The sequence below is a fragment of the Archangium sp. genome, from assembly GCF_045802675.1.
Classification (GTDB): domain Bacteria; phylum Myxococcota; class Myxococcia; order Myxococcales; family Myxococcaceae; genus Archangium.
In genome coordinates this window covers 56,512-112,546 of record NZ_JBJMQO010000080.1, presented here as the reverse complement: position 1 = coordinate 112,546, position 56,035 = coordinate 56,512, and the positions used below count along the sequence as shown (strand labels likewise).

General features: G+C 69.8%; 47 protein-coding genes (1 of these 47 cut by a window edge). 29 read left to right on the top strand and 18 right to left on the bottom strand.

Annotation, left to right across the window (positions count from 1 at the left end; genetic code table 11):
* Together ACJ8AN_RS23025 and ACJ8AN_RS23020 are read right to left on the bottom strand one after the other, a co-directional pair.
* Window positions 1-1,566: a Tox-REase-5 domain-containing protein gene (locus ACJ8AN_RS23025; protein WP_407757590.1), complete on the bottom strand. Its 1,566-nt coding sequence runs from the start codon at window positions 1,564-1,566 to the stop codon at window positions 1-3.
* A 54-nt stretch (window positions 1,567-1,620) separates the two neighbouring features.
* A complete protein-coding gene (locus ACJ8AN_RS23020; protein ID WP_407757589.1) occupies window positions 1,621-1,959 on the bottom strand; it encodes a tetratricopeptide repeat protein in 339 nt (112 codons plus the stop codon).
* On the opposite strand from ACJ8AN_RS23020, the gene ACJ8AN_RS23015 reads away from it, so the two are divergent.
* From ACJ8AN_RS23015 to ACJ8AN_RS22995, 5 genes are all read left to right on the top strand, one after another.
* Window positions 1,958-3,226: a glutamate-5-semialdehyde dehydrogenase gene (locus ACJ8AN_RS23015; protein WP_407757588.1), complete on the top strand. Its 1,269-nt coding sequence runs from the start codon at window positions 1,958-1,960 to the stop codon at window positions 3,224-3,226. The two genes, ACJ8AN_RS23020 and ACJ8AN_RS23015, sit on opposite strands and share 2 nt — an antisense overlap.
* A 19-nt stretch (window positions 3,227-3,245) precedes the next feature.
* Complete coding sequence (gene rsfS / locus ACJ8AN_RS23010; protein ID WP_407757587.1) at window positions 3,246-3,779, top strand: ribosome silencing factor; 534 nt, start codon at window positions 3,246-3,248, stop codon at window positions 3,777-3,779.
* A complete protein-coding gene (locus ACJ8AN_RS23005; RefSeq protein WP_407757662.1) occupies window positions 3,776-4,240 on the top strand; it encodes a 23S rRNA (pseudouridine(1915)-N(3))-methyltransferase RlmH in 465 nt (154 codons plus the stop codon). Before rsfS ends, ACJ8AN_RS23005 begins: the two co-directional genes overlap by 4 nt.
* A 63-nt stretch (window positions 4,241-4,303) precedes the next feature.
* Entirely contained in the window at window positions 4,304-5,428 is a 1,125-nt protein-coding gene (locus ACJ8AN_RS23000; protein WP_407757586.1) for an RNA ligase RtcB family protein, read from the top strand.
* 112 nt (window positions 5,429-5,540) lie between these two features.
* Window positions 5,541-6,164, top strand: coding sequence for a glutathione S-transferase family protein (locus tag ACJ8AN_RS22995; protein WP_407757585.1), 624 nt, complete (start codon window positions 5,541-5,543; stop codon window positions 6,162-6,164).
* 91 nt (window positions 6,165-6,255) lie between these two features.
* Here ACJ8AN_RS22995 and pfp read toward each other — a convergent pair whose 3' ends face one another.
* Entirely contained in the window at window positions 6,256-7,572 is a 1,317-nt protein-coding gene (gene pfp, locus ACJ8AN_RS22990; RefSeq protein ID WP_407757584.1) for a diphosphate--fructose-6-phosphate 1-phosphotransferase, read from the bottom strand.
* 555 nt (window positions 7,573-8,127) lie between these two features.
* On the opposite strand from pfp, the gene ACJ8AN_RS22985 reads away from it, so the two are divergent.
* Both ACJ8AN_RS22985 and ACJ8AN_RS22980 read left to right on the top strand, forming a co-directional pair.
* A complete protein-coding gene (locus ACJ8AN_RS22985) occupies window positions 8,128-8,565 on the top strand; it encodes a DUF6968 family protein (protein ID WP_407757583.1) in 438 nt (145 codons plus the stop codon).
* A gap of 81 nt (window positions 8,566-8,646) precedes the next feature.
* Window positions 8,647-9,342 (top strand): ComF family protein, encoded by a 696-nt coding sequence (locus ACJ8AN_RS22980; protein WP_407757582.1) that lies wholly within the window; start codon window positions 8,647-8,649, stop codon window positions 9,340-9,342.
* Window positions 9,343-9,406: 64 nt separating this feature from the next.
* On the opposite strand, the gene ACJ8AN_RS22975 is transcribed toward ACJ8AN_RS22980, so the two are convergent.
* The 4 genes from ACJ8AN_RS22975 to ACJ8AN_RS22960 form a co-directional block, all read right to left on the bottom strand.
* Window positions 9,407-9,742: an Imm26 family immunity protein gene (locus ACJ8AN_RS22975; protein WP_407757581.1), complete on the bottom strand. Its 336-nt coding sequence runs from the start codon at window positions 9,740-9,742 to the stop codon at window positions 9,407-9,409.
* A gap of 7 nt (window positions 9,743-9,749) precedes the next feature.
* Window positions 9,750-10,211, bottom strand: coding sequence for an immunity 26/phosphotriesterase HocA family protein (locus ACJ8AN_RS22970; RefSeq protein WP_407757580.1), 462 nt, complete (start codon window positions 10,209-10,211; stop codon window positions 9,750-9,752).
* 3 nt (window positions 10,212-10,214) lie between these two features.
* Window positions 10,215-11,018 (bottom strand): hypothetical protein, encoded by an 804-nt coding sequence (locus ACJ8AN_RS22965; protein WP_407757579.1) that lies wholly within the window; start codon window positions 11,016-11,018, stop codon window positions 10,215-10,217.
* 613 nt (window positions 11,019-11,631) lie between these two features.
* Window positions 11,632-11,940 carry a DUF2087 domain-containing protein gene (locus tag ACJ8AN_RS22960; protein ID WP_407757578.1) on the bottom strand — a complete coding sequence of 103 codons (309 nt, stop codon included), beginning with the start codon at window positions 11,938-11,940 and terminating at the stop codon, window positions 11,632-11,634.
* A 269-nt stretch (window positions 11,941-12,209) separates the two neighbouring features.
* Between ACJ8AN_RS22960 and ACJ8AN_RS22955 the strand changes: the two genes are divergently transcribed.
* Together ACJ8AN_RS22955 and ACJ8AN_RS22950 are read left to right on the top strand one after the other, a co-directional pair.
* Window positions 12,210-15,896, top strand: coding sequence for a DUF3857 domain-containing protein (locus ACJ8AN_RS22955; RefSeq protein ID WP_407757577.1), 3,687 nt, complete (start codon window positions 12,210-12,212; stop codon window positions 15,894-15,896).
* 153 nt (window positions 15,897-16,049) lie between these two features.
* The gene (locus ACJ8AN_RS22950) at window positions 16,050-17,708 is read left to right on the top strand and encodes an ATP-binding protein (RefSeq protein WP_407757576.1); all 1,659 of its coding nucleotides are present in this window, start codon (window positions 16,050-16,052) and stop codon (window positions 17,706-17,708) included.
* 18 nt (window positions 17,709-17,726) lie between these two features.
* Here ACJ8AN_RS22950 and ACJ8AN_RS22945 read toward each other — a convergent pair whose 3' ends face one another.
* On the bottom strand, window positions 17,727-19,898 hold the full coding sequence (locus ACJ8AN_RS22945; RefSeq protein ID WP_407757575.1) for a bifunctional alpha,alpha-trehalose-phosphate synthase (UDP-forming)/trehalose-phosphatase: 2,172 nt from the start codon (window positions 19,896-19,898) through the stop codon (window positions 17,727-17,729).
* 13 nt (window positions 19,899-19,911) lie between these two features.
* Window positions 19,912-21,069, bottom strand: a complete 1,158-nt coding sequence (locus ACJ8AN_RS22940) for a hypothetical protein (RefSeq protein ID WP_407757574.1) — start codon at window positions 21,067-21,069, stop codon at window positions 19,912-19,914.
* 190 nt (window positions 21,070-21,259) lie between these two features.
* Here ACJ8AN_RS22940 and ACJ8AN_RS22935 point away from each other — a divergent pair, with 190 nt between their 5' ends.
* Window positions 21,260-21,739: a hypothetical protein gene (locus ACJ8AN_RS22935; RefSeq protein WP_407757573.1), complete on the top strand. Its 480-nt coding sequence runs from the start codon at window positions 21,260-21,262 to the stop codon at window positions 21,737-21,739.
* A 54-nt stretch (window positions 21,740-21,793) separates the two neighbouring features.
* Window positions 21,794-23,002: an ATP-binding protein gene (locus ACJ8AN_RS22930; protein WP_407757572.1), complete on the top strand. Its 1,209-nt coding sequence runs from the start codon at window positions 21,794-21,796 to the stop codon at window positions 23,000-23,002.
* Here the strand turns inward: ACJ8AN_RS22930 and ACJ8AN_RS22925 are convergent.
* A complete protein-coding gene (locus ACJ8AN_RS22925; RefSeq protein WP_407757571.1) occupies window positions 22,968-25,472 on the bottom strand; it encodes an ATP-binding protein in 2,505 nt (834 codons plus the stop codon). The genes ACJ8AN_RS22930 and ACJ8AN_RS22925 overlap by 35 nt on opposite strands.
* A gap of 400 nt (window positions 25,473-25,872) precedes the next feature.
* Between ACJ8AN_RS22925 and ACJ8AN_RS22920 the strand changes: the two genes are divergently transcribed.
* Complete coding sequence (locus ACJ8AN_RS22920; protein ID WP_407757570.1) at window positions 25,873-27,291, top strand: sigma-54-dependent transcriptional regulator; 1,419 nt, start codon at window positions 25,873-25,875, stop codon at window positions 27,289-27,291.
* A gap of 1 nt (window position 27,292) precedes the next feature.
* Here the strand turns inward: ACJ8AN_RS22920 and ACJ8AN_RS22915 are convergent, their stop codons facing one another.
* Entirely contained in the window at window positions 27,293-28,918 is a 1,626-nt protein-coding gene (locus ACJ8AN_RS22915) for an LVIVD repeat-containing protein (protein ID WP_407757569.1), read from the bottom strand.
* Window positions 28,919-29,159: 241 nt separating this feature from the next.
* Here ACJ8AN_RS22915 and ACJ8AN_RS22910 point away from each other — a divergent pair, with 241 nt between their 5' ends.
* On the top strand, window positions 29,160-31,586 hold the full coding sequence (locus ACJ8AN_RS22910) for a hypothetical protein (protein ID WP_407757568.1): 2,427 nt from the start codon (window positions 29,160-29,162) through the stop codon (window positions 31,584-31,586).
* Between the two features lie 6 nt (window positions 31,587-31,592).
* Window positions 31,593-32,198 (top strand): hypothetical protein, encoded by a 606-nt coding sequence (locus ACJ8AN_RS22905; protein ID WP_407757567.1) that lies wholly within the window; start codon window positions 31,593-31,595, stop codon window positions 32,196-32,198.
* A 27-nt stretch (window positions 32,199-32,225) separates the two neighbouring features.
* Here the strand turns inward: ACJ8AN_RS22905 and ACJ8AN_RS22900 are convergent, their stop codons facing one another.
* A complete protein-coding gene (locus tag ACJ8AN_RS22900; protein WP_407757566.1) occupies window positions 32,226-32,924 on the bottom strand; it encodes a Crp/Fnr family transcriptional regulator in 699 nt (232 codons plus the stop codon).
* A gap of 218 nt (window positions 32,925-33,142) precedes the next feature.
* On the opposite strand from ACJ8AN_RS22900, the gene ACJ8AN_RS22895 reads away from it, so the two are divergent.
* Window positions 33,143-33,622 carry a hypothetical protein gene (locus ACJ8AN_RS22895; protein WP_407757565.1) on the top strand — a complete coding sequence of 160 codons (480 nt, stop codon included), beginning with the start codon at window positions 33,143-33,145 and terminating at the stop codon, window positions 33,620-33,622.
* Between the two features lie 75 nt (window positions 33,623-33,697).
* On the opposite strand, the gene ACJ8AN_RS22890 is transcribed toward ACJ8AN_RS22895, so the two are convergent.
* From ACJ8AN_RS22890 to ACJ8AN_RS22875, 4 genes are all read right to left on the bottom strand, one after another.
* Entirely contained in the window at window positions 33,698-35,464 is a 1,767-nt protein-coding gene (locus ACJ8AN_RS22890; RefSeq protein ID WP_407757564.1) for a tetratricopeptide repeat protein, read from the bottom strand.
* A gap of 8 nt (window positions 35,465-35,472) precedes the next feature.
* A complete protein-coding gene (locus ACJ8AN_RS22885; protein WP_407757563.1) occupies window positions 35,473-36,588 on the bottom strand; it encodes a hypothetical protein in 1,116 nt (371 codons plus the stop codon).
* A 172-nt stretch (window positions 36,589-36,760) separates the two neighbouring features.
* Complete coding sequence (locus tag ACJ8AN_RS22880; protein WP_407757562.1) at window positions 36,761-37,594, bottom strand: SH3 domain-containing protein; 834 nt, start codon at window positions 37,592-37,594, stop codon at window positions 36,761-36,763.
* Window positions 37,595-37,629: 35 nt separating this feature from the next.
* Window positions 37,630-38,082 carry a hypothetical protein gene (locus ACJ8AN_RS22875; RefSeq protein ID WP_407757561.1) on the bottom strand — a complete coding sequence of 151 codons (453 nt, stop codon included), beginning with the start codon at window positions 38,080-38,082 and terminating at the stop codon, window positions 37,630-37,632.
* A 216-nt stretch (window positions 38,083-38,298) separates the two neighbouring features.
* Here ACJ8AN_RS22875 and ACJ8AN_RS22870 point away from each other — a divergent pair, with 216 nt between their 5' ends.
* The 7 genes from ACJ8AN_RS22870 (at window position 38,299) to ACJ8AN_RS22840 (ending at window position 47,070) form a co-directional block, all read left to right on the top strand.
* Window positions 38,299-39,372, top strand: a complete 1,074-nt coding sequence (locus ACJ8AN_RS22870) for a 5'-nucleotidase (protein WP_407757560.1) — start codon at window positions 38,299-38,301, stop codon at window positions 39,370-39,372.
* Window positions 39,373-39,403: 31 nt separating this feature from the next.
* Window positions 39,404-40,345, top strand: a complete 942-nt coding sequence (locus ACJ8AN_RS22865; RefSeq protein WP_407757559.1) for an ABC transporter ATP-binding protein — start codon at window positions 39,404-39,406, stop codon at window positions 40,343-40,345.
* Window positions 40,342-41,064, top strand: coding sequence for an ABC transporter permease (locus ACJ8AN_RS22860; protein ID WP_407757558.1), 723 nt, complete (start codon window positions 40,342-40,344; stop codon window positions 41,062-41,064). The genes ACJ8AN_RS22865 and ACJ8AN_RS22860 overlap by 4 nt, the downstream gene beginning before the upstream one ends.
* The gene (locus ACJ8AN_RS22855; RefSeq protein WP_407757557.1) at window positions 41,061-42,914 is read left to right on the top strand and encodes a Gldg family protein; all 1,854 of its coding nucleotides are present in this window, start codon (window positions 41,061-41,063) and stop codon (window positions 42,912-42,914) included. Before ACJ8AN_RS22860 ends, ACJ8AN_RS22855 begins: the two co-directional genes overlap by 4 nt.
* A complete protein-coding gene (locus ACJ8AN_RS22850) occupies window positions 42,911-43,876 on the top strand; it encodes a hypothetical protein (protein WP_407757556.1) in 966 nt (321 codons plus the stop codon). The genes ACJ8AN_RS22855 and ACJ8AN_RS22850 overlap by 4 nt, the downstream gene beginning before the upstream one ends.
* 110 nt (window positions 43,877-43,986) lie before the next feature.
* Entirely contained in the window at window positions 43,987-45,303 is a 1,317-nt protein-coding gene (locus tag ACJ8AN_RS22845) for a DUF418 domain-containing protein (RefSeq protein WP_407757555.1), read from the top strand.
* 87 nt (window positions 45,304-45,390) lie between these two features.
* Complete coding sequence (locus tag ACJ8AN_RS22840; protein ID WP_407757554.1) at window positions 45,391-47,070, top strand: FAD-dependent oxidoreductase; 1,680 nt, start codon at window positions 45,391-45,393, stop codon at window positions 47,068-47,070.
* Window positions 47,071-47,077: 7 nt separating this feature from the next.
* Here the strand turns inward: ACJ8AN_RS22840 and ACJ8AN_RS22835 are convergent, their stop codons facing one another.
* Together ACJ8AN_RS22835 and ACJ8AN_RS22830 are read right to left on the bottom strand one after the other, a co-directional pair.
* On the bottom strand, window positions 47,078-47,476 hold the full coding sequence (locus tag ACJ8AN_RS22835; protein WP_407757553.1) for a GIY-YIG nuclease family protein: 399 nt from the start codon (window positions 47,474-47,476) through the stop codon (window positions 47,078-47,080).
* A gap of 64 nt (window positions 47,477-47,540) precedes the next feature.
* Entirely contained in the window at window positions 47,541-48,113 is a 573-nt protein-coding gene (locus ACJ8AN_RS22830; RefSeq protein ID WP_407757552.1) for a hypothetical protein, read from the bottom strand.
* A 273-nt stretch (window positions 48,114-48,386) separates the two neighbouring features.
* On the opposite strand from ACJ8AN_RS22830, the gene ACJ8AN_RS22825 reads away from it, so the two are divergent.
* The 7 genes from ACJ8AN_RS22825 to ACJ8AN_RS22795 all read left to right on the top strand — a co-directional run.
* Entirely contained in the window at window positions 48,387-49,028 is a 642-nt protein-coding gene (locus ACJ8AN_RS22825) for a TetR/AcrR family transcriptional regulator (RefSeq protein WP_407757551.1), read from the top strand.
* Window positions 49,025-49,903 carry an alpha/beta fold hydrolase gene (locus ACJ8AN_RS22820; RefSeq protein WP_407757550.1) on the top strand — a complete coding sequence of 293 codons (879 nt, stop codon included), beginning with the start codon at window positions 49,025-49,027 and terminating at the stop codon, window positions 49,901-49,903. The genes ACJ8AN_RS22825 and ACJ8AN_RS22820 overlap by 4 nt, the downstream gene beginning before the upstream one ends.
* Before the next feature lie 111 nt (window positions 49,904-50,014).
* Window positions 50,015-50,596, top strand: a complete 582-nt coding sequence (locus ACJ8AN_RS22815) for a calcium-binding protein (protein ID WP_407757549.1) — start codon at window positions 50,015-50,017, stop codon at window positions 50,594-50,596.
* A gap of 351 nt (window positions 50,597-50,947) precedes the next feature.
* On the top strand, window positions 50,948-51,304 hold the full coding sequence (locus tag ACJ8AN_RS22810; protein ID WP_407757548.1) for a hypothetical protein: 357 nt from the start codon (window positions 50,948-50,950) through the stop codon (window positions 51,302-51,304).
* Window positions 51,305-51,376: 72 nt separating this feature from the next.
* Complete coding sequence (locus tag ACJ8AN_RS22805) at window positions 51,377-52,444, top strand: hypothetical protein (RefSeq protein WP_407757547.1); 1,068 nt, start codon at window positions 51,377-51,379, stop codon at window positions 52,442-52,444.
* 29 nt (window positions 52,445-52,473) lie between these two features.
* Complete coding sequence (locus tag ACJ8AN_RS22800; RefSeq protein ID WP_407757546.1) at window positions 52,474-54,102, top strand: hypothetical protein; 1,629 nt, start codon at window positions 52,474-52,476, stop codon at window positions 54,100-54,102.
* Window positions 54,099-56,035 carry the beginning of an AAA family ATPase gene (locus tag ACJ8AN_RS22795; protein ID WP_407757545.1) on the top strand. Its footprint extends 3,550 nt past the window's final position, so 1,937 of the gene's 5,487 nt are visible here — the first part of the coding sequence; it begins with the start codon at window positions 54,099-54,101; the stop codon falls past the right edge of the window. The genes ACJ8AN_RS22800 and ACJ8AN_RS22795 overlap by 4 nt, the downstream gene beginning before the upstream one ends.

The following is a 56,035-nucleotide window of genomic DNA, read 5'->3' as shown; positions in this document are numbered from 1 at the left end:
CTATCGCGCGGGCGTAGGGTGGACGAAGGTGTTGTTCAAGTTTCTCCTCTTGAATTCCTTGCGAAGAAACTGCGCGACCTCGGCGTCGGCGACATGCCAGACCACTGGAAGTCCCAACTGTTTGGCGGCCTGTGATTGTTTCCTGGCCTGTTCCATCATCTGGTCGAACTTGCCGGAGTTCTTGTACCAGTACTTGGGCATGCCATCCGGGTTGAAGAAAGAGCAGTAACCAGGCCCCTTGGCCTCCAGTAGCTCCTTTCCGTTGAAGCCGTCGAACTCCAGCTCCCCAATCATGTACACCCACCAGGCGGGCCGTCCCGACACCTGCTCCTGGTAGTCCAGCGAGTCCTTGGAACGGGTGGTGGGCTTCTTGTACGTCCACTTGCCGGGCCCCCGCGGTGAGGCCGTCTGGGCAGGACTCCCCGCCTTGCCGCTCATACCGCCGCTGTTTCCCTGACCGCTCCCCGCCATGTGCAGGATGGACAGGGCTCCGAGGTCCACGCTCACCGTGGTAGCCGTCGAGCCTCCCGCCACCACGGCTCCGCCCAGCACCAGCTCGCCCTCGGCCGTGAGCGACACCACCGGCAGCTCCGCGCCCAGTCCACTGATGCCCCCCACCGCGGCCCGCGCCCCCCCGAGCAATGCGAGCACGTGCGTGGACAGGCGTGCCGCCTCGCGTATCTGGTCCTCGTGGGACATGGCGCCGTAGCGCGCGAAGTATTCGGGCGAGGAGGCGATGAGCAGCGCCACCGTGGTGGGCAGTTGCGAAAGGTCCTCCACGGTGCGGATGGGGTGGAGGATGGAGCCGGCCAGCGCCACCGCCATCTCCGTCATGGCGTCCTGCGCTCCATCGAGCGCGGCATTGAGCGGGTCTCTGCCCAGGCTCAACTCGGCCATGGGTGGGCCGTCCGCGCGCCGCAGGGCCTCGGTGACCGGGTAGAGGACGCCCGCGTGTGAGAAGTAGACATCACCCACCCGGAGGCGGCCCACCCTCCACTCGCCCTTCACGAGTTCGAGGGCGCCCATGCGCTGGAGGGGCGTGCCGGTGAGCGCGGCCACGAGGTATCCATCCGGGCGCACCAGCACCAGGAACCCGAAGCGCTCAGCACGCCACTTCAAATCGGCGTACTCCACGCGCTCGCCGCCCTCGAGCGCCTCGCGCAGCAGCCACGACAGCAGCCGGCGCGGGGCGATGCTCCCCGGTGTCACGCGCGTCTTCGCCAGCCGGGCCAGGAGCTCACGCGCCTGCTCCAGGTAGAGCGCCGCGCCCACCGGGTGCCAGGCATCCTCCCTGAGTCCGCTGGCCTCCTGCACCACCTGGAAGGCATCCACCACCGGCTCGGGAAAACCGCCCGCGCCTCCCGCCTCCTCTGATGCGGGAGTGCCCACTGGCCACCGAGCGCCAGGCTCCTGGCGCAACGAGGAGGTCCGCGAATGAAGCCCGATGCCGCTATTCAAGCTCCCGAGCGGATGGCCCGTGGCACACCCCTCGAGGAGCACGAGCGCGGCCAGGGCCACGAGGGCCACGCCGAGCGGACGGCGCGGGCCCGCGAAACGGGGAGACATGGCGCACCTCCAGCGAGCCGCATGGGCCGCCCTCCAGCCTTCCCGGAGTCAACCTCAGTCCAGCCCGGACAGGCGCTCGTCGATCTCCTCGGCGAGGCTGGCGTGGCTCTGGGCGAGCGCGGTGTCGCGGGCGCGGGTGAGCACCTCGCGGGCCTTCTGCGTCTGCCCCGCCCCGGCGTAGGCATCCCCCAGGGACACCATGGCCGCGGCGTACGCTGGATCCAACCGCACCGCCGTCTCCAGGGCCTGGGCGGCCTCGGCGTACTGCCGGCGCTCCAGGTATGCCTTGCCCAGGGAGAACTGCGCCATGGGCGCATCGGGGAACTCGGCGGCCATCTGCTTGAACTGTTCCAACCGGGCGTCGCTCATGAGGCGGTGATAGAGGAGAGTCATGTCCGTTGCCAAGGAAGACGTGCGCTCCCTCGCCGAAGCCGCCCGGGCGGCCTCCCGTGTGCTCGCCACCGCGCCCACCGGGCAGAAGGAGGAGGCCCTGCGCCTCATGGCCCGCCACCTGCGCGAGGCCACCCCCACCCTCCTCGCCGCCAACGAGGCGGACATGGCCGCCGCTCGGGCCGCCGGCAAGGGTGGAGCCTTCCTGGACCGGCTGCTGCTGGATGCCGCGCGGGTGGAGGCCATGGCGAAGGCGGTGGAGGCGGTGGCCGGCCTGAAGGACCCGGTGGGTGAGGTGACGGAGGAGTGGGACCGGCCCAACGGCCTGCACGTGAGCAAGGTGCGGCTGCCGCTCGGGGTGGTGCTGATGATTTATGAAGCCCGCCCCAACGTGACGAGCGACGCGGCGGCGCTGTGCCTCAAGAGCGGCAACGCGGCGCTGCTGCGTGGAGGCAGCGAGGCGGCGCGCTCCAACGCGGCCATCGCCTCGGCGCTGGCGGCGGGCGTCTCCGAGGCGGGGCTGCCGGCCGCGTGCATCCAGCCGGTGCCCCCGGGCGAGCGCGAGACGCTGCTGGAGCTGCTCAAGCTGGAGGGCCTGATTGATTTGTGCATTCCCCGGGGCGGCGAGGGGCTCATCCGCTTCGTGGCGGAGAACGCCCGCATTCCCGTGGTGAAGCACTACAAGGGCGTGTGCCACGTGTACGTGCACGCGGCGGCGGACCTGGACATGGCCACGCGCATCACCCTCAACGCCAAGGCGAGCCGTCCGGGGGTGTGCAACGCCGCCGAGTGCCTGCTGGTGGACCGCGCGGTGGCCGGGAAGTTCCTGCCACAAGCCGGGCGGGAGCTGGTGGCCCGGGGGGTGGAGCTGCGCGGGGACCCGGCCACGGTGGAGGTGCTCTCGCGCGCCGGGGTGGCGGTGAAGCCGGCCACGGAGGAGGACTGGGGGCGGGAGTTCCTGGACCTCATCCTGGCGGTGAGGGTAGTGGACGGACTGGACGCGGCGCTGGGGCACATCGCCCGGTACGGAAGCGAACACACCGAGGCCATCGTCACGGCGGACGCGGCGGTGGCGGGGCGCTTCACCCGGGAGGCCCAGGCGAGCGCGGTGGTGTGGAACGCCTCCACGCGCTTCAACGACGGGGGCGAGCTGGGCCTGGGGGCGGAGATTGGGATTTCCACCAGTCGATTGCACGCTTTTGGGCCCATGGGGTTGCGAGAACTGACGAGTCAGAAGTACGTCATCCACGGGCAGGGGCAGGTGCGCTAGGGTGCCTGCCAGGACACATATGGCAACGAAGAAAACAGCGACGAAGAAGAAGACAGCGGCGAAGAAGAGCGCGGCGAAGACGCCGGCCGCCCGCAAGAAGACGGCGGCCAAGAAGGGCGCCGCGGCGCGCAAGCTGCCCGCTCGCAAGAAGACCACCAAGAAGAAGGCGCTCACTCCCGCCGCGGCGCCCTCGCCCCGGGTGGAGAACCCGCGCGCCCATGCGCTGGCGCGCAAGATTGGCAACCTGCTCTCGGACAAGAAGGCGCTGGACGTCGTCATCCTCGATGTGCGCGGGATGACGTCCTACGCCGACTACTTCGTGGTGGCCTCGGGCGAGAGCGACCGGCAGGTCTCCGCCATGGCCGAGCACGTGCTCATCACCCTCAAGCAGACCGAGGACTTGCGCCCCATCGGCCACGAGGGCATGGAGACGGGCCAGTGGGTGCTGCTGGACTTCGGCGAGGTGGTGGCGCACCTCTTCTTCACCGAGGCGCGCTCCCACTATGACCTCGAGGGCCTCTGGGCCGACGCGGCGCGGGAGAAGGTGGCCTGAAGGTCCGCCTCCTCTCCATCGGCAAGGACCGCTCGGGCCTGTACGAGCCCGCGGTCCAGGAGTACGCCTCGCGCCTGGCCCACTACACCCGCTTCGAGCTGATTGAATTGCCCGAGGCGGGTGGGAAGAAGGGCAAGGCCGGGGACGCCAAGGCCACCGAGGCCAAGGCCATCCTCGCCCGCCGCAAGCCGCAGGACCTCCTGGTGGCGCTCGACGAGCGGGGCAAGCTGCTGGACTCGGTGGAGCTCAGCCGCTACGTGGGCCGCGCGCGGGACGGCGCGAAGGACCTGCTGCTCATCATCGGCGGTGACGAGGGCCTGGACGAGCGGGTGCGGCAGTCCGCGGACCTGGTGCTCTCGTTGTCGAAGATGACGCTGCCGCACCGGCTGGCCCGCGTGGTGCTGGTGGAGCAGCTCTACCGCGCCTTCACCCTCCTCAAGGGCGAGCCCTACCACAAATAGGCGGCCGGCCGGGGGCCTGGGGGCTCCCGTCAGGCAGCGGACGCGGCGCGCGTCGGAGGGGGCATGAACCCGCCCACTGCCCACGTCCGTGTCATCGCCTCGCCCCAGTCGTGGGTGGAGGGTGAAGCCATCCGCCAGCTCGAGGCCGCCTCGCGACTTCCCGGCATGCGCTCCGCGGTGGGCCTGCCGGACCTGCACCCGGGCAAGGGAGCTCCGGTGGGCGCCGCGTTCGCCTCCGAGGGCGTCTTCTATCCCTTCCTCGTCGGCAACGACATCGGCTGTGGGATGGGCCTCTGGGAGCTGGACCTGCCCGCGCGCAAGGCGAAGCCGGAGCGCTGGGCGGCGCGGTTGGATTTGGATGGACCGTGGGAGGGCGACACGGATGCGGTGCTCGCCAGCATGGGCGTGAAGCCCTGCGGCTTCGAGGCGTCACTGGGCACCGTGGGCGGCGGCAACCACTTCGCCGAGGTGCAACGCGTGGACGCCGTGCACGACGCGGAGACCTTCACCTCGCTGGGGCTCGGGGCGGACCGGCTCCTGCTGCTCGTGCACTCCGGCTCGCGGGGACTCGGCGAGGCGATTCTGCGCGCGCACGTGGACCGGCATGGCACCGGCAGCCTCGCGGAGGACTCGGACGAGGCGAAGCGCTACCTCGCGCGGCATGACCACGCCGTGGCCTGGGCGCGGGCCAATCGCGCCACCCTCGCCGGACGGATGATGCAGGGGATTGCGGCGGGCGGGCGGCGGGTGCTCGACGTCTGCCACAACAGCGTCACCCCCAAGCCGTACGACGGCCACACCTGCTGGCTGCACCGCAAGGGCGCGGCGCCCTCGGACCAGGGGCCGGTGGTGATTCCCGGCAGCCGTGGCTCGCTGAGCTACCTCGTGCTGCCCGTGGGTGACGGCGCGGGCCATGCCCACAGCCTGGCGCACGGGGCGGGCCGCAAGTGGACGCGCACCAGTGCCCGCGAGCGGATGCGCGAGCGCTTCACCCCCGAGGCCCTCACCCGCACCTCCTTCAAGAGCCACGTCATCTGCGAGGACCGGGACCTGCTCTTCGAGGAGGCGCCTCCCGCGTACAAGGCGATTGACCGCGTGGTGCAGGACCTGGTGGAAGCGGGGCTCGTCCGGGTGGTGGCGACGCTCGCGCCCGTGCTCACCTACAAGACGCGCACCCGCCGCGAGTAGACTTCCACGGCCAGAAGCCGCGCCCCGGAATCCTCGCGGACATCGCCCCCACGCTCCTGCGGCTCATGGGTCTGCCCAAGCCTTCCGAGCTGAATCGGCTAGGCTTGTTCCCATGATGAAGCTCTACCAGGCCCACATCTCTGGCAACTGCTACAAGGTCCGCCTGCTCCTCCACCACCTCGGCCTTCCCTTCGAGGCGGTGGAGACGGACATCGGCGCCAGCGGCACGCGCTCCGCGGAGTTCAAGGCGAAGAACCCCATCGCCAAGGTGCCCACCGTGGAGCTCGAGCCGGGCGTGTTCCTCGCCGAGTCCAACGCCATCCTCTGGTACTTCGGCGAGGGCACCCCGTTCGTGCCCTCGGACAAGCTGGAGCGGGCGCGGATGCTCCAGTGGATGTTCTTCGAGCAGTACAGCCACGAGCCCTATGTCGCGGTGGCTCGCGCGTGGATCGCCTACTTCGGAATCCCTCCCGGCAAGGAGCGCGAGCTCGAGGAGCGCATCCAGAAGGGCTATGCCGCCCTGGACGTCATGGAGGGCGAGCTGAAGAAGCGTCCCTTCTTCGCGGGCGAGCGCTACAGCCTCGCGGACATCGCGCTGTACGCGTACACGCACGTGGCGGAAGAGGGCCGGTTCGACCTGGGCCGCTACCCCGCCATCCGCGCCTGGTTCGAGCGCGTCCAGGCCCAGCCCCGGCACCTGCGCATCACCGACGCCGTGCCCACCGCCACCCGTTGAGCCGAGCCGGCGTGAACCTGGTCACCCGGTTCCTCCTCCCCGTGTACGCGCTCCGGGAGGACGTCTCCCCGGAGTCCTGAGCGCATCCCGGTCAGCGCGTCGGGCCGCCCGTGGGCTCCGCCGGGTGGGTGATGATGCCGAGCCCCACGTCGGGTGCCAGCTGGGGCTCGTCCTTCACCAGGTGGAAGAACTGGTCGCGGAAGGCCTCCGGCGTGAGCTGGGTGACGGCGGCGAACCGGGCCATCTCTTCCGGCTTGTCGAAGTCCTGCCGCTTGAGCCGCAGCATGAAGCTGCGGGCAATCTTGTAGCGGTCCGAGTCGACGTCCACCATCCGCACCCGGGGCCGCCCCGTGGCCGGGTCCTTCATGGCCTCGAAGGAAATGGGGTGGAAGCGCCCGTTGACCATGGAGACCACCGCCTCGGTGCCGCCCTCGATGATGTAGCGGGCCGCGCAGTGGCCGAGATCTCGCGTGTACTCCATGTCGAAGGGGATGGGGTCCGCGCAGCGCACCTCGTAGCCGATGTACTTGGGGATGAGCGTGGCCTTGATGCCCAGGCCCGCGAGCCGCTCCTTCACGCCCTTCTCCAGCACCTCTCCCAGGTTGATCTCCGCCACGTGGATGTTGCCCATGTGGTCCCGGGGGAGCTCGGTGTGCTTGGCCAGATCCTCGGGGTCGATGCAATCGGCGAGGCCCTCGGCGATGAGCGCGATGCCGTCCGTGCGGCCGTAGGACAGCCGTTTGATGACCGAACCGGCGAGGATGTCCACCACGGAGGCGAACGAGACGCGCTTGCCGCGGAACTCCTCGGGGATGACGGTGACGGTGGCGCCCACCGCCTTGCCGATCGCCAGGGCGAGGTGCCCCGCCTTACGGCCCTGGGCGATGACGAAGTACCAGCGCGAGGTGGTCTTCGCGTCGACCATGAGGTTCTTCACGATCTCCACGCCCACGTGGCGCGCGGTCTGGAAACCGAAGGTGCTCGTGTCGTCCGGCAGGTCGATGTCGTTGTCGATCGTCTTGGGGACGTGGACCACGCGGATCTTGCCCCGGGTCTTCTCCGAGATGATCTGCGCGAGGGTGGCGGTGCCATCCCCGCCGACGGTGATGAGCATGCCCACGTCGAGCTTCTCCAGGCCGTCGAGCGTGCGCTGGAGGTGCTCGGGGGAGCGGGTGGGGTTGGCGCGGGAGATGCCGATGTACGAGCCGCCGCGGAAGTGGATGCGGCTGGTGTCCTCGATGGTGAGGGGCACGACGTGGGAGAGGTCCCCCTCGGAGAGCCACTTGAAACCATCCTGGAGGCCGAGCACCTCGACGCCCGAGAGACGGGCGCGGATGGTGGCCGCTCCAATCACACTGTTGATGCCCGGGGCCGGGCCTCCGGCGACGACGATGGCGAGCTTCTTCATGTGTCCATCCACGGTGGTTTCTCCGCAGTGTGTCCCGAAGGCGCGGCGGAACTCAGCAAAAACCGGAGGAACTCCTCGAGGAGGCGCTACTGGATGACGAATGCTGGCCCACGATTCGTGCGCTGGATCGCGAACACGCGCGCTCTTTCCCTGGGGATGCGGTGCATATGAGCGGGTACCATCACCGCCCAGAAAACGCTGAAGCCCCGGAGTCGCGATGCTCCAGATGCTGATGTGCCTGTCGTTCGTAGCGTGTCACCCGGTCGGGAACATTCACCCGGCGTGGCTACCACCGCGCCCACAGACCGTGGATGCGGAATCGCTGCTCGTGACTTCCGGTAACTCTCACGCCCTGGCGGGGCCCTCCGGGTCATGCAGCCGACCGGTGAACAAGAGCCGCTGCCTGGACTCAGCAGCCGCTGGTGGCGTGGTGTGGAGAAACTTCTGCTTGGATCTCGAGGACGTCAGCATCCGAAAGCGATGCTTCGAGGTTGGTTTGGAGAGCGAGCAGCGGCGTAAGGGATTCTGCAACAACTTCTTCTAGGTCTGGACGACATGGCCAGCGAGTCCTTCGCGGATAGGCTCGAGCGCAGCAAGAAGGCCTCCGGTCCCATCGTCGCTGAGAGGATGTTCGAACTCGGCGGACGGCCCCGGGCCGTTCGCGTGCGATTCAGGAAGCCTCGACGTGATCCGAAGACCGGGAACCATTGGTGCACTTTCGATGTGTCCGGATGGGAGAAAGCGCTGAGCTTCAAGGTGTGGGGCGTCGACTCGCTCCAGGCCCTTCAACTCGCGATGCGCGCCGCGGGTGAGCTTCTGCGCGAAAAGGGCCACGAGATGACGTGGTGTGGGGACCAGGACCTCGGATTCCCCAGGACGTATCCTTCCTTCCTTCCCTCATCGGCCCATTCACGGATCGAACGGATGATTGACCGAGAGATCACCAAGGCGGAGCGGCCACCACGCAGGAAGCGGTTGTCGAAGGTGGGTTGAAGCACGGATGCGAGGTGTCGTCCCCGGCGAGCCTGTGGCATCGTCGCCGCGACCGTTCATCCGAGGGGGGAAAACCCAACCGTGCTCCAGGAGTTACTCGAGCTGCTCTATCCGCCCGCGTGCATCGCCTGCGCGAAGGTGATGCCCGTGCGCGCGCCCTTCTGCGAGACGTGCGACCTCGCCCTGGAGCGGCTCCCCACCTCGCGCTGCCACACCTGCGCCGAGCCCGGGACCTTCCCCGGCGACACCTGCCCGCGCTGCCGCGCCTCGCCTCCGCCCTTCACGCGCGCCTGGGCTCCCTTCGCCCACGAGGGCCCCGTCGCCCGCGCCATTCACCGCTTCAAGTACGAGGACCACCCGGAGCTCGCCCCCGCCCTCGCCGAGCTGCTCGCCTCCGAGTGCCAGCAGTTCCTCGCCCAGGCCCCCGCGCTGCTCGTCGCCCTGCCGCTCCACGACAAGCGCTTCCGGGAACGCAGGTATGACCAGGCCCAGTTGCTCGCGGGTGCACTGGCCCGCGCCACCGGCCGCGAAGCCCCCGTGGGCCTCCTCACCCGTGCCCGCGAAACCCGGCGGCAGGTGGGCCTCTCCGAAGCCGAGCGCGCCCACAACGTCGCCGGGGCCTTCACCGCCTCGCCGTCCGTCGCCGGCCGGGAGGTGCTCCTCGTAGACGATGTGCTCACCACCGGCGCCACCGTCCGCGCCGCCGCCACCGCGCTGCGCGAGGCCGGAGCTCCCCGCGTCGAGATCCTCACCCTCGCCCGCGCCTTTTCTCTATGAGACCACGTCCCTCGTCTGCCCAGGGCCGGACCTCAGCGCGGGAGTGGACCTGATTCTCGGCTGCCTATTGCAGACGTACCTTCATCCGCTCCACGATGCCACTGGGCCGCCCCATGAAGGTGTCGAGCAGGCGTTCCTCGACATGATGCTCGTCCCAAACAGCCATTGGCTCGAGCCCGACACACTCCTCGGGGTCGGCACTTCTCGAGTTGTCGGCGGTGTCGCAGATCTCGCAGCGACGGAAGTCTCCCACGTCCTGCCTGAAATAGACAATCGGCTGAGTCAGGGACTCCTCGAGCGTTCTCCGTCCAATGACTTCCCACGACCCCGGCACCAAATGGCGGACAGCAATCTTGAAGAGGATTGGCTTGGATGCGATCCGATCCAGATCCGACTTCATTTCCTAATTATTGCAGGCGTACCTTCAGGCGCTCCACTGTGGCATTGGGCCGCCCCATGAAGGTGTCGAGCAGGCGTGCCTCGACAGCGTGCTGTTCCCAAACAGTCATTCGCTCGAGCCCGACACACTCCTGGGGCTCGGCACTTCTCGAATTGCCGACGTTGTCGAAGATCGTGCAGCGGCGGAAGTCCCCCACGTCCTGCCTGAATTGGACAATCGGTTGAGCCAAAGACTCCTCTATCTCTCTCCATCCGATGATCTCCCACGAACTCGGCTCCAAATGGCGGACAGCAATCTTGAAGAGGATTGGCTTGGAGGCGATCCGGTCAAGGTTTGAGTCAGGGCTTTCGGTCCCGTAGTCGTAGAAGGCATTGATTGGTGGCTCGAGTGCCCTCCCATAGCCAAAGGAACCGTCAGCAAGGGGAATTCTTAGAAAGGACCCCGGCCTAGGCATGATTGTTTTCGCCATTTCCTAATATCCCGTGTAAGGATGAAGTTGACCCCAGCGCTCCGTGGCTGCTCCGTGAAACCGCCTGCCCCACGGATTATCTTTCGCCACACCGCGCACGACATTCTCGCTCCGATAGGGCTTCCCGGTGTCGGACTGGGCACCCCCATGGAAGTCAATCAACTGCTGCTCTCTTCCGCGGATCCGCCAATACGCGGCGTCGTCATATCTTTCGCCATAGTCAATGGCGGCCCCAACATCGAACTCATCAACATTCGCATCCTCGAACACAGCACCCTTCGGCTCGTCATTCTCGTCAACGTGATGGCTCATATCTCGGAAAGCAACGGCCAGATACGCCTGAAAGTCGAGGGGCTTGGTGAGATCGACGACCATGCTGGTTCGCCCCGAGTAGTAGCGGTAGGTGTTTTGGTTGAACTTCGTGTAGGTCACATAGATGCGCCCCCGCCTTTTCTTGTTGTCCTTGTCGGGTTCTGCTCTTGGCGATGCGCCGGGAGGAGCGAGCGGGGCGGACCCCGGTCCCGTTTGGGCCTGGGAAGCCCTTGTTCCCGCACCGTTGGGCGCATGGGAGGGGTATTGACCCTGGACCCACCCGGACACATCGCCGAAGTGCGTGCCGTAGAACTCGTCCGCGACGTCAATCGGGGTCTCCGCCCCATCAACGGCCGCCTCGACGGTGAAGCAGAACAGGAGCACGCTCCCGGCCGCCGCGACAACCCAGCCTCCGTTGACGACGAGCTCTCCCGCCGCGCCAACCGCCCCTGCTTCTCCCGCAGCCGTGCCACCTTCCGGCACCAGTCGGAGCACGCCGCGGGGAATACCATCCCCCAGACCCTCGCCAGACAGCCCCTCCAACGGAGGTGACGTGGGTGGAGTCAGCGGCACTGCTGGCGAAGCCGCCCCCCACGTTGCCGCCACGGGCACGACTTCCACTCCAGCGCGCGGCGCATGAAACGCTTCACTCCGCGCCCCCGATGCAACGTAGCCGCGCGGGACATAGACACAGCGCTCCTGCTGGCCCGTGGCATGACGAACGCTTCGGGCAGCGCCGCTACACCCCACGAAAAACATGCAGAGCAGCACGGCCCACACGCGCGACATGCGACGCCTCATGGCGTTGACGCCATCCTCGAAGAACTCGATCGAACCTACAGGGAGGCCGCGCGTTCAGGTCAACGCAGCCGTGCCGCCCATTTCAAAACGCGGGCTCCGGCGCGTCTCACTGGTAGACGTCTACCAGTGGTGTGGTTGTTTTGCCTACCTCACTGGTAGACGTCTACCAGTGAAGCCCGCTCGAGGCCGCGAGGAGGAAATCCGCTCCAGGGCGCGTGTCCGCTCGAACGTCCAGGCGGACGCGCGAGCCGTTGCAGCACGCGCGGAGCCCGCGGAGCCGCCCAGCGCGCAAGCCGACGGCCAGGCGTTACGCGCCGTGCCTGTCTCCCACGACGGGCGGCACCTTCCAGTACCGCCGGCCATCGAGCGAGCGGTCGAGCAACCCCGTGTCGTACAGATCGCGCCGCAGCAGCGCCCAGTCCCCGAAGGTGTGCAGGCCCTTCAGCAACTCGTTGAGCTCCCGCTCGCTCCACTCCACGCCATCCGGGAGGCGGGTCATCAGGTAGCGCAGGGCCTCGAGCTGGTCCTTGCGCCGGGAAGGCCAGCCCTTCAGCCGTCCCTCGGTGTCCAGGTAGCGGGACAGCTTCTCCGAAACAGCAGGGCTCGGGTCGGTCATGGCGGCTCCAAGCATGCCCCGCCCGGGCGTCCAGGCTCCAGGGCCCTCGGAATGCAGGCCGGGTCCAAGACTTCATCGGGGGCCGAACCGGACCCGTTCCCCTTCCGTTGCCTGCTCGCCGATACGACTCCCCGCCCGCCCTGTCGCCGAGTTTTCAGTTGCTTGTCCGCCCACGACGTCGCATGCAGGGGAAGGCTCTCCGAAGCTCGGCTGTTCACCCGCGCCGACACTCACCCCCGGCCCCCTTTTTCGACGGACGAGGAACACGGATGTCCCGTACCCCACGGCTCGCCCCGCTCTCACGCACCACCTGGCTCGTCGCCCTGCTCGCGCTCGCCTGCCCGCTGCTCTCCCAGGCCGCTTCCGAGACCAGCGCCACCGCCGCCCGTGAGCAGGCCGAGAAGGCCCTCGAGCTCGCCCCCACCCCTCGCGGCTCCGCTCAGCTCATCCGCCTGCACGCGCTCGAGCAGGACCTCGAGGACCTCACCCCCCTGGTGAAGACCTATGGCGAGGTCATCTCCCGCCGCAACAGCGACCCGGGCTCGCGCGCCACCGCGCACCTGCTGCTGATGGACCTGGAGCGCTCGCGCGGCCGCATGCAGCGCTCGGCCGAGCTGCAGGACGCCCTCGGTTTCATCGGCGACTACTACGTCGTCGGCGGCTTCGACAACGAGGGCAAGTCCGGCTGCGACAAGGACTTCGGCCCCGAGGCGGCCGCGCTGGACCTCTCGGCGAAGTACGCGGGCGCCAAGGGCCATGAGGTGTCCTGGCGCCGGCTCGCCTTCGCCCCCACCGAGGGCTATGTCGACCTGGCCAGCGCGGTGCGTCCCAACCGCGAGTCCGTGGCCTATGCCCTCACCTGGCTGGAGGCCCCGGCCGAGACGCGCGTGGCGCTCGGCGTGGGCACCTCGGGCGCCTTCCGCCTCTGGGTGAACGGCGAGAAGGTCGCCACCAGCGACCACTACAACGCGCCCCGCCCCGACCAGTCGCGTGTCTCCGTGCGCCTGCGCAAGGGCCTCAACCGCGTCCTCCTCAAGGTGTGCCAGGAGTCCGGCCCGCTCGGCTTCTACCTGCGCCGCGACCCGCCCGCCCGCCTCCGCGTCACCCTGCCCTCCGCGCCTCCCGCGCTCGCCAAGGGCGCCTCCGCCGCGCCCCAGCCGCTGCCCACCGTCACCTCGGCCCTGAAGGACCTGGTGGCCAAGGCCCCCGCGGACGCGCAACTGCGCGGCGAGTACGCCACCGTGCTCGACTTCTTGCGCGCCTTCGACGAGCGCGAGCACACCGCCACCGTCGAGGCCGACCGCGCCGCCACCGCCGCCCCGCAGGACGTGGGCCTGCAGCTGCTGGCCGCCGAGTCCCACCGCGATGACCTCAACCTGCGCCGCCGCTTCCTCGAGGCCGCCCTGCGCGCCGACACCACCTCGCTCCCGGCCCGCGTGGCACTCGCCGACTTCGAGCTGGAGCGCGGCCACCCCGAGCGCGCCATCGAGCTGCTCACCCCCATGGTGGAGCTGGCCCCGGACTCGGCCGCCGCCCGCCTCTCGCTCGCCCGCGCCCACGAGGCACTCGGTGAGTCCGCCCGCGCGCACATGATGGTGGAGGAGGCGCTCGAGAAGCTGCCGCGCATCCCCCGCGTGGTGCGCGCCGCCGCCAGCTCCGCCCGCGCCCTGGACCGCCCGCAGGACGCCGTGGCCCGGCTGCGCGTGGCCCTCGCGCTACGCCATGACGACCGCTCCAGCCGCAACCTGCTCGCCATGCTGCTGGCCGACCTGGGCCAGGTGGAGGCCGCCGCGCGCGAGTACACGCAGGTGCTCGCCCTGGACCCCTTCGACAACGCCACCCGCGTGAAGCTCGCCGAGCTGCGCGCCGCCAATGGCCAGCCCGACGCCGCCACCGCCCTCTTCGCCGAGGCCCGCGCCCTCTCCCCGGACGAGCCCGAGGTGTACGAGCGCGAGGGCCGTGCCCTGCTGTCCGCCGGCCGCCGCGAGGAGGCCCTGGCTTCCTTCGAGCGCTCGCTGGCGCTGCGCCCGCAGAACCCCTCCCTCAAGGAGGCCGTGCGCACCCTCAAGGGTGAGTCCGCCAGCACCGGCACCCAGTACCTCACCGACTTCAAGGGCCTGGTGAAGGAGGCCGACGGCTACATCACCGAGGACGCCGTGTACCTGGTGGACACCACCTACGTGCGCGTGCAGAAGAGCGGCCTGTCCGGCCGGCTCCACCAGTTCGCCGTGAAGGTGCTCAACGCCCGCGGGGTGGACGCCTTCCGCTCCTACCCCATCACCTACTCGCCCGACCGCCAGGAGGTGCGGATTCTGCGCGCCCGCATCACCAAGGAGGATGGCTCCGTGGTGGACAGCTACGGCGAGAGCGACCGCAACATCAACGAGCCCTGGACGGGCATGTACTACGACGCCCGCGCCAAGATGCTCTCCTTCCCCAACCTCGCCGCCGGGGACGTGCTGGAGCTGCAGTACCGCGTGGACGACACCGCCCAGGACAACCTGCTGTCCGACTACTGGGGCGACGTGGAGAGCGTGCAGGGCGTCTACCCCAAGGTGCACTACCAGTTCCTCGTGGACATGCCCAAGGAGCGGCCCCTCTACTGGAACGAGAAGAAGCTGCCCGGCGTGGCCGCCGCCCACGAGGAGCTGGCCGACGGCCGCGTCCTCTACCGCTGGAGCGCGAAGCATGTCGCCAAGGTGGTGCCCGAGCCCGGCATGCCCGGCTGGGCCGAGGTGGCCGCCAACCTCCACGTCTCCACCTACCGCACCTGGGACGAGGTGGGCCGCTACTGGTGGGGCCTCGTGCGAGATCAGCTCACGCCCGACGAGGAGCTGCGCCGCACCGTGGACACCGTCCTCACGGGCGTGGACCGCAAGGACCAGAAGGCCGTGGTGCGCACCATCTACAACTTCGTGGTGACGAACACGCGCTACGTGGCGCTCGAGTTCGGCATCCACGGCTACAAGCCCTACCGGGTGGACCGGATCCTCGCGCGCCGCTTCGGCGACTGTAAGGACAAGGCCAGCCTCATCCACGCCATGCTCAAGGTGGCCGGCGTGGACAGCCGCCTGGTGCTGCTGCGCATGCGCAACCTGGGCACCATCGACGCGGAGCCGGCGAGCCTCGCGGCCTTCAACCACGCCATCGTCTACGTGCCCCAGTTCGACCTGTACCTGGACGGCACCGCCGAGTTCCACGGCGCGCGCGAGCTGCCCAGCGCGGACCGCGTGGCCAACGTGCTGGTGGTGGAGCCCGGCGGCAAGGCCACCTTCCTCACCACCCCCGAGGCCACGCCCCAGGACAACGCCACCCGCCTCACCATGGACATGGCGCTGCGCCCCGATGGCGGCGCCGACGTGACGGGCGCCTCCACCGTGGGCGGGCAGATGGCCCCCGAGTACCGCCGCGCCTACCGCGCCGTGGCCTCGCGCAAGTCCACCTTCGAGCGCGCCTGGGCCCAGAGCTTCCCCGGCCTCACCGTCAACGAGGTGAAGCTCAACGACACCACGCGCCTGGACGACGACGTGCAGGTGGACTTCCGCATGTCCATCCCCCGCTTCGCCGAGGCCTCCACCGCCCAGCTGCGCTTCCTCCCCTTCGGCACCGGCCGCGCCTATACCCAGTCCTACGCCTCGCTCGCCGAGCGCCGTTTCGACCTGGTGATGAGCGGCCCGTGGATGAACACCTTCACCTTCCGCTACACCCTGCCGCGCGGCTACACCGTCGCCGAGCTCCCGCCCAACCAGCAGGAGCAGACGCCCTTCGGCAGCGTGCGCTTGTCCTACCGCCAGGAGGGCAACCAGCTGATTTGTGACGGCGAGGTGTCCATCTCCGCCGCCCGCGTGAAGGCCGACGACTACGCCGCCTTCCGCGCCTTCCTCGGCCGGGTGGACCAGGGCTTCGGGCGCAAGGTCACCCTGCGCGCTTCCGCTTCGCCCACCGCGGAACGCTGAGCCCGCCCGGTTTTGGCTTTTTCCTGGTTTCATGGAATACCCTAGTTGAAACCGGGTTACGCCGGCGGCCGGTGAGCGGGAGGCTTCCCCCCCACCGGACGCCGGGGCCGCCAGGACGCGAGGGTCCCAAGGGCCGTGGAGAGAGAAGCCGTGATGACGATGCGCTCGAAGGTCTGGCTGTTCGTGGCAGTGGCCATCGGGCTCGTCTTCGGCATGGGTGTGGAGCTGTTCAACGGCACCCGGCGCGGCTTGGGCTCCCGCCATCACCTGCTCCTCATCCAGGATCAGATCGACCTCTACGGCCAGATGCACAACAGCCCCTGGCCCTTCGTGGAGGCCCTGCGGCACTCGCGGCGGGACGGGGCCACCATCACGCGCCTGCTGCGCGAGCAGGACGCGCGCATGGACCGGGACTTCGCGCGGCTCGAGGAGCTCGCACACCAGGAGTCCCTGCTCCCGACGGCGACGAACGACCTGGCCCAGCAGGAGCAGGACCACGAGCGCATCGCCCGGCTCCACGCGGCCCAGCACCGCTGGGTGAGACGGGCCGAGCAGCTCGCGCGCTCCATGGAGGACGGGGCGGAGGTGACCCCCGATGCCTGGTGGGAGCTCTTCCAGGACTTCGAGGAGCAGGTGGGCGAGCAACTCGAGGCCGCCATCACCACGGAGCGCGCCGAGATGGAGGCGCTGCGCCGGGCGTGGGACGAGCGCTCGCGGCTGGGCAGCCGGCTGGCGAAGCTCGTCCCCTCCCTGGGGCTGCTGCTGATGCTGGGCATCGCCCTGGCCATCCTGGACCCCATGCAGCGCTCCCTGCGCGAGCTGCTCGAGGGCGCGGAGCGAATCGGCCGGGGGGACTTCGAGAAGGAGCTGCCCGTGAAGGGCGGGGACGAGCTGGGCACGCTGGCGCAGGCCTTCAACCGGATGAGCGCCCAGCTGCGCGAGCTGATGCACGAGCGGCAGCGCTACAACGCCCGGCTGGAGGACACGGTGCACGTGCGCACCGCCGAGCTGGCCTCCACCAACGCCCGGCTGGAGGACAGCCTCCAGCAGCTGCGGCAGGCGCAGGATCAGCTGCTCGTCTCGGACCGGCTCGCCACGCTGGGACGGCTCGCGGCGGGCGTGGGCCATGAAATCAACAACCCGCTGGCCTACATCCTGAGCAACCTGCGCTACGTGCAGGAGGAGCTGGACCGGACCGAGGGGAGCCCCTCCTCGACGGAGCGCGAGGAGCTGCTGTCGGCCGTCATCGAGGCGTACGAGGGCGCCGAGCGCGTGCGGCTCATCGCCCAGGATCTCAAGGTGCTCTCGCGCCAGGACGATGCCACCTATGGCCCGGTGGAGCTGCTCGCGGTGGTGCGCAGCGCCGCGAAGATGGCGGCCCATGAAATCCAGCCGCGCGCCCGCTTCGTCGCGGACTGCGAGGACGTGCCCCCGGTGCGCGGCAACGGGGCGCGCCTGGGCCAGGTGCTCCTCAACCTGCTCATCAACGCGGCGCACGCCATCGAGCCGGGCCAGGTGGAGCAGAATGAAATCCGCGTGCTGGCGCGGCAGAGCGGCCCCAGCCGCGTCACCCTGGAGGTGCGCGACACCGGCTGCGGCATTCCCTCGGAGAACCTCGAGCGCATCTTCGAGCCCTTCTTCACCACCAAGCCCGTGGGCGTGGGCACCGGGCTGGGACTGCCGGTGTGCCGCAACATCATCGAGGCGCTCTCCGGAGAGCTCACCGTGGAGAGCCAGCCGGGCCGGGGCTCCACCTTCCGCATCACCCTGCCCGTCGCCGAGGACGCCGCGTTTCCAGGCCAGGCGGCCTGAAGCGAGCAACGCCCCCGGTCAACCCACCAGGAGCGCGGCGAGCAGCTTGCGCACCTCGGTGGGGCCCGCCACCCGGTAGCGGGCGCGCGAGTTCCTGCCGCCCGCGTGGATGTCGAGGCTGCCCTCGGGGAGCGCGGCGAAGAGGTCCTCGTCCGTGCGGTCATCGCCAATGGCCACCACGCGCGTGCCGGGCGCCATGCCCTCGGTGACGCGCCCCACCACGCGGCCCTTGTTCACCCCGCGCGCGCGCACCTCCACCACCTTGTCGCCGGGCAGCACCTCCAGCGGGCCGTGGGCGAACACCTCGCCCAGGTGCAGGCGCAGCTCGCGGGCCTGCCGGGCGCCGAAGACGCGGTCCACCTGCCGGTAGTGCCAGGCGAGCGAGGCCGACTTCTCCTCCACGAAGGCCCCGGGCACGCGCGCGGCGAAGGCCTCCAGCACCGGGCGCACCAGGTTCTTCCAGTCGGTGGGCACGCCCTCCAGGGACGTCCAGGGCTCGCCGGGCGCGGGGCGGGAGTAGAGGCCGTGCTCGGCGTGCAGGCCCACGGGGAGACTCCCCAGCCACGCCTCCAGCGTCTCCTTGGTGCGCCCGCTGACGATGTGCACCCGGGTGTTGGGCCGGGTGGCGAGCCGCTGGAGCAAATCCAGCAGCTCCGCGTCGGGCGTGGCCAGCTCCGGCCTGGCGGTGAAGGGCACGAGCGTGCCGTCGTAGTCGATGAGGAGCAGCAGGTGCCCGGCCTCGCGCATGCGGGCAATCGCCGCCTCCGAGCCCGCCGGCTCCACGTGCGGCGGCGGGGTGGGCAGGGCCTGGAGCGCGTCCAGGAAGGAGCGCACCCACCAGTGCACGTCGTACTCCTTCACCCGCGCCCGCAGGGTGCGCATGCGCGTGCGCCGCTCCCCCTCCGGCATCTCCAGCGCCACCTCCAGCGCGTCCGCCATGCCCTCCACGTCGTAGGGGTTCACCAGCAAGGCATCCCCCAATTCGTCCGCGGCGCCGGCGAATTCGCTGAGCACCAGCACCCCGTCCTCATCCGGGCGCGCGGCGCAGAACTCCTTGGCCACCAGGTTCATGCCGTCGCGCACGGGGGTGACGAACATCACGTCCGCGGCGCGGTAGAGGGCCGCCAGCTGCTTCTCGTTGAAGGAGCGGTAGAGGTAGTGCACGGGGACGTTGTGCACGCCGCCATAGAGGCCGTTGATGCGGCCCACCAGCTCGTCCACCTTGTCCCGGTAGTCGGCGTAGTCCGCCACCGCGGTGCGGCTGGGGACGGCCACCTGGACGAAGCGCAACCGGCCGCGCCACGAGGGCTCGCGCTCCAGCAGCCGCTGCACCGCCGACAGCCGCTGGGGAATCCCCTTGGTGTAGTCCAGCCGGTCCACGCCCAGCACCAGCCGCTGGCCCGTGCTGCGCTCGCGGTGCACGCGCACGTCCTCGAGCACCGCGGCGTCCATCGCCAGGCTCTCGAAGGCCTGCGCGTCGATGCCCATGGGGAAGGCGCCCAGCCGCACCTCGCGCCCGGCATAGGCCACGCTGTCCACCACCGTCTCCAGCCCGAGCAGCCGCATGAGGGCGCTGGCGAAGTGGCGCACGTACGTGAGCGTGTGGAAGCCGATGAGGTCCGCGCCCAGCAGCCCGCGCACCAGCTCGGCGCGGTGCGGCAGGGTGCGGAAGATTTCGCTCGACGGGAAGGGAATGTGGAGGAAGAAGCCGATGCGCGCCTGGGGCAGCCGCGCGCGCAGGAAGGCCGGCACCAGCATCAGCTGGTAGTCGTGCACCCAGATGGTGTCCCCGGGCTGGTAGTGGCTCGCCACCAGGTCGGCGAAGCGCTCATTCACCTTGCGGTACATCTCCCAGTCCCGGTCCTGCCGGGGGATGCGCTCGATGAGGTAGTGGCACAGCGGCCAGAGGACGCGGTTGGAGTAGCCCTCGTAGTAGCGGGCGACCTCGCTGGCGCTCAGGTGGATGGGCACGCAGCGCAGCTCGGCGAGCTGGGCCTCCACCGACGCGCGCTGCGCCTGCGTGAGGCGCGACACGTCCCCGGGCCAGCCAATCCAGACACCTCCCGAGCGCTCGTGCGGACCCCTCAGCCCGGTGGCGAGCCCTCCGGCGCTGCGGACCACGGAGACGCCCTCCTTGTCGGCCTTGACGGTGACGGGGAGACGATTGGAAACGAGCAGGAGTCTGGACATACGGCCCAGAGCGTTACTCCCTCACTCCGGGAATGACCACTGTGGAAGCCGCGGCCATGCCACCTGGAGAACCTTCTGGCGAGCCTGCCCGCCCACCGTGTGTCCACCCGAGACGGGTGAGGAGCGCCGGCTCGCGGCCCGGTTTCCAGATGAACGCATCCAGCAGGTAGTGCGTGGCCTGCGGCAGCGCGAGCAACGGCACCACGAGCGCCAGCACGTCCGGGGGCAGCGCCGGCACCCCCTCGCCGAAGAGGGACGGCCGCTCGTGCCACACCAGCCAGTCCCAGAGCGCCTCCTCCCCGAAGGCGAGCGCCACGAGCACCAACACGAAGGCGGGCAGGCCCACGCGCACCAGGGGCCGCAGCCAGCCATAACCGCCCTCGGCGAAGCGGCCGCGCGTGTAGCGCCATAGGAGCGCGAAATAGGGCACCCCGTGCAGGACGACATTCGTCACCGTGAAGGCGAAGTCGTCGCGCGCCAGCACGATGCCGCCACACCACGTCCCCCAGGTGGCGAGCACCAGCAGCACCTTGCCCGCCTGGAGGCCCTCGCCGCGCACGGCGCGCGACACCTGGAAGCCCACCCACGCGGTGAGCACGAGCCCCTGGAGGACGAGCGCCCCGGTGCCCACCCACCCGGGCAGCCCCGGGAGGAAGTCGTTCTCCACGAACCACCAGAAGCCGCGGGGCAGGTTCGCGTGCCACCACACCACGGGGCCGAGCGTGGCCGCGTAGACGGCGGCGGCATCCAGGCGCCGCTCGGTGTCCGAGGCCCGGGCCTTGCGGCCGTAGAGGGACACCCAACCGTACTGCTGGCGGACGAAGTGGAAGAGCGCGCTGTACGCGAAGAGCCGCCAGAAGGCGCCCGGAGACACGAGGTAGGCGAGCACCCCGAGCACGTACGCCGCGAGCGGAGCGCCGATGTAGAGGCCGGGCCGGCGCCGCGGCTCGTCCCCGTCGAGGTAGGTGCGGAAGAGCGTGGACCAGACGTGGGCCACGTCGACGCAGACGACGAGCAGCACCCAGGCCCACAGGGGGGTTTCCCCCGCGAGGCCCAGCGCGGGCGCGGCGAGCATGAGCCCCACCGACACGAGCGCACTGCCGGCGAACACGGCGAGGTCCACGCCCCGGCCGAAGAGCCAAGCCTGGGAGGGAGCGAGAAGACGAGACATCACCCCGGAGGGTATCAGCCCGGAACGTCCAATGGATGGCGCTTCACCCTCCCGGGGCAGCCCCTTCCCGCCCCGCGTTTGACCCGTGCTGAACATGGACGCGGGTTGCACCTTTTCCCGCCCTCTCCGCGAGAGCAAACAGAGGGGCCCACCGCGCGCCCCCCAACCTCCTCGCACCTCCTGGAGTGCCATGCTCCCTGACTCCTACGTCAGCATCGACGACTCGCGTTGGCCCCTCCAGGTGGTGAAATTCGTGGGCAGCGCCACGCTGCGTCAGCACGAGCAGGTCATGGAGGGGATGACGGCCCGCCTGCGGCGCCGGGAGCGGCACCTCAGCCTCATCGACCTCAGCCAGGGAGGCATCCCCACGGCCGAGCAGCGGCAGCGTTACGTCCTCTGGATACAGGAGAACGAGGCCCTCATGCGCGAGGTGCTGCTCGGGATGGCGCTCGTCATCAACTCGCCCGCGATGCGGCTGGCGGTGAGCACCGTCATGCACCTCAAGCCGCTGCCCGTGCCGTACTTCATCGCCTCCTGGGAGCTGGACGCGGCGGCCTGGTCCATCGCCCACCTGGAGGACCAGGGGCTGCGCCCCCACGCCGAGCGCCTCCGGAGCCAGTACGGGCTGACGGGGCGGCTGGACGCCGGAGGCACGGCCCGCTCCGCCTGAGCCCAGGCCCAAAGCTGGAAGGCGGCCCCGCCAGGCCCCAACATCGCCCCGCCGATGCCTTCCGACCTGCCGCCGCCTCCCGCCCGCTTCCGCCGCCGGCTCCTCGCCGTGATGCTCGTCACGGGACTGGTGCCGCTCGTGCTGCTCGGCGTGCTCGCCCGGCAGGCGCTCCAGGAGCTGCTCTCCGTCTCCCTGGCCCCCGTGGAGCAGGTGCTCGACGACGTCTCCGCCGGGCTCGCCCGCGAGGGCCACTCCCAGGCCGCGCTCGACGAGGCCCGCCTCAACCTCGCCCAGGCGGAGCTCGCCCGCCGCGCGCTCGCCCGCCGCACCCCCAGGCTCATCGCGGCCCTGCTGCTCGTCTCGGCCGCCGTGCTCACCGCCGCCGCCGTGCTGCTCGGCCGCGCCCTCACCCGCCCCGTCTCCACCCTCACCCGCGGCATGTGGGCCTACGCGCGCGGAGACCTCTCCGTGCAGCTCCCCGCCCCCGAGCCGCCCCGCGACGAGCTGCAATTCCTCCTCGTCCAGTTCAACCGCATGGGCCGCGAGCTCGCCGCCGGACGCGAGCGCCTCAAGGCCGCCGAGCAGATAGCGGCGTGGCAGGACGTGGCCCGCGCGCTCGCCCATGAGCTGCGCAATCCCCTCACCGCGATGAAGCTCGCGCTGGCGCGCCTCTCGCGCCCCGACGCGCCCCCGGACGCCACCCGCCTCGCGGAGGCCGTCGCCCTGCTGCAGGAGGAGCTGGAGCTGCTCACGCGGATGACGCGGAGCTTCTCCGACTTCGCCCGCCTCCCCGCGCCGCGCTTCCAGCCCGTCACCCTGCGTCCCCTGCTCGCCGAGGTGTGCGCCCTCTACGCGGGCACCTCGCCCGTCGCCGTGGAGCTGGAGCCCGGCCCCGAGCCCACGCTGCGCGCGGACCCGGACGGCCTGCGCCGCCTCTTCGGCAACCTCGTGAAGAACGCCACCGAGGCCTCCGCGCCCGGCGCCGCGCCCGTGCGCCTGTCCGTCGAGGCGCTCCCCGCCTCCGTGCGCGTCACCGTCCGGGACGGCGGCAGCGGCATCGCCGGGGTGCTCGAGGGCCCCGCCCTCACCCGGGGCCTCTTCAGCACCAAACCCGAGGGCAGCGGCCTGGGGCTGCCCATCGCGCAGAAAATCACCCACGAGCACGGCGGCACCCTGCGCCTGGAGCCCGCGCCCGGTGGTGGCACGCTCGCCCGCGTGGAGCTGCCCCTCAGCCCTCCACCTTCCGGGGAAGCTCGACCGTGAAGCTCGAGCCGTGGCCCTGCTCGCTCTCCACGTGGATGTGGCCCCCGAGACAGGTGACGATCTGCTTGGAAATCCACAGCCCCAGCCCCAGCCCGCCATAGTGCCGGTCCGGCACGGCGCGCTCGAAGCGCTCGAAGATGCGCGCCTGGTCCTCCGCGGAGATGCCGATGCCCTCGTCGCGCACGCGCAGGCGCACGCCCCCGGCAATGGCCTCGGCGGTGACCTCGATGGGATGGCCCTGTCCGTACTTCATCGCGTTGGAGAGGAGGTTCGTCACCACCTGGTCCAGGCGCGAGCGGTCCCACTGCCCGGCCAGCGGCGACTCCAGCTTCAGCACCAGCGCGCAGCCCGCCTTCTCCAGCTCCGGCCCCATGCGCGCCGCCACCTCCTCCACGAGCGCCGACAGGTCCATCTCCTCGGGCTCCATCGGCAGGCGCCCGGAAGTAATCCGGCTCACGTCGAGCAGGTCCCCCACCAGCTTGCCCAACCGCGTGCCCTGCCGCTGACAGGAGGCAATCCACTTCCACAGGTCCGAGGCCTTCGTGGCCGTGGCGCTCTGCCGGGCGAGGCTCTGCAGTCCGAGCTGCAGGGCGGTGAGGGGCGTGCGCAGCTCGTGGCCGGCGATGCCGAGGAACTCCTCGCGCAGGGAGATGGCCTCGCGGGCCTCGCGGTAGAGCCGCGCGTTGTCGATGGCGTACGTGGCGTGGGCGGCGTACTCCTTGGCGAAGGTGAAGTCGTCCTCGGTGTACGTCCGCTCCGACGAGGCGAGCGTCAGCACTCCGGCCACGCCGTGCGCGGTGGACAGCGGGATGATCATCACCGAGCGGATGCCGAGCCGCTCCCGCAGCGCCCGCTCCAGCTCGCTCTGGGGCTCGAACCAGGAGAAGAGGTTCTCCAGATCCGCGAGGAGCCAGGACCGCCCCGTCGCCATGGCCTCGCGGATGGGATGCCCCTCGGGCACGGAGAAGTGCTGGGCCAGCTCGTGGGCAATCGCCTGGGCGGCCTCGTCCGCATGGGCCACGGACAGCGGCCGGATGGACCCATCGGGCCAGTGGCCCCAGAACCCCGCCAGGTTGGCGAGCGAGGGCACGCACAGGCGGACCAGCGTGCGGGAGGTCTGCTCGGGATCGAGGGACTGGGAGAGCACGGCGCTGGATTCGGCGAGGAAGCGCTGCGCCTCCATGGCCCGCTTGCGCGCGGTGACGTCCAGGATGGTGCCGATGCTGCCGCGGGGCTGGTGGTGCTCGTCGAAGAGCGGCACGGCGGAGATGACGAGCGTGCCGCGCCGCTGCCCGTTCACCTCCAGCTCCAGCTCCACGTCCAGCACCTCCTGGCCCGTCGAGGCCGCCAGCTGCATGGGCAACTCCTCGGGCGGGAGCGCGCGGCCGTTGGCATCGAGGTAGCGGATGGGCTGGCGCTCCGCGTCGGGCGCGCCGAGCGAGATGTTGGAGTCGATCGGCAGCCCGTGCAGCCGCGCGAACCAGGGGTTCTGCCGGATGTGCCGGCACCCGGCGTCATGGGCGATGCCGATGCCCACGGGGATGACGTCCAGCAGCGTCTGGAAATCGGCGGCCTGGCGCTGGAGCTCCCGCTCGAGCGTCTCCACGCGCCGCTCGGCGCTGCGGTTGCGCTCCAGCTCATGGCGCAGCCGGTCCGTCTCGAGCGCGAGCGCGACACACCCGGCCAGGTCCTCGGCGAGCGTCAGCCGCTCCTCGTCCAGCCGCAGCTCCGGCGCGCGCGTGGCGAAGGAGAGGACGCCCACGAGCTGCCCGCCCAGTTGCAGGGGCACCGCCATGCAGTCCAGCGGCCCGGCCTCCCGGACGTGCGCGAGGTCTCCATTTCCGGAGGACAGGGCCGCGCTCACCTGCTCACCGGGGCCCTGGAGCAGCTCGGCAGCGGCCGTGCGCGCCACCCGCTGGGCCAGGAGCGAGGGCGGGCCGCCCCGGGGGCCATGGAGCTCCCCGTGGGGCATGCGGAAGGCGGCGGCCCGCTGGAGCACCCCGTCGCGGAGCACGTCGAGGTCACACCAGTCCCCCATCACCGGAAGTAGCAGCCGGCCGAAGCAGCGGAACATGTCCTCCCGCGCGGCGCACGAGGCCAGCGCCCGGTTCATCCGCCCGAGCAACTCGCTCCGGGAAAGCACGCCCGCGCCCGGGCCACCGGAACCGCCCCGGCCCGAGGACTGCGGGGGAGGGGTGCGCGGGGAGGGCACGGAAGGGGACGGGTCCTCGGAGAGCGGGCCGGAGCAGAAGCGGCGCCGCGAGCGCTCGAGGTGCCGCGTGAAGCCCCACACCGAGCGCCCCCTCCCCGCCTTGTCGAGCTCGGGCACCAGGCGGGACACGAAGAGGCGCGGGGCCTCCAGCTCGGCTCCGGGCACAGCGGGGAACTCGAACTCGAACATCTGCCCCTCCTCTCGTTGGAAGGCGCGGCGCAGTGGCTCGTTCCAGCCTCGGACGATTCGGGGAGGCATGCCAAGCTCCTCGTTCGTCCTTCCCATGAAGCAGGACACTGGCAGCCCCGTGATGCGCTCCACCTCCGGGCCCACCAGGGGCTTTCCCTCCCCGCCGCTCCCGAAGCTCTCCGCGCCTCCACACGCCTCCCACCCCCCGGCCATCCGCCCGGTCCTCCACCTCCACCCCGGAGGCTCCATCCACCGCACGGGAAAGAACTGCCACACCCCCATTGACTCACCTCGGAGTCCCCACTCGGACTCGGCACTCTGAAACAACAGGAGCCGGGACCGCTCCTACTCCCCCGCCTCCCTCGCAAGCTGACTGAAGCAGACGAGCACGTCTTCCTCGCGCTGGCGCGCGGCTCCCTCAAGGCCGCGTGACGGCCCGCGCGGCCCCCGAGTGCCGGGGAAGCACGCCTTGCGTTACGCTGAGCCCGTGCATCCCCCTCTCGCCCCTGCGCGCCCGCGAGCGCCCGGCCCGCGCATCCTCCTGGTGGACGATGACCCCGGCGTCCTCAAGGGCCTGCGGGGCCTGCTGTCCGACGAGGGCTTCTCCCCCGTGGAGGCCCGCTCCGCCGCCGAGGCCGTGCGCCTGCTCGACACGCCCGGCCAGATGCCCGCGCTGATGCTGCTGGATTTGCGCATGCCCGGGGAGACGGGCCTGGAGCTGCTCGCGCGGCTGCCCCGGCCCCTGCCCGTGCCGGTGGTGGTGCTCTCCGGCGAGGCCTCTCCCGTCGAGGCCGTGCAGGCCCTGAAGCTGGGCGCCACCGACTTCGTGGAGAAGCCGCCCTCGCCCGAGCGGCTCCTCACCGCGCTGCGCAACGCGCTCGCCCTCAGTGAGCTGCGCGAGGAGCAGCAGCGCCTGCGGGAGGAGCTCGCGCGCCCCGGCCACCTCGTGGGCGACAGCGCGGCCATGGAGTCGCTGCGCAAGCTCATCGCCCGCGTCGGCCCGAGCGACACGGCCATCCTCATCACCGGCGAGACGGGCACGGGCAAGGAGCGCGTGGCCCGGGCGCTCCACCTGGCCTCCGGGCGCAAGGGGCGGCTCGTCGCCGTCAACTGCGCCGCCATCCCCTCCACGCTGCTGGAGAGCGAGCTGTTCGGCCACGAGCGCGGGGCCTTCTCGGGCGCCACCACGCGCCGGCTCGGCCGCATCGAGCAGGCCCACGGCGGCACACTGTTCCTCGACGAGCTCGGGGACATGCCGCTGGAGCTGCAGGCCAAGCTGCTGCGCGTGCTGGAGACGAAGGAGGTGGAGCGGCTGGGCGGCGGGCTGCCCGTGCCCGTGAACGTGCGCGTCCTCGCCGCCACGCACCGGAATCTCGAGCAGGCGGTGCGCGAGGGGCGCTTCCGGCAGGACCTGTACTTCCGCCTCAACGTGCTGCCCCTCACCCTGCCGCCCCTGCGCGAGCGGCCCGAGGACATCCTCCCGCTCGTCCGGGCCTTCGCGGCGGAGCTGGCCGGGCCGAACGTACCGCTGGTGCTCGCCCCCGGCGCCGAGGAGGCCCTGCGCGCCTGGCCCTGGCCCGGCAACGTGCGCGAGCTGCGCAACTTCGTCGAGCGCCAGAACCTGCTGCGCGGTGACGGTCCGCTCACGCTCTCGCCCGAGTCGCTCGCGGGCCCCGCGTCCCCGGCGCCGGTGTCGTCGGCGGCGGCCCCTTCGCGCCTGGTGCTCGGACAGAAGAGCTACCGCGAGCACGTGGACGACTTCGAGCGCACGCTCATCAAGGCCGCGCTCGAGGAGGGCGGCAGCATCGCCGCGGCCGCGCGCCTCTTGCAGGTGGACCGGGGCAACCTCCACCGCCGCCTCAAGGCGCTCGGCCTCAGCGCGGACTGAGTCACGGGCTCAGGAAGTTGGTGTTGCTGATGAAGAGCCCCTTCTTCGGCAGCTCCCCGGCCCGGGCGCCCTTGTAGCGCAGGACGTACAGGCCGCTGTTCTCATCCGTGATGTAGATGAGCCCGTTGTAGAGGATGGGATGGGGCCACACCCAGACGTCCGGGCTGTTGCGGAACGGCTCGACGACGTTGGTGGCGGGCCTGGGCACGAAGACGCCGACCTCGAGTGGCAGCACCGGGTTGGAGATGTCCCAGGCGCGCAGGCCCGCCGAGTACCAGGAGATGAAGAACAGGTTGGGGAAGACGAGCTGCTGGTGCGGAGAGAACTCGCGCTGGAGCGCGGGATCTCCAGGCCCGCCGACGAAGCAGTTGCCCTCCAGGTTCTCGGGCATCATGTAACGCGACACCACCTGCGGGGAGCGCTCGACGGTGATGTCCAGGATGGTGCCCCAGCTCCAGGGACAGGTGTTCGTGCCGTTCCGCTCGCCGGAGACGATGAGGTAGGGACGGCCCGGAACGGGGTACACCGAGTGCTCGGTCCACCCATTGGGAGGCGTGAAGTCCACCCGGGCATTCGGGTCGGGGTCGAGCTTGCGCAGGCAGAGCTCAGGGTCGGTGTTGCTCGTCGCATCGACGGTGACGGTGTGCGGCTTGCACAGCAGCCCCTGCGTCAGGCGCGAGCTGTCGAGGATGTAGTAGCCCCCATGGATGTTGGCCACGTACGTCCGCGACCCATCCTTGGAGACGGACATGGAGTGGACGTTGTTGCGCTGGATGGCCGGCTTCTCCGTGTCGAAGATGAAGTGGTCGTCCCGGTAGGCCGATGGATCGACGGGCTCGGTGCGAGGCACGGCCGGGGTCAGCGTGAAGGTCGCCACCGGCTCGGGGCTGACGGGGCCCCGGGGAGGATGGTTCAGCTCGAAGACCCGGATCGACGGCTCCCGCACGTCTCCGAGATGGATGGAGGAGAAGAGCAGGAAGTGCCACGGGGCTCGTGGATCCCTCCACAGGAAGAACTCGTGCGGCCGGTCGATTCCCAGGGGAATGGTCTGCGTGAGGACGGGGTGCCGGCAGTCGCTGATGTCGTAGAGCTGGTAGTTGTTCACCGCGCTGCTGTCGGGCCCCGCGTCCCGGAAGTTCATGACGATGAGGGTGTGCAGATCGGGGATGGTGCGCAGCTCGCGGGACGTGGCGTTGAGGATGGTGGGCAGCGCCCCCACCACCTCGGGCTCGCTCGGGTCGCTGATGTCCACGATGAGGATCTCCGGAGGCAGCTCGGGCGTGCCGAACGCCGGACCCGTCCCCGGACGGTGCCCGACGCGGCTGCCGACGTAGAGACAGTTGCCGGAGATGCCAATGGGCCCGTTGCGGCCCCGGGGCCGGGTGTCCCCCGGATTGGGCAGCGGGTTGTGGCCGATGACCTTGAAGTTCTCGATCTGCGGCAGCTCGTCGAGCGGCACGCGCATCGCCCCGATGACGGGCCGCGGCGCCTTCTTGAAGGGCGTGTCGAGGACCGGCGGTGGCGTGGGTCCCGGTCCGCGATGCGAACATCCCAGGGACAGGCCCAGCAGCATGCACAACGCGGCGCGCCAGAGCATGCACGTCCCCAGCGCCCTGACGGCGGTCATCCCTCTCGTCATGTGAATCCCTCGGGGGTGGGGGGCACGGCGCTGAAGCGGCATTCCCCCTACGGGTTTGAGAGAAGGCACCCTACCGGCGCCGGTACCCCGTGACGATGCGACCCGGGTTGGACGGACGTGTCGAAATCACATCACCCCGCGACATCACGATGTGGAGATGACATCCTCGGTGGCGGCCTGGGCCCCGTGTTTTCGGGCACTTGCCACGCCAGGCGGCCTGGAACGCCGCGTGCTCATCCGGATCCGCATGAACCGCACCGCACTTCTGTTGTGCTTCCTCTCCCTGGTCGCCCATGCCCAGGGCACCCCTGGCGCCACCGCTCCGGCCGCCCCCACGCCCCCCACGCCCGCTGCCACTCCGGCGCCCCAGCCGCCCAAGGCCTCCGACGCGGACGACGACGACGACGACGGGGACGACGACGACGACGGGGACGACGACGACGACGGGGACGACAACGACGACGACAATCCCTGCCTCGCCGATGAGGAGGACGAGGCGGACTCCGAGGTGCTCGGCGCGCTGCGGCTGAGCATCAACGGAGAGAATCGCGCGCTGGCGGACATGAAGCTCGAGGGCCTCCAGCGCCTTACCGAGGCCCAGGTGCGCGAGCTGGCCGGCATTCCCGCCGGGGGCCCCCTCTCCGCCGAGCAGGCCGCGGTCCTCCTCCAGCGGCTGGCACACACGGGGCTGTTCGCGAAGGTGACGCCCACGGTGCGGCTCGCGGAAGGCGCGACGCCGGTGCTGGTGGTGGCGCTCGAGGAGCAGCCCTACGTCACCGGCGTGGACCTCGAGGGCCTGAGCCCGGACGAGCAGGAAGACGTGCGGGGGGCGCTCTTCCGGCTGCCCTCCCGTGACTCGGACGAGGACGACGAGGACAACGACCCCGACGACACGGTGAGCGTCCACGTCGAGGCGGGCCAGGGCCGGGTGCACATCACCGCGCGCCAGTGCCCGTCGCCCAACCCGCCGAGGGCGCTGCTGGCCTCGTACGACAAGCACGGCGGCTTCCACCCGGGCTTCGCGTGGAGGGGCGTGCCCGGAGCGCTGGAGCGCGCGTTGGACGAGGTGCGGGACGAGGGCTACGAGCTCGCGAGCCTCGACGCCACGCTGACGCCGGAGGGGCGGCTGGTGGTGCGGGTGGACGAGGGGAAGGTGGAGGCGGTGGAGGTGCGGGGGGTGGACGAGGACGTGGCGGCGCGGGTGCGCGAGGTGCTGGGCATCAAGCCCGGGGACGTGCTGCTGCGCAGCGACCTGCGCCGGGCGGAGCGGCGGCTGGAAGCGGAGATGCCCTTCCTGTCGCTCGAGGACGTGGAGACGCACCCCGAGGCGGCCACGCGCTTCGTCGAGCAGCGCGATGAAGCAGGCGCGCGGCACTACCGGCCGGTGGCCGAGGAGAAGAAGCACCGGCGCCAGAAGAGCTGGGACGAGGACGTGGAGCTGTCCTTCGACGCGCTGGAGGGCAAGTGGAACCACGGCACGGAGGACGCCATCACCACCCAGGGCCGCCGGGTGGTGGTGCAGGTGAGCCCGAGGGGCCACTCCTTCAACGCGACGCTCATTCCCATGCACACGCAGGTGACGGGCTTCGCGCCGGGCCTGTCGGGCTCGCTGAAGCTGTGGGACGTGCGCAACCGGGTGCACGCGCAGCTGGACGCGGCGCTCACCATTCCCCTGCGCTGGGGTGGCCAGCGGATTCCCGGGGACCCCGAGCGCACGGCCTTCCAGCGTCGGCTCAACTGGCTGGTGGGGGCGAAGCTGCAGGTGCCGGTGCTGCGGCTCGCGGAGCTGGGCGCCCAGGCGTATGACTTCACGGACACCTTCGACCGGTGGCGCATCGGGGCGATTGATTCGTACATCTACTCGGCGCTGCTCAACCGGCCGGACTCCGAGTACTTCCGGCGCCGCGGCTTCACGGGCCTGGCCACCTGGCGCTTCGGGCAGCAGTGGACGCTGGGCGCCGAGTACCGCCGGGACACGTACGACTCGCTGGTGAGCTTCTTCCCGCCCTTCTCCCTCTTCCGGCGCGACTCGGCGCCCTTCCCCAACTCGCCGGTGGACGAGGGGCGGATGGCCTCGGTGGTGGGCCGCCTCGAGTACGCGAGCGACGCGGGCCGCTCCGAGCGCGTGGGCTCGCTCTTCCGCACGCCCGAGCTGTCGCTGCTGCGCAATGGCTGGGAGTGGCCGGAGCACACGGCGGTGCGCAGCCTGCTGACGGTGGAGGTGGGAAGCCCGGCGCTGGGCGGCGACGAGCAGTTCCGCTTCTGGAAGGCGGTGAGCGACAACGCGCTGTACGTGAACACCGGCCGCCACCAGGGCCTGCGGCTGCGCGTGCGCCTGGCGGGAGGCGAGGACCTGCCGCTGCAGAAGCAGGAGGCGCTGGGCGGGTGGAGCGCGCTGCGCGGCTACGCCTTCAAGGAGTTCCGCGGAGACGCCTCGCTGCTGGCGAGCGCGGAGTACCGGTGGGGCTTCCTCGGGGCGTTCGCGGACGTGGGCTCGGTGTACCAGGGGGGCGGGGCGGGCTGGATGGATCCGAAGCTGGGCGTGGGCGCGCAGCTGTACTTCGGGGACTCGGTGCACTTCGCGGTGGCGTGGCGCACGGACGAGCGGGCGTCGTTCACGCCCGAGGCGCGGCTGCTCTTCGTCCGGCCCTTCTGAGACACCATGAGGGGCACGCGCACGAGCAGGAGGAAGGGACTCGCCGCGGCGCTGGTGGCCGCGGTGGGCCTCTTCGCGCCCCTGGCCCGGGCGGAGGAGCCGCCGCGCGTGACGTGCTCGGCGTCGCGGGTGGGCCGGCGCGTGGTGGTGAGGCCCGAGGCGCTCGCGCTGGTGGCGCCCGAGCTGGAGCGGTTGATGAAGCTGGGGCTGGCGGGGCGGCTGGAGGTGGAGCTGACGCTGCTGCGCCGCCGGCCGCTGTGGTTCTCCGAGCGGGTGGACGCGACGAAGCTGACGCAGGTGCTGGCGTACTCGGCGCGGGAGGGCGGCTGGAGGCTGGACGGCCGGCCGCTGGCCACACCAGGGTCGCTGGAGCTCGAGCGCGTGGCGTGGACACTGGAGGAGGAGCCAGAGGCGGAGGCGGCCTTCGTGGTGGAGGTGGAGGTGCGGCTGCAGGTGGTGACGGCGGCGAGCCTGGGGAAGGTGGCGAAGTGGCTCACGCAGGGGGACAAGGCGGAGGCGGAGCGCTCGGCGCTGACGAGTGGCCTGCTGCGCACGGTGGCCGACGATCTCACGCGCGGGGCCGAGAGCCGCTGCTCCGTCCAGGGCCCCTAGCCCGGCGGGCTCCCGGCCCCCGCGGGCTCAACGCGGCTGGGCGACGCCATGACAGCGCCTCGACAGCTCGTCGAGCGCGTGGAGCACCCGCCAGCCCTTGGGCGAGAGCGACAGCAGCTTCTCCTCGGCCAGCGCCGCCAGGGCCCGGTCCACGCTGCGCCGTGCCGCACCAATCTCCAGCGCCAGGCGCTGCCGGGAGAGCGGGTAGCGGATGACGAGCCCCTCCTCCGCCGGGCGGCCGAAGTGCTCCGCGTACTCCAGCAACACGCGGATCAGCCGCTGCTCGCACCCATCGAACCCCATGGCGCGGCTGACCCGGATGGTGCCCTCGTAGCTGGCCGCCAGGTCCCCCAGCACCGCGGTGGTGAAGCCATGGTCCATCGCGAGCGCCTCGCGGAACACGGCCACGGGGATGACGCTCCCCTCCAGGGGCGTGAGCGCCTCGGCGGAAGCCACCCAGCGGGTGGAGTGCATCACCTCGAGCACCCCGAGGGCCCTGGGAGCCCGGAGCAACTTCACGGTGAACTGGCTGTCCGTCGAGAGCGCGTGGAAGATTCGCACCACGCCCTGGGACAGCAGCATGATGCCCTCGGCGGCCTCACCCGTGGTGGCGATGGAGGCTCCCGCGGGATGCTCGAGCGGACGGGCCACGGCCTCCAGCCGCGCCAGGGTCGCCGGAGCGCACGAGCCCAGACAGCCCCACGTCGGCAGCAACCGGGAACTCATCCGATGCCCCCCCGCGGGAAAACCTGGCGTCTGGTGGTGCTCTCCCACTCCTGGGTGAGGGCCCGGCGTTCCCGGCGTCCCAGGAATTCTTTTTCGCCGGGATTTTCCGAGCCACCTCCACGCCAAATGTCGCAGCCCCCCCGGGGCCTCCTTGTGGCGGGAAGGGTAATCAGGCATTCCTGTTTTTGTCGCGCTTCCAGAGGAAAGGGTTCTCTCCCATGTTTCTGACCCAGATGAAGATCATCCCGCTGTCCCTTCTCGCCCTCTCGCTCGCCGTCACCGGCTGTGGCGGGGTCGAGGACCAGGACGAGCCCTCCACGGTCTCGGAGCAGGAGGTCGGCACCACGGAGTCCGCCCTGTGCACCGGCTACTGTGACAACTGCGTGCTGTACGCCCGCTGCCGGCAGGACAAGCTGCCGTTCGGCCTGACCTACTGGAGCGACAAGCAGGCGGTCGTCAACAGCAACCACGCCCACGGGGGTTGTGTGGCGATGATCCCCTCGTCGAACTCGTACGGGCACGCCGCGTACGTCGATCACGTGGATTTCGCGCCCGCCCCCAACGTGATCTACCTCAACGAGGCCAACTGGCAGCCCAACGCCTGCAGCTCGCGCCACGGCTCCAAGGCCGCGCTGAACATCTACAACTTCTGGTGCCCCGCCGGCGCGCACACGGCGGGCTGCGCTGGCCCGATGTAAGAACGGCCCACGCCGTTTCTCCGCCGCCGTCCGCGAAGCCTCGCGGGCGGCGGTTTCGTTTTGAGGGATGCGCGGCTACGGCGTGGCGTGACGGGCGGCCTCCAGCGCACGCCGCACCTCGGCGGACTCCGTGCCCCGGCCACCGCGCTGCTCGGCCCGAGTCAGCCACCCGTCGGCCGCCTCCAGCTCTCCCCGCGCCAGCGCCACCCGGGCCAGGCCGAGCAGCCCCAGGGGCTCCGTCCGAGGCTCGTGGGACAGGGCCAGGAACACGTCCCAGGCGCTGGAGAGCTCCCGGGCCGAGAGGAGCGCGAGCCCCCGGCGCCACCGGGCCTCCAGGTGGTCCGGGTGGTGCTGGAGCACCGCCTCGTAGGCGGCCGCGGCCTCGCGCGGCTTCCCCAGACGCTCGAGCGCCAGCGCCCGGTTGAAGCCCGCCTCCAGGTAGTCCGGCCGCTTCGTCAGCGCGCGCTCCCAGGCCCGCACCGCGCCCGCGTCGTCCCCGAGCCGGGCCCGGCGCCCCCCCACCACGAAATACATCTCGGACTCGAAATCCACCGCGTCGACCGCGAGCCGCACCGGCCATACCGAGACGGCCAGGAGCGCGGCGGCGGCGAGCCACGCGGACCAGGACCTGGGACGCGACACCAGCGAGGCCAGCCCCGCGGCCGCGAGGACGCACAGCATGGGGGCCAGGGGAGTGCGGTAGCGCCCGGTGACGAAGAACACGAGCGGCGAGAGGGCGAGTGCCCCCGCGGCGGCGAGCACCCTGCCCAGCAGCCGGTTGCGCTCCCTCCAGGCGTGGACGGCGCCCGCGGCGGCCAGCGGCAGCAGCAGCACATACGGCAGCGCGGCGCCCCCGGCCTGGGGCGCGAGGACGGTGAGCACCGGCGAGTCCTCGCGGATGACCGCCAGATCCTCGTTCCTCGGAAGCTCGCGGGAGGCGAGCAGCAGCCGGGCCTTCCACGCGAGGTTCCCCAGACAGGCCCGGGGCCAGGAGGTGCACCAGTGCGCCGCCTTCTGGACGAACCAGGCGTCGTGTTGGCCGGGGGTGCGGAGGCCTCGCCGGGTGGGCTCCTCCACCAGCCGCTCCCAGCCGGCGCCCGGGCGCAGGGCGATCATCCGGTCCGCGTCCGCGTTGTTTCCAATCCAGAGGTTCACCCCGCCATTGGCGGAGATGGGAATCCACTCCCCTCCCCGGAGGCGGTTGGAGAGCGTCGCCGGGAGGATGCACGCGACACAGGCGGCGAGGCAGCAGACGCCCAGGGCCTTCCGGGCGCGGAACAGCCCGCCTCCCACGGGAAGCACCAGCAGGAAGGTCGGGGCCACCGCGAGGGCGCCCAGGCCAATGGCCACGCCACTCAGGGCCGCGCGGAGCCACGAGGGCCGCCCGGCCACGGAGAGCCACAGCGCCAGCGTTCCCAGGAAGGTGGCGAGCGCGGTGGGCAGCAGCTCGCCCTCGTAGAAGACGAGCGGGCCATGCAGCGCGACGAGCAACCCCGCCGCCAGACCCGCCAGACGGCGGCCGGTGGCGCGCTCGGCCAGGTCGCAGCACAGCGCGGCCAGGAGGGCTCCGAGCAATGCTTGCAACAGCCTCGGCCAGAGCAGCTGGTGACCGAGGAGCGCGTACAGCCCCGCCAGGAGCAACGGATAGAGCGGTGGCTGCCAGAACACGGGATCCGGAAACCCCAGTCCCTGGCTGAGCCGCTCGCCCAGGTAGTCATAATAATCCGCGTCGATCAGCGGCTCCGCGAAGGAGGGGCTCTTCGCGGTGGCGAGGTAGAGGAGCCGGACCGCCAGGGCCACGAGCACGACCCACGGCAACGGCCGCCGCCACGATTTCTCCATGGGCGCGCTCACCCGCAGGAGTACTGCAGCAGCTGCACTCCCTCCTGGGTGCGGTGCATGTAGAGGACGAGGCCGTCATCGCGCACGGTGAGGTCGCGCACGCTCTCGTCGGCCAGGGTGTTGGGTGGCAGCGAGAGCACCTTCTGGACCTCGCCCATCGGGCTCAGGCACAGCAACTGGACGCTCTCCTCCATCCACTGGCCCGCCTTGGTGGCCGGGTCGAACTGCTCGCGCGCGACGTGGGCGGCGACGTAGATGCGGCCGGTCGCATCGCTATCCAGGAGGCTGAGCCGCACGATGGGCGTGGGGAGGACGTACTCGCGCATGAACTTCATCTGTCCGGTGGCCCGCTCCAGCGAGCGCACCCAGAACCGCCCCGCCGGCATCTGGATGACGGCCATGGACAGCAACGAGGCGCCGTCGCGGCTGGGGCGGCCGTCCAGCAGCGGCCGCTGCGGGTCGATGTTGCCCGCCGCGTCCCCCACGCGCACGGCCATGCCCTGGCCCCGCTCCACGTAGACACCGCTCGAATCGGCGAACACCCCCACGGCCTGGCCCCCCTTCTCGAGGTTCTTCCCGGGGACGGGCAGCTCGCCGAGCGGCTTGCCGTCCGGGTCGAGCACCGCGACGGTGTTGTCGCGCAGGTTGTCCATCACCAGCAGGGTCCCGGTGGAGGAGATCTCCAGGTCCCTCGGCACCTGCTGCGTCACGGGGATGGGCGGCAGCACCTTGCCGCTCTTGTCGAAGCGGGAGATGCGCCCGTTGACCTGATCCAACACATACACATTGCCCTGGCGATCCGCCGCGATCGACATCGGCGCCTCGGGGTTGGATTCGTTCGCCTTCAAGCGGCCGAACTGCTCCTCCCCGGAGCCCCAGCTCCCCTGGAAGAAGACTCGCTCGGAGGGGGTCTTGCTCTCGGAGGGGGGAATGACCACCCGGCCCGTCTGGGGCGTCTGGGATGGACCGCCAGCGGAGGCCACGGGGCTCGGGGTGGACGCCTTCTCTCCAGGAGCCGGGCGCGAGTCCTCCGCGGCCACCGGCGTGGAGCTGCCCCGGGTCAGGAAGAGAACCCCCGCCACGAGCACGAGGAGGGTGGCGATGGCCAGGACGCGTTTCCGCATGGGAGCAGGGCTCATGGTGTGGGGCAAGCGGGCGAGGCAGCGGAGGATACACCCAAAACGCGACGGCCCTGGCCGGGGGGGGCCCCACTCGCGTGGGTCGGCCAGGACCATCGTCGATGTCACTGCGCGGGCCGGCGCAGGCTCCTCCGGCCCGGTGGCGGCGGCTCCCGCCTCAGAGATCCTGGTCGCGGCGGATGACCTTGTAGTCGCTGCTGACCGAGCGGTAGTGGGTGATGCAGCCCGCCGAGCAGCCGGAGCACTCGAGGATGTACGGATCTCCGGCGGCGCTCGAGCCCGCGCCGCGAATCATGACGTGGCCACCCCCGATGAGGACGAACGCATCGGCGCGCTCGATGTTGGCGCGGCTGATGGTGAACCAGTGATACGAGGCCGTGGCGAAGTCGGTGCTGCTGTACGGGTGGGCGTCGGTGCAGGTGCCGGGGTTGGAGAGCGGAACGTTCCAGGCCTTGGCCACCATGCCGGAGCAGTCCGCGCCGCCCTCACCACTGTGGGAGCAGCTGGGGCAGGAGCCGCTGCAGGAGCCGTGGCCCAGGCCGCAGCCGAACTTCCCATGGCCCCACCAGTAGGAGTACCCATCCGACGCGCGCGCGCGCTCCAGGACGTTGTCCTTCACCGTGTCCGTCAGTCCGGACTCGAGCGAGCCCACCGTGGGAACCAGGTAGGCGCCGTACGCCCAGCCGGTGCGGCCGAAGTATTCGACCCGGTAGTACCCGTTCTCGGGGTCGGTCCGCTCGGCGACGGTGACGGAGGCCCCCTCGGGGACGACCATGAGGGCCCGGGCGTCCGGAGCCGGCGCCTCGCGCAGGTTGACGGGGGCGGACACGTCCAGCGGCGTGTTGAGCGCGAGGGAGGTGACGCCCCCGGGCCCGATGGGGGCGTACTGGACGCGCTCGTCGGAGCCGGTCAACGTCTCACTGCCCACCTGGCCCTCACTGCCACCGCACGCCGCCAGGAGTACCAACACCAGATACTTGTAATGACGCATATCGAATCCTCGTTTCGGTGTCTGGGTTCAGGGGCTCAGGGGTTGCAGCTCCAGGGCTGCCAGCCCCGGTCCTGCCACAGCTTGAAGGCGCCCTCGCTCTGGCCACCCGCGCACCAGTTGAAGCCGTACTGGGCCCGCTCGTTCTCGCCCATCTGGAAGAGCCCCTTGTACTGGCTGGCGTTGCCGTAGTGGGCCTTGGTGCCACCACCGAAATCACAGCAGTTCGACCAGTACCCACTCTCGCACCTGGCAATCTTGAGCGCGCTGTCCCCGCGGGCGCCAGTGCCGAACCAGTCTCGAATCGTCCTGATCACCCCAGCCCCGTCGGGACCGTTGCCGTGCGCGTCACCCTGCGGCCCGGTGCAGGTGATGGCCTCCTGCTCCGTGAGGCCCAGCTCGTCGCCCGGAATCTCGCCCTCCGGGCCACCACAACCAACGAGCGCGATTGCCGCGAAAGCGAAAACGCTGCCGAGCTTGAAACGATTCATGGCGAGGCCTCCCTGTGAGGGTACGAGCCGACGGCTTCACGGTCAGTCCGTCAGTCTTTGACAATTGAATCTGTATTCCGAAAAATCAGGAATATCAAGGAACCGAGAAAAACCCTGCGACAAATGTCGCAACCCCGCTGGGGGCCGGCGAAGCGCTCGCGGCCCCGCGTATAGGCTGTTCCCCGCCCCGAACCCCACACCCGGAGAGGCCCTGCGATGAGACGGAGTACCCCGATGGTGGCCCTGGTTTGCCTGCTGTTTTCCCTCGCGGCGCGGGCGGAGGAGAAGAAGCTCACCGTCCTGGTGACAGGGGACAATCGGGGGGAGCTCTCCCACTGCGGTTGCTCGCACCTGCCCGCGGGGGGGCTCGCCCGGCGGAAGACGGTGGTCGATCACGCCCGCGCCACGGGTCCCGTCCTGCTCCTCGACGCGGGCAACGCGCTGTTCAAGGAACCGGCCAGCGATGAGGCGTCGAAGGAGAAGGCCCGCTTCATCCTCGAGACGATGGGGGAGCTCCAGACCGCCGCCATGGCCGTGGGGCCGAGGGACCTGTCCGCCGGCCCCGAGTTCCTCAAGAGCACCGCCAGGAAGGCGAACGTGAAGGTCCTCTCGGCCAACCTCACGCGCAACGGCAAGAAGGTCTTCGAGCCCTCCACGGTGCTGACGCAGGGAGCGCTCCGCATCGGCGTGGTGGGCGTGGGGCCGGAGCTCGCGAGCCTCGCCAGCCAGCCCGGTGTGGTGGGAACGCCGCCGATCCCCGCGGCGATCGCCGAGGCCCGGAAGCTCGCGGGCAAGGTGGACCTGGTCATCGTGCTGGCGGCGCTCCCCCTCGAGGAGGTGCTCCAACTCTCGAAGGAGGCCGGAGACAGCGTGGACCTCATCTTCCATTCCGGCGACTCGAAGCGGCCCACCGTGGCGAGGCGCGACTACTCCAGCTTCCTCATCGCCTCCGGCCATCGCGGACAGATGGTGGTCAGCGTGGCGTTGGACCTCTCGGGTGAGGGGCCGCTGATGGACGGCGCCGAGCTCGCTCGCGCCGAGCAGACCCTGGCCCTGCTGGAGCAACAGCTCGCGGAGGCCCGGCAGCGCAACTTCCAGGAGAGCCTGAAGGGCCTCGAGGAGCGCGAGGCCCAGGTGCGGGCCACCCTCGAGGGCCTGCGCGGCCGCGAGGGCCGGACGCTCGCGCTCTCGACGCTGCCGCTGGGGCCGGGCGTGGCCGACGACGCCGCGCTGAAGGCCCGGGTGGAGAAGCTCGAGCCGCCCGGCGGCGTGGCGCACGACCAACCCTGACAGGCATGGCACTCGGAAAGGAGCGGCGCGGATGATCCAGGTGGAAGGGCTCACGAAGTATTACGGCGAGCATGCGGCGATCCGGGAGCTCGCCTTCAGCGTCGGCCGGGGCGAGGTCATCGGGTTCCTGGGCCTCAACGGGGCCGGGAAGTCGACGACGTTGAAGATTCTCGGGTGCGTGTTGCTGCCGACCTCGGGACGCGTGGTGATCGCCGGCCACGACGCCGTGCGCGAACCGCACGCGGTGCGCCAGCGCATCGGCTTCCTGCCGGACACGCCGCCGCTCTATGACGAGATGACGGTGGGCGAGTACCTCCTCTACGTGGCCCAGTTGCGCGGGGTGCCCTCCCGCGAGGCGCGCGCCCGCGTCGGCGAGGCGGAGGAGAAGACGTCGCTGCGCGAGGTGGACGGCGCGCTCATCTCCACGCTCAGCCACGGGTACCGGCAGCGCGTGGGCGTGGCGCAGGCGCTGGTGCACCGCCCGGCCTTCCTCATCCTGGACGAGCCCACCAGCGGGTTGGATCCCGCGCAGATCCGCGGCATGCGCGAGCTCATCCGGGGGCTGAGGGGCACGCACACCGTGCTCGTCTCCAGCCACATCCTCCCGGAGATCAGCGAGACGTGCGACCGGCTGCTCATCATCAACGGCGGGCAGTTGGTGGCGCAGGGCACGGAGGAGGAGCTGGCACGCACGCTGGGCACGGGTGCCATCGAGGTGGAGGTACGCGGGGACCGGGCGAAGGCGCTGGAGGCGCTGGCGGACCTCGGGCCGGTGAGCGTGGTGCGGGAGGACGGCGAGGGGCTCGCCCTGCGAGTGGAGGCGCCGGCGGACCAGCGGCCTCGCGTGGCGCGGGCGCTGATGAACGCGGGGTTGGAGCTGCTCCGCCTGGAGCGCGGCACGCAGCGGCTGGAGTCCATCTTCCTGAGCCTCACCCGGCGAAACGGGGCGGCCCCCGGGGAGGTGCGCTCATGAAGGCGCTGTTGATTGCACGCCGTGAGCTCGCGGGCTACCTGTACACGCGCAGCGGCTACGTCATCCTCGCGGTCATCCTCGCGTTGAACGGGTTGTTCTTCAACGCGTTCGCGCTCGGCAAGGCGGCGGAGCGCTCGGCGACGGTGCTCTCCCATTTCTTCTACTACTCGAGCGGCTTCACTCTCGTGGCCTCGGTGTTCATCTCCATGCGGCTGCTGGCCGAGGAGCGGCAGGCGGGCACGCTGCCGCTGCTGTACTCCTCGCCGCTCGAGGACCGGGACATCGTCCTGGGCAAGTACCTGGCGGGGCTGGCCTTCCTGGGCGTGTACCTGGTGTGCACCCTCTACATGCCGCTGATGATCATGGTGCACGGCAAGGTGTCCGCCGGACACATCCTCGCGGGCTACCTGGGGCTGCTGCTGCTGGGCAGCGCGGCGCTGGCGGTGGGGACGTTCGGCTCGGCGCTAGCGCGCAACCAGATGATGGCCGCCATCTTCACCTCGGTGATGTTGGTGGCGCTCGTGCTGTGCTGGATGCTGGCGCGCATCACCGAGCAGCCGCTCGCGAGCGTCTTCAGCGGGCTGTCGCTCTGGAACCAGCACTTCCCGTCCTTCCAGGCCGGGGTGGTGCACGTGCGGGACGTGAGCTACTACCTGGTGCTCACCTACGTGGCGCTCTTCGGAGCCACCCGCGTGCTCGAAGCGCGGAGGTGGCGATGAGCTCCCGGGGAAGCAGTCCGCGGACGAGCCTCGCCTTCGCGGGGGTGCTGGTGCTCGGCCTCATCGCCGAGCGCATCGCCGGCGCGGGCGGCGCGCTCGTCGTCATGGGCGTGGTGCGCGCCGTGCTGCTGCTGGGCCTCATCGCCTGGGGCGCCATGCGCATGGCCCGGACGGACGGCGAGCGCAAGCTGCTGTGGCGCTGGGCGCTGCTCTGCTACGGCGTGGGCCTGGCCGGGCTGCTGCTGCACACCGCCTGCACGGAGCCGGGAACCTGGCTGCTCGGCGCGCCGCTGTCCCAGTCCTCGCCGAGGCTGGCGGTGGCCTTCCAGGTGCTCTTCCCGGCGCTGCTCGTCTCGTCGCTGGTGCCCCTGGCGCTGCTCGAGGCCTCCGCCGCGGCCATGGCCCGCGCGGCCGTGGTGGAGACGGAGCGCGCGCGCGGGGCACTCCTCGCCGGCGTGGGGACGGCCTCCGTGCTCGTCTTCGGCTTCTCGGCCGTGTACGTGGCCACCCAGCTCGACCGGATGTGGGACCTGTCCTACTTCCGCACCACGCGCTCGGGCGAGTCCACGCGCAAAATCGTCCAGGGGCTCACCGAGCCGCTTCGGGTGACGCTCTTCTTCCCGCCGGCCAACGACGCGGGGGAGCTGGTGGCGGAGTACTTCCGCGAGCTGGGCCAGGAGTCGCCCCTGCTCCAGGTGGAGTGGCTGGACGAGGCGATGGAGCCGGTGCGGGCGCGCGCCCTGGGAGTCGCCCACAACGGCGTCGTCGTCCTCTCGCGCGGCGAGCGGCACGAGCTGTACACGGTGGGGCAGGATCTCGACTGGGCCCGTGAGCAGCTCATGGCGTTGGATCGCGCGGTGCAGCGGCGGCTGCTCCTGTTGTCGCGGCCGCGGCGCGTGCTCTACATCACCGCGGGACATGGCGAGCGGGGGGATGCACCGCCGAAGTCGGGGGACATGGCGCCCCAGAGCATCAGCGACTTCAAGGACTTCCTGCGCGCGCAGAACCTGGAGGTGAAGAACCTGGGCCTCGCCGAGGGGCTGGGCAAGGAGGTGCCGCCCGACGCGGGGCTCGTGGTCATCCCCGCTGCGGCGAAGGAATTCCTCCCGGCGGAGGTGGCCGCCCTGCGCGAGTACCTGGACCGGGGAGGCAAGCTGTGGGTGGCGCTGGAGCCGGAGGGCCCCGCGCACGACGCGCTGCTGGAGTTGCTGGGGTTGAAGTACGTGAACACGCCGCTGGCCAACGAGCAGATGTTCCTGCGCGCCCGGCACCAGCAGAGCGATCACTCCAACCTGGGCTCGGCCTTCTACTCCTCGCACCCGTCCGTCTCCACGCTGGCCTCGCTGGGGCAGCAGGCGCCGGTGTTGTTCCCGGGCGCGGGGACGTTCGAGCCCCTCGAGCCGCCGCCGGCCGGCGTGAGCCTCGAGGTGACGGTGCGGGCGCACGAGGCGACCTTCCCGGACAAGAACCGCGACTTCACCCAGGGCGGAGACGAGCAGAGCGGCAAGTGGCCCCTGGTCGTGGCGGTGAGCAGGACGGGCAGCGGCACGGAGCCCGCGCGCGCGGTGGTGATGGGGGACGCGGACGCGCTGGCGGATGGCGTGCTGCGCAACGCGGGCAACGCCCAGCTCGCGCTGGACACGGTGCGTTGGCTCACCGGGGAAGAGTCCATCTCGGGCACCACGTCCAACGAGGAGGACGTGCCCCTCCAGCACACGCGCGAGCAGGACGCCGTCTGGTTCTACGCGACCGTGCTCCTGGCACCGGCGATGGTGCTGGGCATGGGCTTCTTCGTGACGCGGCGCCGGGGTCAGCGCGCGCCGCGCGAGCCACAAGGAGAGGCGCGATGAACACGCGGGCGGTGGTGCCCCAGGTCGCGCTCGCGGCCGTGGGGCTGGTGGCGGCCTTCCTCGTCTGGCAGCGCGAGCCGGAAGCGCTGCCCGGCGGAGTCACCGTACTGGACGTCTCCAGGCGGTCGCTCCAGCGGGCGCGCTACGAGGACGCGGCGCGCTTCGTGGAGCTGTACCGGGATGAGCGGGACGAGGAGACGATCTGGGTGCGGCTCGGGAGCGCCGCGAATGGAGCGGGAGGGGAAACGCCGCCCCGCGAGCTGCGCGGCAACGAGGCGGCACGGAGCCTCTTCGCCAGCCTCGCGCCGCTCGAGGGCATGCGGGCGCTGGGAGCGGTGGACGCGAAGAAGCTCGAGGAGCTGGGCATCACCGGCAGTCCACGCAAGCTGGCGCTGACGGTGGGGAGCCAGCAGCAGGTCCTCAAGCTGGCATCACCGGTGGGCACGGACTGGGGCAGCCCCTACGTGCTCCGCGAGGACGGCCGCGTATTCCTGCTGGGTCCCACGCTCCTGCCGGATCTCGAGGGCGCGGCGACGCGGCTGGTGGACCGCCAGCTGCACACGCTCGGGCCGGAGGAATTCGACGCCTTCACGGTGACGCAGGGGAAGAACGCGCGCGCCTTCGTCGTGAGCGGGAAACAGCCCGGGCCGGTGACGGTCTCTCCGCGGAGCGCCCCGGACGCGCCGGACGAGCGCGTGCGCAACTGGCATGAGGTCGTGTGGCAGTTGCAGCCACTGGACGTGCTCGGCCGGGGCGAGGAACCGCCCGGTGGCGAGCCGGAGGAGTTGTTCCAGGTGGAGTACGCGCGCGGCGACAAGGTGGCGGGGTTCATCATCGTGGCACGCGGCGCCGAGGGGGACTTCTACGCGCGCACCGAGCACACGGTGGGCTGGGTGCGGCTCCAGGGCGGCGTGGACACCCTGGCGGCCGGAGCCATCCAGGTGGCCTCGGGGAGTCCCTGAGCGAGGGGGCGCCGACGCTACGTGCTCTCCCATAGAGTGAACCCGAGTTCCGTGAAGGACTCACCGGGGGTGCGATTGACGCGAGGGGGAGGGGAGCATCTGCTGGCGGCATGTCCGAATCCCCTGATCCCGCGCCGGCCTCCGGCGCAGGCGCCCGCCCGGTGGACCTCTCCGAGCGGGTGACCCTGTTGGACGTGCTGCGCGGCTTCGCACTGTGCGGCGTCTTCGTCTCCAACAGCTTCACCTGGTTCAGCGGCCGCGTCCTCCTGCCGCGCGAACAGGCCCAGGCGCTGTCGGCCCCCGTGCTCGAGACCGTCGTCACCGCCCTCTACAACTTCTTCGTGAACCAGAAGTTCGTCACCCTCTTCTCGTTCCTCTTCGGACTGGGCTTCTCCATCCAGCTCACGCGCGCCGAGGCGCGGGGCGCCTCCATCGTCCCGCTGTACTCACGGCGGTTGCTGGTGCTGCTGGGCATCGGCCTGACGCACATGTTCGCCATCTGGACGGGTGATGTGCTCTCCACCTACGCGGTGGTGGGCTTCGCGCTGATGCTCTTCCGCCAGCGCTCGGACCGGACGGTGCTGGCATGGGTGGTGGTGCTGCACGTGGCGGTGCCCCTGCTGGTGCCCCTGCTCCAGCACTCCGTTCCCATCCTGCTGCACGGCGCCCAGGCGGCGGCCGAGGCGGCGAAGGCCAGTGAAGCGCATGACGCCCAGATGCGGGCGCGCTTGCTGGCGGGACTCTCCAGCGATTCCTTCTGGACGACCCAGGCGGCGAACGCGGGCTACGTGGGGTACATGCTCCCGCAGGTCAAACGGCTGCTCTGGATGAGCACCATCCTCGCCCGCTTCCTGCTGGGCCTGCTCGCGGGGCGGCACCTGCTGTTGCAGGACGTGGAGCGCAACCGTCCCTTGCATCGCCGGCTGCTCGTCTGGGGACTGGTGGTGGGCGTGCTGGGCAATGGCACGTGGCTGGTGGTGATGCGCCTGCGCCAGGCGGGACTGGTGAATCCGGAGAAGGACGCGTGGATGCACCTCATGTCCGCCCTCCAGGAGCTGGGCTACCTGGGCCTGGCCGCGGTGTACGTGGCCGGCTTCGCCCTGCTCTTCCAGCGCGAGCGGTGGCAGCGGGTGATGCGGGTGCTGGCGCCGGTGGGCCGCATGGCGCTCACCAACTACCTGCTGGAGTCGGTGGTGAGCATTTGCATCTACGACGGCTGGGGGCTGGGCTTCATCGGCCGGATGCCGCCGTCGGGCTGCGTGGCGCTCACGTTGGCCGTCTTCGCGCTGCAGGTGCCCTTCAGCCACTGGTGGCTGTCACGCTTCCGCTTCGGCCCGGCCGAGTGGCTGTGGCGCTCGCTCACCTACGGCCGTGCGCAGCCCATGCGGCTGGTCCCCCGGGAGGCCACGGAACCGGCGGTGGGCTGACGCCTCCCCAAGAACCCGGAGCGGGCCTGCGGGTGAGCGCACGTCTGCCCATGCCACGCGCGCCCCGGGGGCTCCAGATTCGACTCCATGGAGCCTCCACGCCCTCCGGGAGAGCCCGAGTACGACCCGAGCGACCCCTACGTCCGCGACGCGCAGACCTTCCCGCACCTCGGCCCCGAGCTGGCCGAGCGGGTCGCCGCCTACGGCACCGAGGAGCGGCTCCCCAATGGCACCCTCGTCTTCCGGCGCGGAGACCGGGGCGTCGACTTCTTCCTGGTGCTCGAGGGCAGCATCGAGATCTTCACCTTCGGGTTCCACGGCGAGCCGCTCGTCCTCCACGTGCATGGCGAGCGGCAGTTCACCGGCGAGTTGGATCTCTTCAATGACCGGCAGATCCTGGTGGATGGCCGCACCGGGGCCGACAGCCGGGTGGTGCGGGTGAAGCGTCCCGACTTCCGGCGGATGGTGGCGAGCGAGCCGGACCTCGGCGAAATCATCATGCGGGCGTTCATCCTGCGCCGCGTGGGATTGATCCGGCACTCGCAGGGCGGGGTCGTGCTCATCGGCCCCAACCATGGTGCCGACACCCTGCGGCTCGAGCGCTTCCTGATACGCAATGGCTACCCGCACCGGCTGTTCGACACCGAGACCGACCCGGATGGCGGCGGCTTCCTCGCCTGCTTCAAGCTGGCGGCCGGGCAGCTGCCCGTGGTGGTGGCTCCGGGCGACCGCGTGCTCCGCAACCCCACCAACGCCGCGCTCGCCGATGAGCTGGGCCTCACCGAAACGGTGGACCCCGAGCACGTCTTCGACCTGGTGGTGGTGGGCGCGGGTCCAGGAGGGCTCGCGGCCGCCGTCTATGGCGCTTCCGAGGGACTGGACACGCTGGTGCTCGAGGGCCTGGCACCTGGCGGGCAGGCGGGGACCAGCTCGAAGATCGAGAACTACCTCGGCTTTCCCACCGGCATCTCCGGCCAGGCGCTCGCGGGACGGGCGCAGGTCCAGGCGCAGAAGTTCGGGGCCCGGTTGCTCATCTCGCGCTCGGTCACCGGCCTCGACTGCGAGCGCAGGCCCTACCGGTTGAGCCTGGAGGACGGCCGCTCGGTGCAGGCCCGGGCGGTGGTCATCGCCACCGGCGCGCGCTACCGCAAGCTCGACGTGCCCGACCTCGCGCGCTTCGAGGGACAGGGCATCCACTACGCCGCCACCGCCATGGAGTCCCAGCTGTGCAGGGACGATGAAGTGGCCGTCGTCGGGGGTGGCAACTCGGCGGGCCAGGCGGCCGTCTACCTCTCGCGCACCGCCCGCCGGGTCCACATGCTCGTGCGGGGCAAGGGGCTCGCCGCGACGATGTCCGACTACCTCGTCCAGCGCATCCACTCCTCGCCCCACATCCTCCTGTACACGCGCTCGGAGATCACCGCGCTCGCGGGGGACTCGCTGCTGCGCGAGGTGACGTGGCTCGACCGGGAGACGGGAGAGGCGTCCACGCACCGCATCGGCAACGTCTTCGTGATGATTGGCGCCGAGCCGAACACCGAATGGCTGAAGGGCTGCCTCGCGCTCGACGACAAGGGCTTCGTCAAGACGGGGTACGGCGACGACGGGCTCCCGCTCGCCTCGCCCTACGAGACCACGCGCCCGGGCATCTACGCGGTGGGAGACGTGCGCTCGGGCTCGGTGAAGCGCGTGGCGTCGAGCGTGGGAGAGGGCTCGGTGGTGGTGCAGGCCATCCACCGATTCCTCAACCCCGCCGTGGTGGGCTGAACGGGCGTCACTTCGGCGGGTCGTTGTAGCCGGCCTCGCCGTAGGGGCGGAGCCGCTCGAGCCAGAGCGACTCCAGCACCGCCAGTTCCTCCTTCGGGTCCGTCGTGTGCGGCTCCTCCGAGGGGGGCAGGACATCGAGCACCTCGAAGGTGAAGGAGTCGGCGCCGTGGCGGTTCCAGTCCTCCTGCAGCGCGGGATGGGTGCGGTAGCCACCGGTGGTCAGCGCGAAGCGAATGCGATTGAGCATGCCGGGGAGGTTGACGCTCGTGCCCACCAGAACCTTGCCATTGGCGCGGTTGCGCACCGCGTACACGCCCATCGGGGGAGGCGTCTCCTTGTAGTTCTGTTTCAACTCCGCGCGGCGTGACCGGCTACCGTTCGGCGCTGCTGTTTCATTCGAGGACATGACGGTCTTCTCCTGCTCTGGGTTGTGGGTGTGACGAAGGGGAGATGAAGAAGGGACGAGCGAGTCAGCGCTCGTCGCCGAGCGCGATGAGCTTCGCTTCGAGCCGGGCCCGGGCGGCCGTGTCGAGCGGCTCCACCCAGTTGAACCCCATGCGCGCCCAATCCGGGTCCGCGGGGTCCACCCCGAACGCGGCGAGGAAGCCGGCCTCGGTGACGAAGAACTGCTCGCGGAAGGGGAAGAGGTAGCCCCCATCCCTCCGGAGCGAGGCGAGCGCCTCCGCGTACGAGGCGAACCAGCGGTTGAGGAAGACGCTCGGGGTCTTCACGAAGAAGGCCTCCGTGTCGAACCGGCGCGGTGCATCCTCGTGCTCGCCGAGGGCCTGCTTCAGCTCCGCCCAGGAAGCGTGGCCCTGCTCGTGGGCGATGACGGCCAGCGCGTGCTTGCGCTGCACCGACTCCTTGCGAGCGAGCAGCTCCCCGGGGGACAGGCGAGCGAAGACGGGGAGCGCGCGCAGCCGTTCCGCGGCCCGCGTGGCGCGCGAGGGCTCGGAGGAGCACAGGTCCTTGAGCAGGATGGATGCTCGGACCTTGCACTCGCGCAGGGTGTGGGGCGTGGCAGCGCGGGAAACGGTTCCCATGACAAATCCCTCGGCGTCGGCCTCACCCGGTCAAGGGCCGTGGAAGGAACTCATCGAGAACGTGTCGGACCGCGGGGCGAAGCGAGGGTGACGTCGTCTTTTCGGGCAGGCGCCCCTCGGCACCTTCCATTCAACTTAAGAAGGTGGAGGAAGGTGTGCAAGGGCCCTCGGGGGAGACGCCCGGAGCGGAGCACGCCCGCTCGGAGCCCGGAGTGACCCGCGGCACCTGGACTGGAGCTTCGCGTGGACTTTCGTTAAACATGTTCATTGAACGTGTCCAACGAACCGAAACAGAAGGCGGGCGTCCGGGCCACCCAGAAGGAAGCCACCCGGCAGGCGGTGCTCGAGGCGGCGCGCGCGGAGTTCGAGCGCGTGGGCTTCGAAGCGGCGAATCTGCGCGCCATCGCGGCGAGCGCGGGGGTGTCGGCGGGGACGGTGCTGCACCACTACGGCGACAAGCGGGAGCTGCTCCACGCCGCGCTGTTCGATGACCTCGACGAGACGCTGCGGAGCACCGTGGCCGGGCTCGGAGCGGGCACGCTGGAGGCGCAGCTCTCCGAGCTGACGCGCGGCGTGTTCCGCTACTACCAGCAGCGCCCCAAGCTCTCGCGGGCCCTGCTCAAGGAGTCGCTCTTCGCGGACGAGCCGTGGGCCCAGAAGTTCAGTGGGCAGGTGCGCGACGTGCACGGAGTCATCGCGCGACTGGCCGAGGAGGCGGGGGCACGAGGCGAGCTCCGGCCGGGCGTGGATGGCGCGCTGTTCGCCGTCGCGTACTTCTCGTTCTTCTATTTCGCCCTCATCTCGTGGGTGCAGAGCGCGCACGGCGCACCGGTGGCGCTGGTGGAGCGCCTGGTGCACCAGCACCTCGAGGGCCTGCGTCCGATTGAAAAGCCGTCCAGGAGGAGAAGCCCATGAAGAAGTCCGCGTTCCGAGGCGAGCAGGCGAAGGCTGTCCTGGTGCAGTGGTTCGACCGCTTCCGCAACGGCATCGAGGTGCCGACCGGGAGCAGGACGGTGAAGACGCGGTTCGGAGACACGCACGTGCTCGTGGGGGGGCCGGAGGGCGCACCGCCGTTGGTCATGCTCCACGGGGCGATGGCGAGCTCGGCGCACGTGCTGAGGGAGCTGGCCCCGCTGCTCGAGCGCTTCCGGGTCCATGCGGTCGACGTCATCGGGCAATCGGTGAAGAGCGCGGACGTGCGGCCCTCGGTCTCCAACAACGAGTACGCCGAGTGGCTCTCGGACGTGATGGAGGGGCTGTCGCTCCCGAAGGCACACGTGGTGGGGGTGAGCTGGGGCGGCTTCGTCTCCATCCGCCTCGCGGCGTTCGCACCGGAGCGCATCCAGCGGCTCGTCCTGCTCGTCCCGGCGGGCATGGTGAACGGCTCGCCGTGGGAGGGGTTCTTCAAGCTGGGCCTCCCGATGATGCTGTACAACCTGTCGCCCTCCGAGCGGCGGCTGGAAGCCTTCGTCCGCCACCTGCTCACGACCCCGGATGACGACTGGAAGCCCTACCTGGGCGACGCCCTGCGCTCATACAACCTGGACATGCGGATTCCGCCGCTCGCGAAGCCGGAGGAGCTCGCGCGGTTGAAGGCGCCCACGCTCGTGATGGGCGCGGACCTGGACGTGAGCATGCCGGGACAACGGCTGCTCGCTCGCGCGCCGGAACTCTTCCCGACGCTCGCCGCCACGGAGCTCATCAAGGACTGCCGCCACTGCCCGCCGACGACGGACACCTTCCGGCGCTGGCTGTCGGATCGCATCAGCACCTTCCTGCTCGCGAACTGACCCTGCCTCCCGCCCAGGCAGGCGGCGCCCCACTTCCGGGCTCCGGTCATCCCTTCCGCCCCGGGCCGCGTACTGCCTCGTGAAACCACCCGAACACTGGGAGACACGACCATGAAGGCATCCATCACCCTCCGCCATGCGCTGCTGAGAACCACCCTCGCCTGCCTGCTGTTGGGAGCCGCGGCGGCGCGCGCCCAGGTTCCTGGAACCGACGTCCTCGAGGAGGTGTCCACGAACGCGGTGCAGACAACCTGCTTTGGCCTGGCACCCACCAAGACCGGCAGCGGCACCATCAACGGCACCGAAGGCAATGACGTCATCATCGGCAGCAGTGGCCGGGACGTCATCGATGGCCTCGGCGGCAATGACGTCATCTGCGGCGCGGGCGGGAACGACACCCTCTCCGGAGGCGCCAACGCGGATACGATTTCCGGCGGGCCCGGCGATGACCGGCTGGACGGCAACGGTGGCAAGGACCTGCTCATCGGCGGGCGCAACAACGACGTCCTCCGGGGCGGCGTCGGTGATGACGACCTGCGCGGCGGCTCGGACACCGATGACCTCAATGGCGAGCTCGGCGCGGACAAGCTCAAGGGCGGGGCCGGTGTGGACGTGTGCGACGGCGGCGTGGACGACCCGGACCAGGACATGGCGGACGCCAACAGCTGCGAGTTCATCCGCAACGTGCCCTGAGTGGGCACGCAGCGGAAAGGTGCGATGCCGCAGACAGGTGGACCTGGTCCAACCGCGGCATCGCGCCCGGCTCTTCCGACCCCACTTCAGGGACCTGTGACGGGCTTCACTCGCGGCGAGTTGCCTGCATCACAGGCCCGCCTTCGTCCTTGGTGGAGACTTCCCTTCACCCGAGCGCCTGGAAGCTTGCATACCTCTCGGATGTCCTCAGTAAAGTAGGCTGGTTCGCTCCCATGTCACAGGATTCAGAAGCGAGCACGCAGTGGAGGATGTGTGCGGTGTGAAGGGCTCCACGAAAGCGAATGCTCCAGAGTGGGCAGCCCCAGAGACACGACGTTCAGGAAATCCAATATGACCAACGCAGCGGACGTGAAGACCCCAACCCTTGACGCAATGTACCAGCAGGCCTTTGCTTCTCAAACGGGCACCCAGACTCCACCAGGAGTGCTTTCATTACTCTACCACCTCGTCCATGACGAGAGTGTCAGGACTACGCTACGGCAGCAAGGGTACCAGACTCTGTTTACGACCTTCGGTTTGACGGTTGCGGACCAGAAGGTGCTGCTGGCTGCTGGCAATGCGGGGGCGCCCGATAATGCGCAGTGCCAAGCCATCGTCAACCTCATACCCGAGCAGCAGCGTGGCTCCTCCTTCAACGAGCAGAGCCTGATCTCAGAGCTCATGAATTGCTACTACATCGCCTGGTAGGCCCCAGCAAACCGCCCCTTGTCCCCAAGCCGAGTCCTCGCCCGGCACCGAACCTTCCGCGGAAGAACCACCATGCTCTGGCCACTCGTAGAGACGCTCTCACATGTAGAGCCATTCGTCCCTGCCGCGCTGGTGCCCACCGAGGCGCTCGCGCAAGCACGCAGGCTCGGCGCACGACTGCCGGACGCGATGTCCTCCTACTATTTCGAGTGCCGCCTGGCAGGCAACTCGACCCAGGTGGATCTCCTGACGTGCACGACGGCTGCCGACGGCCGTCAACTCCTGGCATCCCAGGCAGGCGCTGCCGGCATGGGCGAGTCTCCCTCCGCGTCCCTCCTGAACAGCATTCGAGGCTTCTGCTCCCGTTGGGCTAACCCTGCCTCTGCCCTGTCTGGGCAGATTCCCCTGGTCTGGTTCGAGTTCGACGACGTTGCCCGGCCTACGCTCGACCAGGCCAATCTCGGCTTCTGCCTCGAGCCCGACTACCTCTCGCCGGAGTGGCCCAGGGCAGCACCTGAGCGACTCGATGAGCAGACATTCCATCAGCTCGTCGAGGAGCCCTTGCAGCTGCTCTTGGGGCACTCCGTCCCCGGGCCACTCCGGCAGAGCCTGCGCACGACCTTCGCCTGCCTGCCGGAGGAGGGCCGTATCATCGATGTTTCGGTCATGCTGGCCAGGCGACCCGCCGTCGTGAAGCTCTATGCGAGTGTGCCTCTCGGAACGCTGCTGCCGTACCTTGCATCCATCGGCTGGACCGGAGACGAATCTGTCGTCCTGCACATCCTGTCCTCTTTCTGCGAACCCTTGCTGCCGCAGCGGGTCTTCATCGATCTGACGCTCGGGGAGACCCTTTCGCCCCGCCTCGGGGTGGCATTTCCGCGGCTTCACCTTGATCGCCATCAGCACGGCGAGCAGCGGTGGCGGCAATTGTTGGAGCTCTGTGTCCGTCAGGGCCTCTGCACCCCGGAGAAGCAGGCGGCCCTTATGACCTGGAAAGGCTCCTCGCGCTGCCTGTACGCGGACGAGGCTTGGCCAGTCCGGATGAACCGGTGGGCGGACGTAAAGCTCGTCCATCAGCCAGGCTCGCCCCTCGAAGCCAAAGCCTACCTGGGCTTCACGCCCAGGTTCTCGATTCTCTGAAGCAGCCTCTCCAGAACAGGACTCCCCGAATGGAAATGAAGAATCCAAGGCGGATGCCGGCCGTGCTCCTCGGCCCGAAGACCGTGCTCGCTCTCGCGCTGTTTCAGGCAGCGCTTGCTTCGCCGGGCCAGGCCCTGGCCCAGGCCACTCAGGTCGAGCAGCCGTGCGATGACGCGGCCTTCCCGCAGACACTCTGTTCCTTCGTTCCTCACGACATCGATCGCAAGTACAAGGACGGCGCGGCGCTGAAGGTCGAGTGCACTCGTGCGTGTGAAACGCCTCGAGAGCCCTGGGCATCTTGTCTGGTGAGGGCCGAGTGCACGCAGGCGGGCCTGGCTGCCACGGCGAACGTGTGTGTGACCTCATTGCAGGACAAGGATCTCGAGGTGCTGGACAGGACGCAGCGCCTGTATGACACCTTCTCATGGAAGTCCTTCATCGCCATCAACTGGATGGTGGACGAAAAAGGCAACCCGAAACCCGTCCTGGAGGCCCGGGATCTCCCCCCCCCTGCCATGGTGGGCATGCCTCGGTGGACGCCCCGGTGGTTGAAATGGAGTACGAGTCAGGACCTCTTTCCGGACCCCGCGGGGCAGGAGATAGAATTCCTGACAACAACTCCTGACCCGCAGGACTCGGCCATCGGCCCCCTTCGGCACCTCTCGTTCGCTCTCCTGCGCGCCGAAGGACCACTGCTCGATCTCGCCAGCCAGTCTGCGCCGCTGGTCCACCTGATGAATGGCTGTGGGGCTGCCATGGTGGCTCCCTTATGGGACCAGAACGGCCACATGGTCTACTACCAGAGCAGGGTCAACGATGTCTCGAGCCAATTCATCGAGCACGGCAAGGCAAACACCCTGGATGGCCAGATAGAGATACAGAACAGCTTCGTCTTCTCCTTCCCAACGGGAGTCTATTACATCAATGGGAACGAGAAGAGTCTGGACCCCAAGGACGAGGGTGCCATCGAGATCAAGATGGCCTGGAAGGTCATCGACGAGAGCAAGGGAGACATCCCGGAGCGTTTCTTCACGATGGCGACCGAGCTCCCCTGGACGGGCGGGCGCCGCGAGAGGAAGCTCTTGGGCCTGGTCGGCATGCACATTGCCCACAAATCCCAGACCTCGGCCCAGTGGATATGGTCCACCTTCGAGCATGTCGACAACGTGAGCGTGGATCCAGCCGAGGTGGCGCGTTATCGAAAGCAGGGCAAGCGCCTGCGGCCTTCCTTCAATGATCCCAATTGCAATGATTGTCAAACCAACCAGCCCCCTTGTGGGCAGGACCAGGAGACTCCCGGCGACGCTCCTGCGGGGGGAAGGACGTGCAAGACCCAGGTGACGCGGGTCCTTCCGATCGCCAGGTCCACCGCTGAACTGAACGCCCAGGCCCGGCAGGCTTTCAAGGACAAGGGGATGGTGTGGCAATATTACGAGTTGGTGGGAACCCAGTGGGCCCTGCAGCCCACCTTGAGCGACTCCAACGGTGTGCCGACGCCTCGCTACCTGTCGAACACGATGTTCGAGACCTACAAGCAGAACACGAGCTGCATCGATTGTCATAGCCATGCCATCATGGCCGCCTCGAAGGACAAACAGCGGAACACGTACAAAACGGCCCCCTCGGATTTCAGCTGGCTGCTGACCAGGGCTCGTTGAACGACGAGCTGCGCTGGAAGAGGGCCACACGACCCGTCAGCCCTGGCATCCGTCAGGGACAGGTGGAGATGATGCAAACGATCGCAGGCTATTTGGTGCTCGAGCAGCTTCATGATGGCCCCAGCTCCCAGGTGTTCCGGGCACGCCGGGAGACCGGGGTGGGCACGGTCATTCTCAAGATGCTCCGGCCGGAGCACTCTGCCCTGCAGAAAATGGCCCGTTTCAGGTTTGAATACGAGCTCACGCGGAGCCTGGAAGGGGAGGGAGCGCCCGTCTCACATGGCCTGGAGACGGACCAGAATCGCCTGCTCATGGTTTTGGAGGACTTCGGGGCGGAGTCGCTGGCGCATGCCGTCCGCCGGCAGGCCTTCAGCATCCCCGAGCTGCTCCAGGTGGCCGTCCAGGTGGCCGACTGTCTCGGTCGTCTTCACCGGCGACGGGTCATCCACAAGGACATCAATCCCTCGAACATCGTGTTGAACCGGGCAACCGGCCAGGTCAAGTTGATTGATTTCGGGATCGCGACGCTGCTCACGCAGGAGAGCCCGACCCCATCCAACCCAACGACTCTCGAGGGAACACTGTTCTACATATCGCCCGAGCAGACCGGACGGATGAACCGGAACGTCGACTCTCGCTCCGACCTGTACTCGCTCGGGGTAACTCTCTACGAACTGTTCTCGGGGCAGCGGCCCTTCTCCGCCGAGGAGCCGCTGGAGTTGGTGCACTCGCATATCGCTCGGCTCCCCAAGCCCCTCCACGAGCTCGTGCCTGAAATCCCCCCGGTACTCTCCGGCATCGTGGACCGGCTGATGGCCAAGAACGCCGAGGAGCGCTATCAATCGGCTCACGGACTCAAAGCCGACCTGGAGGAGTGCCTACGCCAGGTGAAGGCCAACGGCCGTATCGAGCCCTTCGTGCTCGGTCGTTCGGACCATTCGGCGGGGCTGCGGCTCCCGCAGCGGCTCTATGGCCGTGAGCGGGAAATACAAGTACTGCAGGACGCGTTGGAGCGAACCAGCCGCGGACGTGCCGAACTGGTGCTGATCTCGGGTGAGGCCGGAGCGGGAAAGTCGGCGCTGGCCAGGGAGGTCTACAGACCCCTTACGAGCAAGCGGGGCTCCTTCATCGCCGGCAAGTTCGAGCAGTTCCAACGGGACGTCCCCTACTCCTCCCTCATCCAGGCGTTCCGGACGCTCGTTCTCCAGTTGCTGGCTGGGAACAAGGACGAAGTCCTGGAGTGGAAGCGCAAACTGCACGGCGCGCTGGGGTCCAACGGGCAGATCATCATCGCCGTCATCCCCGAGGTCGAGCTCTTGATGGGGCCCCAGCCGCCGGTACCCGAGCTCCCGCCCCAGGAGGCCCAGAACCGCTTCAATCTGGTCTTCCGCAACTTCATCCAGCTCTTCGCCCAGCGAGCACACCCCCTGGTCCTCTTCCTGGACGACCTGCAGTGGGCGGACCATGCGTCCTTGAAACTGCTGGAGATGCTGCTGACGGCAGACGACCAGACGGGTCTCTTCGTCGTCGGCGCCTATCGGGAGGATGAGACCCACGCCCTGCACACCTTGAAACTCATGGTCGACGGAATTCGCAAGGCCGGAGTCCCGGTCAGTGAGGTCCGTCTGTCGTTACTGTCGCAGCTCGACCTGGAGCAGTTCCTGGCGGACACGTTCCGGTGTGATGCAACAGAAGTGGGGCAGCTCGCGCAGAAGGTGCAGGAGAAGACCCAAGGAAACCCGTTCTTCGTCAGCGAGTTCCTCCAGGCGCTGTATGTCCGGGAGCTGATCTGGCTCGAGCCCACGTCAGGCCGGTGGGAGTGGGATCTCGCACGCATCCAGGAGCGGGACATCACCGGCAATGTCATCAAGCTCATGCGGGAAAAGGTGCAGCGGCTCTCACCCGAGGCGCAGCGTGCCCTGCGGCTTGCCGC

Excerpts from the sequence above, each read along its gene's own strand:
- ACJ8AN_RS23025 (WP_407757590.1), bottom strand. The coding sequence starts at position 1,566 with ATGTCTCCCCGTTTCGCGGGCCCGCGCCGTCCGCTCGGCGTGGCCCTC.
- ACJ8AN_RS23015 (WP_407757588.1), top strand. The coding sequence starts at position 1,958 with ATGTCCGTTGCCAAGGAAGACGTGCGCTCCCTCGCCGAAGCCGCCCGG.
- ACJ8AN_RS23020 (WP_407757589.1), bottom strand. The coding sequence starts at position 1,959 with ATGACTCTCCTCTATCACCGCCTCATGAGCGACGCCCGGTTGGAACAG.
- rsfS (WP_407757587.1), top strand. The coding sequence starts at position 3,246 with ATGGCAACGAAGAAAACAGCGACGAAGAAGAAGACAGCGGCGAAGAAG.
- ACJ8AN_RS23000 (WP_407757586.1), top strand. The coding sequence starts at position 4,304 with ATGAACCCGCCCACTGCCCACGTCCGTGTCATCGCCTCGCCCCAGTCG.
- ACJ8AN_RS22995 (WP_407757585.1), top strand. The coding sequence starts at position 5,541 with ATGATGAAGCTCTACCAGGCCCACATCTCTGGCAACTGCTACAAGGTC.
- pfp (WP_407757584.1), bottom strand. The coding sequence starts at position 7,572 with ATGAAGAAGCTCGCCATCGTCGTCGCCGGAGGCCCGGCCCCGGGCATC.
- ACJ8AN_RS22985 (WP_407757583.1), top strand. The coding sequence starts at position 8,128 with ATGGCCAGCGAGTCCTTCGCGGATAGGCTCGAGCGCAGCAAGAAGGCC.
- ACJ8AN_RS22975 (WP_407757581.1), bottom strand. The coding sequence starts at position 9,742 with ATGAAGTCGGATCTGGATCGGATCGCATCCAAGCCAATCCTCTTCAAG.
- ACJ8AN_RS22970 (WP_407757580.1), bottom strand. The coding sequence starts at position 10,211 with ATGGCGAAAACAATCATGCCTAGGCCGGGGTCCTTTCTAAGAATTCCC.
- ACJ8AN_RS22960 (WP_407757578.1), bottom strand. The coding sequence starts at position 11,940 with ATGACCGACCCGAGCCCTGCTGTTTCGGAGAAGCTGTCCCGCTACCTG.
- ACJ8AN_RS22955 (WP_407757577.1), top strand. The coding sequence starts at position 12,210 with ATGTCCCGTACCCCACGGCTCGCCCCGCTCTCACGCACCACCTGGCTC.
- ACJ8AN_RS22950 (WP_407757576.1), top strand. The coding sequence starts at position 16,050 with ATGACGATGCGCTCGAAGGTCTGGCTGTTCGTGGCAGTGGCCATCGGG.
- ACJ8AN_RS22945 (WP_407757575.1), bottom strand. The coding sequence starts at position 19,898 with ATGTCCAGACTCCTGCTCGTTTCCAATCGTCTCCCCGTCACCGTCAAG.
- ACJ8AN_RS22940 (WP_407757574.1), bottom strand. The coding sequence starts at position 21,069 with ATGTCTCGTCTTCTCGCTCCCTCCCAGGCTTGGCTCTTCGGCCGGGGC.
- ACJ8AN_RS22935 (WP_407757573.1), top strand. The coding sequence starts at position 21,260 with ATGCTCCCTGACTCCTACGTCAGCATCGACGACTCGCGTTGGCCCCTC.
- ACJ8AN_RS22930 (WP_407757572.1), top strand. The coding sequence starts at position 21,794 with ATGCCTTCCGACCTGCCGCCGCCTCCCGCCCGCTTCCGCCGCCGGCTC.
- ACJ8AN_RS22925 (WP_407757571.1), bottom strand. The coding sequence starts at position 25,472 with ATGCCTCCCCGAATCGTCCGAGGCTGGAACGAGCCACTGCGCCGCGCC.
- ACJ8AN_RS22915 (WP_407757569.1), bottom strand. The coding sequence starts at position 28,918 with ATGACCGCCGTCAGGGCGCTGGGGACGTGCATGCTCTGGCGCGCCGCG.
- ACJ8AN_RS22905 (WP_407757567.1), top strand. The coding sequence starts at position 31,593 with ATGAGGGGCACGCGCACGAGCAGGAGGAAGGGACTCGCCGCGGCGCTG.
- ACJ8AN_RS22900 (WP_407757566.1), bottom strand. The coding sequence starts at position 32,924 with ATGAGTTCCCGGTTGCTGCCGACGTGGGGCTGTCTGGGCTCGTGCGCT.
- ACJ8AN_RS22895 (WP_407757565.1), top strand. The coding sequence starts at position 33,143 with ATGTTTCTGACCCAGATGAAGATCATCCCGCTGTCCCTTCTCGCCCTC.
- ACJ8AN_RS22890 (WP_407757564.1), bottom strand. The coding sequence starts at position 35,464 with ATGGAGAAATCGTGGCGGCGGCCGTTGCCGTGGGTCGTGCTCGTGGCC.
- ACJ8AN_RS22885 (WP_407757563.1), bottom strand. The coding sequence starts at position 36,588 with ATGCGGAAACGCGTCCTGGCCATCGCCACCCTCCTCGTGCTCGTGGCG.
- ACJ8AN_RS22880 (WP_407757562.1), bottom strand. The coding sequence starts at position 37,594 with ATGCGTCATTACAAGTATCTGGTGTTGGTACTCCTGGCGGCGTGCGGT.
- ACJ8AN_RS22875 (WP_407757561.1), bottom strand. The coding sequence starts at position 38,082 with ATGAATCGTTTCAAGCTCGGCAGCGTTTTCGCTTTCGCGGCAATCGCG.
- ACJ8AN_RS22870 (WP_407757560.1), top strand. The coding sequence starts at position 38,299 with ATGAGACGGAGTACCCCGATGGTGGCCCTGGTTTGCCTGCTGTTTTCC.
- ACJ8AN_RS22865 (WP_407757559.1), top strand. The coding sequence starts at position 39,404 with ATGATCCAGGTGGAAGGGCTCACGAAGTATTACGGCGAGCATGCGGCG.
- ACJ8AN_RS22860 (WP_407757558.1), top strand. The coding sequence starts at position 40,342 with ATGAAGGCGCTGTTGATTGCACGCCGTGAGCTCGCGGGCTACCTGTAC.
- ACJ8AN_RS22855 (WP_407757557.1), top strand. The coding sequence starts at position 41,061 with ATGAGCTCCCGGGGAAGCAGTCCGCGGACGAGCCTCGCCTTCGCGGGG.
- ACJ8AN_RS22850 (WP_407757556.1), top strand. The coding sequence starts at position 42,911 with ATGAACACGCGGGCGGTGGTGCCCCAGGTCGCGCTCGCGGCCGTGGGG.
- ACJ8AN_RS22845 (WP_407757555.1), top strand. The coding sequence starts at position 43,987 with ATGTCCGAATCCCCTGATCCCGCGCCGGCCTCCGGCGCAGGCGCCCGC.
- ACJ8AN_RS22840 (WP_407757554.1), top strand. The coding sequence starts at position 45,391 with ATGGAGCCTCCACGCCCTCCGGGAGAGCCCGAGTACGACCCGAGCGAC.
- ACJ8AN_RS22835 (WP_407757553.1), bottom strand. The coding sequence starts at position 47,476 with ATGTCCTCGAATGAAACAGCAGCGCCGAACGGTAGCCGGTCACGCCGC.
- ACJ8AN_RS22830 (WP_407757552.1), bottom strand. The coding sequence starts at position 48,113 with ATGGGAACCGTTTCCCGCGCTGCCACGCCCCACACCCTGCGCGAGTGC.
- ACJ8AN_RS22820 (WP_407757550.1), top strand. The coding sequence starts at position 49,025 with ATGAAGAAGTCCGCGTTCCGAGGCGAGCAGGCGAAGGCTGTCCTGGTG.
- ACJ8AN_RS22815 (WP_407757549.1), top strand. The coding sequence starts at position 50,015 with ATGAAGGCATCCATCACCCTCCGCCATGCGCTGCTGAGAACCACCCTC.
- ACJ8AN_RS22810 (WP_407757548.1), top strand. The coding sequence starts at position 50,948 with ATGACCAACGCAGCGGACGTGAAGACCCCAACCCTTGACGCAATGTAC.
- ACJ8AN_RS22805 (WP_407757547.1), top strand. The coding sequence starts at position 51,377 with ATGCTCTGGCCACTCGTAGAGACGCTCTCACATGTAGAGCCATTCGTC.
- ACJ8AN_RS22800 (WP_407757546.1), top strand. The coding sequence starts at position 52,474 with ATGGAAATGAAGAATCCAAGGCGGATGCCGGCCGTGCTCCTCGGCCCG.